The sequence below is a fragment of the Candidatus Bathyarchaeota archaeon genome (assembly GCA_029882535.1).
GTDB lineage: Archaea > Thermoproteota > Bathyarchaeia > Bathyarchaeales > SOJC01 > JAOUKM01.
Genome location: JAOUKM010000002.1, coordinates 1 through 57,671, shown reverse-complemented (window position 1 = coordinate 57,671; position 57,671 = coordinate 1). Strand labels below are relative to the sequence as shown.

Sequence of the window (57,671 nt, the reverse complement as noted above, 5' to 3'; positions counted from 1 at the left end):
TTCAGCGACTTGGAGAAGTGGGCATCAAAAAAGAGATACACTGATCTGGAGCTTTCTCGTGCCATTAATACACTTTACAGTCCGACTATGATGAAAACAACTATAGAATCCTTGTTTCAAGAACTCAGCAAGCTAAGATGGAGCACTCAAGCGAGTAACGTAGCCAAACTTGGTGGGTTGAAAGCAACATATCTTGGAGAGGTTTATGCATATAAGAGGAGCTCACTTGAGACCTTTGACTATTTGAAGAAAATGGGTTTGTATTCTGACACCATCATTTTTAACGATCCCATACTTTCAGAAGCGCTCACTTTCGAGAAAAGACAAACTGGTGAGGTAACATCATTCCATCTTGTTGCCCACTGGGCTCATCGTCTTCTTGCGATAGAAGATTTATTTCGCTCAGAACTAAATACTCCCATCTGCACTCTAGCGCCAAGCTATGTTTTCTCTCTTGAAAAGGAGGGCATTCTCGAATCAACTGATTGCTTTCTCCGTGAAACTGTAACCCCTCTACTTGCATCAGACATTTTTCAACATGAATTTAGATCGTTGCAAGAATTAATGGAATTTCTCTCTCACATCAAGAGTTTTGACGAATTTATTTCCCTTACTAAAAAGCCTGAGTTGCTTGTTATTCCTGAAGGAGACCCTGTTGACGAGAATTACTTACAAAGCTTACGGGAATATTATGAGAGTAAATACAACTCGGCATTTTCTTTGCTTGATTCTTTTTATCTCCTATTAAGAGGACGGCAAGCTATGTTGACATATGATCTTATTGTCAATGGAAAAATCGCACCCAACTTCATTACTGACTTTAAAGGCGTTCTGAATTACTTTCTGTGGCAAGCTAAGAATGACAACGAGCTTGTGTTTAAACACTTGGAAAAGAGACCATTATCAAAGGATATGTTGATTTTGAACGCACTTCAGCAGGAAGAGCTGAAGTGGTTAGGTAATGTTCCTCTTAACAAGCTTAAGAAAATGAGGGAAAGAGGGGAACTACAAGAAATGAGAGATTTTCTTCGGCAAAATGTTAAGAATATTCATAATGTAAGCGATGAGGAATTTGTTGAAGTGGGACGACAAGTAAAATATAACCTTGAAGAAGCATTCAAAAGACATGATTCGGAAGTCAAGGGATTGAATGAAAAATACAAACGCAGATATGCGATCGGTCGAGCATCAGTTGTGGTTTCAGGAAGCTTGGGTGTAATTTCTACACTTTACCCTCCCCTCGCATTGGCTGCAAGCGTTGCGTCTACTATTATTGGAAGTGGATCACTGATGCAAATGGTGAAAGCTTTTATCAGCAAAAGGGAGCAATTAGAGGCTTTGCAAAAGAAACCTGTCGCTATGCTGTTTGACGCACATAGTCAGTAATATAAGAACTACAAGCGAGCTTATAGATTACAGGTATCGGTCTCAGACGTATAATGTGGGTTGTATGTGTGGTTTTTCGGGTAAAATTCGATGGGTAGGGGGTCAAAGAAGGTAGGAGTAGGCTTGTTTTGGTATTTGAGGCGTGTCGGTTGCTTGTCGCTGTAGTGTGCTTGTGTATACGGCTTGGTTGATCCATCATAAGACAGGATAAGTTAAGTTAAGCTGTCTTCTACATGGAACAGCAAAAACAACATGACATGCGTCATAAGATGCCGACAGAAAAAGAGGAAGAGGGCTTGTATGTCGCTGTGTAGAACCGTATCACATATACAGTTTGTCTAATTCCTTTACATGCATTATGCTGTAAATATTTCTTGTTTGAGAAGAAGGAATAAATACTTGCCATTTCCCTTATTCAAAATGGCGAGTTGGAGGTTTAGATGTATTTATCTATATCAGGAAATTGCCATTTGCGCATTTTTCCTATCTCCCCCCTCCACTCGCCTTCTAACACATTATAACACACCTCATCTACTGCCGATAGAAAAAGACGGAGAGAGGACTTGACATCACTTATCTAGTCTTGTGAGTTTTGCTATTGTCTTTTCCTTGTTCTTTTGGTAGCATTCGTTACAGTAGAACCTAATCGTAATTCCGCAAGCTGCAAGAATGTTTCCAGAAGCCACTATCACATCTTTAGGATCGAGTAGTTCACCACAACCAGTACATGCGAATTTCAAACTCATCTCACCTTATGCACTAAGTTCTCCAATTCCACTCTAATAGTTGTCGTTCGTTCGCCTCGAAAAGGAAACAATGTTTCGGTTTAGTTAATTACCTCAGTACAAATCCTCTGGAATCTTTTTTCTTCCGCCGTTTCTCCTAACATGCCATGCGCATTCAACATAGTCTGTTCTGCGGCTCCATCTTAGTTGTGCGCTTGGTCGATCCAATATTCTGTCCATGCAGAAATTGACAATACAGCAAATAGGATAATGGTAGCGCATTCCATTAATGCAATCGTTTGCAGCTTTTATTAGGCGTTTCAGAAAGGGAGATCGGAAACCTATGACTATTGTTCTTCCATACCTTCTTTCTTTTCCGATTATGTCAGCTTCCTCATAAGTCAGAAAGAAGAGAAAATGCTTGTAAGTGATCTTTTTTCCCTTTTGCCACACTATTCTACTCATTGCTTATCACAATCTTGCCACTAGGCAGCACAGCTTCAACATGCCAACCTTTCGCAAGCCACGTTTCAAGCTCTTTTTCGCTTACGATTTTCTGACAATCCTCTTCCTCGGTTACGGAACGTTTTTCAACTGTAAAACGGTCAAGATTTTCTCGTTTCTGGACTTGATCTATAACATTATCTATTTCTTCGTGTGTAGTTGCGTATCCTAGCTGATTTATTATCCATTCAAGTTTTTCTGGTGTTATGTTTGGTAATAGTTTGAGGTTATCTACGATGTTCTGTTTTCTTCTTTCAATTTCGCTGATTTCAGTTTTGAATATATCGATCTCTTTGTAAGCTTCAACATACTTCTCTCTCTGTTTTTCAACTGGAGGGATGAAGTAGCTTTTTTCAACACCAAGCGAATGTCCCATCCAGTATTTGACTAACATGCTTGGTGCGGTTAAACCCATGTGTGTTTCAAAGAATTTTCTTAGTCTATGAGGGCTTGTTGTTGTTCCAGTTTGTTTACTGATTCTGTCGAAGATTGTAGATAGGTTTTCAGGAGTTATAGGTTTTCCATAGGCTCTTTCAGTTGTGAATAATGGAGAGTCTTTGGTTAATTCTTCGCCTCTCTGCTTTCTCAATTCCAAGTAAGCCTTAAGTTGTTCAACCGCATTTTTGCCTAAGAAAGTGTCGTATTCAAGAGCCTCTTTCTGTCGTATCACTCTTAGATGTATGAACTCTTTTCCGTTTTCTAATTCTTCTTTAATGTCTCCATACTTCAAAGTTACGAAGTCTTCTCTGCTCATGCCACTATCTTTTAAGGCTAAAATTATCGCTCTTTCTCTTACGTCGATCATGCCAAGCATTTTCTTTATGGTTTCTGCTGTGTGCGGTTGAATCTCTCTACTGACATACTTTGGGATTTTAAGCCTTAACGGATAATAGTTGTAAGCATAGAAGCTTTTGATAACTGAGTGGTAACGGTTTGCAATAGTGGATTTTTTAATTCCTTTCTCTTTTTCAAGCCATGCGCAAAATTCCCTTAACTCTTCCTCTGCTTTATGCTGTGTGCGTTTGTCTTCGCTTTTTATCTGTTCCTTTCTTTCTTCGATTAGCTGATCTGGAGTCTTGTCTAACCACTCACAGTATTGGTATAAGCCTTTTGAATACATTATCTGAGTGTGCTTGCTTCCAGTTTTGTCAACTTGGATAGCTGTAAGCCATTTCTTGCTTGTTTCAAAACTGTATGCCCATTCAAGCCTTTTCTTAACGATGTTTCTTTTCATGTAGTTTTCACCTCTTTTATGCCAATTCTATCCGTTAAAGGTTTCTTCTTTCTACAAAGAGTATAGCGTAAGGATACTACTTTAAAGTAAGCAAGCAATAGTTTTTCTCAAAAATTAACAAGACCATTGTGAAAAACCATTTTCTTCAGGAATCCGCATACTAAATCGGTAAAAGCAGTGACAAGCCCCTTTAAGAAACGAGACAAATGGCACATGCTTAAACTGGGCGCAGAATTCGACCACACATCCATCCCCATATACGAAGCGGCTGCCCGGGGAAAATGTACACCATTGCTCAAGACGTTGTATACAAGTAGTTGTCAAAACAACTGCAAATACTGCATCTTTCGTGCACAAAGAAACTGCACAAGAATGACGTGGCAACCACAAAAACTCGCTAAAGTCACCATGCATTTGTGGAAAGAAAGAAAAATCTGCGGTCTCTTTCTTACAAGCTCTATAACCAAAGACCCTGACTACATAACCGAAAAACAACTAGAGACTCTCCAAATCCTCAGAAACAACGGATATACTGGTTACATCCATCTAAGAATCATGCCTGGTACAAGCAAGCATCTGATAAAGCAAGCTGCAGAACTTTCAGATCGAATTGGCATAAACCTTGAAGCTCCAAACAAAGAAGTCTTCAGCGAACTATGCTCGGATAAAGGCGGCTTCAAAGAAGCAATCTTGAAACGTATGGAATGGATAGTTACAGAAGCAAAAAACGCAAGGTCAAAAACCTACAAGCCAACCTGCGGCTATGTAAAGTCTGGTGTCGATACACAAATGATTGTTAACGCAATAGATGACAATGATTGGCAGTACATCCAAGCTACAGAATGGCTATACGAAAGAATGGAGCTAAAAAGAGTGTACTACAGTGGCTTTGAACCAGTTCCTCAAACACCCTTAGAAAAACAGAATGCCTGCCCGCCTTCAAGAGAATACCGTCTATACCAAGTATCCTTTCTGTTAAGGGATTACGAATTTACAGCTGACGATTTTGCTTCAGTAGTAAGCGACGAAGGCTTCTTGCCAAACATGGACCCAAAACTAGCATTTGTGAAAGCAAATCTAGACCTTTTCCCTATAGACCTGAATACCGCAAGCCATAGTGAAATGATGCGAATACCTCGTGTCGGTCCTAAAACTGCTAAGAAAATAATTCAAACCAGAAGAGTCACTAAGATCCGTTTTTCATCAGACCTCGAACGAATTATTGGCGTAAATTTTACCCGGCATATAAGCCATTATGTAGACTTGAAGGACAGAAGATTAACAGATTTTCTGAAAACTAAATAAAGGAAAGTAAATAAGGATAGTCCGCAATAGATACGGAAGACCTGATGAGAGGCATATAACTTGAAAAAAGCAACGCTATTCCTATTAATATTCTTCCTTTCAATTGGCTCAATTTTTTTACTCTCTCCACATACTACATATGCAACCTCACCTTCACAAATCCAAGTCGACAGGATAGATCACGTAATAACACCGATCTATGGTGGAATCCTCCTTATTAACGATACAATAAAAATATCTCCAACAACTGAAAACGCCACAATAGAGAACTTTTCAATAGGATTTCCGCTGAAGTACAAAACAAACCTTCGTTTTTCTATGGCTTATAATGCTGAAGACTTCAATGAACAGTTGGATGTAATTTTAGACGCAGGTCTGGGAGTTGTAGGATATTACGGCGTAACGGTAGTTTTCCCTAATGAAGTACGTGACCTGCTTTATAATGGGCAACCTTACACTTTCACGGTGATATTCATTTTTTCAGACCTAATTGATTCTTCTACAGAATATACGTTTACAGTTGATTTTCCTTTATATCCAAGCCTCGCTCAAAATGCTTCTACGTGCAATGTTACTGTTATCTTGCCTAAAAACGCAAATTATACTGACAACGATTTTCCTTTCAATACCACTCAAAAGAGTGAACGTTACTATTTAAATTACACGGAAAGCCCCCTTCAAAATTTTGCACGAATGTCCACAAAGGTCAATTTTACTTCTAAAACTAAAGATGATTTTGCTTGTTTTTCAGTGAGTAAACTGAGTCGAGAAATAACCATAGATACGAACGGACATATTTCCTTATCTGAGCTGTTCTTATTAAAAAGCCAAACAGCCTTCACGGTTAGCAACATAAGACTACAGCTTCTTAAGGATGGCAGCGATGTTTCCGCTTTCGACGAGCAAGGAAAAAAATTAAACGCTGAACTTCTTGAAAACGAGACCAATACCTACGAAATTTCGCTTAATTTAGTGGAAAATCAGTCGAGAAGCTTCAGAGTTGTCTACGATCTTTTTGGAGAAAACCATCTTGTTCAGCAAGACCCACAAAGCTACATGCTGACACTTAGCCTCTCTGAAAACTTGCAGATGATACCACAAACCTTCACTGTAAAGATTATTTTCCCAGAAGGCGCTGTAGTTAAATCTTTCCCACAGCGAACATTTAGCATTCAAAGAGGTGTTTTTCAAGAAACACTTTTTCTCTCACTCTTTAACATCACGTGGCTACAAAATGAACAATGGAGTTTCACCTACAGCTACGCGATTTTTTGGGCGTCTTTCCGACCAACGCTTTGGACAAGTGCCTTAGTTATAATTGGCTCCATCATCGCTTTTGCTTGGCAAAGACCCAAAGCTCCCGTATCTGTTTCAGTAGTTTTGGTTCCTCGCAAAACATTGAACGAATTTGTTGAGACTTATGAAGATAAGAAGAAGATTCTTTCTGAACTTGAGCAAATAAAACAGAAAGCACGAAAAGGCAAGATTTCTAGGCGACGGTACAAAGTGCGAAAAATTACTCTAGAGAATCGGCTTTCCTCGCTTTCTAAAAAGTTGGCAGACTTGCAGCGGGGAATTATGAGCGGTGGAGCGAAGTATGCAGACATGATGAGACGGCTTGAAGTTGCAGAAACAGAGCTTGACAACATCGAGGCAGATATTAGGCGGATTGAAGTCAGATTCAAACGTGGGGAAATTTCTGCTCAAACCTATCGGCGACTCCTTGAAGGTGATTTGCAGAGACGGGAGAAAGCAAGGATAACAATAGACGGGCTTATCTTGAGACTTAGAGAATAGCAGCATCAAACGCTGACCCAAACATTTTTATTAAAAACCTGTCCTTTCATTAAGCTTCTAAAACTAAGGGGTTGACAAGTAATGGTTGAGGTACAAGTAGATTCGGAGAAATGTGATGGATGCGGCACATGCGTTGACGTCTGTCCCGTGGAAGTGTTTGAAATAAAAGACGAAAAATCTGTACCTGTCAAGCAAGAGGAATGCTTGGTCTGCAGAGCCTGCGAAGTTCAGTGTCCAAATGGCGCAATCGAAATCGTAGAATAGGCTTTACGGCTCTAAACTCCAAAAAGCTGACTGTACTTTCTTTACTTCTTCTAAAACCTTTTCTGCATGTTTCTCGGCTCTTGAACTTACAGGTGGACTCTCATCCCTCATTGAGTATGGGAAACTCGCCATCTTTGAAATTGTTAACGCTACAAGTTTTCCCAGTTGTCTAAGGTTGTAGCCACCTTCTAACATGGCCACAAATCTGTCTTCACAAAGAGTTGACGCTAAATCAATGATTTTCTCAAAGGTTGAGGCGTAACTGGTTGCAGAAAGGCTTAGCTTCGCCACAGGGTCGCCGTAGTAGCCGTCATAACCAACAGATGCCAAAATAAACTGAGGCGCATACTGCCGTACAAGGGGGACTACAATCTCGTCAACTGCCTTCTGATATGCTTTGTCGCTGACTCTGAAGGGAAAGGGAATGTTAACATTATATCCTAGTCCTTCACCTTCCCCAATTTCATCTACAAAGCCAGTTCCAGGAAATTCTCGAGGGTCTTCATGTAAGCTTATGTAAAGAACTTTATCTGTATCGTAAAAGATTTCTTGTGTTCCATTCCCGTGGTGAGCATCTATATCTAGAATTAGAACCCTTTCAAAATTAAACCTTCCAACCAAGTGTGTTGCTGCAACAGCTATGTTGTTGAACACACAGAAACCCGCAGCATAATATGGTCCTGCATGATGCCCAGGCGGACGAACCAAGACAAAGGCGTTCCTAAACTTTTTGCTCAAAACTAGGTCTACAGCTTTTATTGCTCCTCCAACAGCGTAGCGTGCCACTTCAAAGCTTTCTGAAGAAACTACGGTGTCGCCAAGGTCAAGCAAGCCTCCACCGTGTTCACAGATACGTTTTGCTAGTTGGATGTGTTCTGGAGTGTGAACGAGTTTTAAATCTTCCATGCTGGCTATGTCAGGTTTAACTAGTTTACATTTGCTCACAGTAGAAAATAGGTTCAGTTTTTCCAGTTCTTTCATTATCACTTTGAGCCGTTTTGAAGTTTCTGGATGATCGGACCCAGTGTTGTGTTCATAATATTTAGGCGTAAAGATTATGGCTGTTTTCGCCATTTTTTATTCCAGCATTTTGTACGTTTTCAAGAAGGTCTTTTCTACGTATTTTCGCAGAGTTAAGCCTTCCTTTTTAGCAAGTTTTCTCATTGTCTGATTTACGCCTGTTGTGTACTGGATGGCTTTTTTTGGTTTATCTGTTATGAACTTTGGGATTCCAAGTTTTCTTGCTGCCTGTCTTAAAACTCTTTTTCGTAGTGCATCTTTTGATGAGGCAATTTTCAAGTCAGCAGGGAGGCTTAGGGCGAGTTGAATTACCTTCCAGTCAGCGAAGGGCAGCCTTAACTCCACTTTATGAAAAGCGCATACTTTGTTGTCTCTTTGAAAGTTTGATTCATTGGACGAAACCACATCTTGGTAGAGTCTTCTCTGTAAGCCAACTAAACCGTGTCTCGCATAGTCTTCGAGGTAGCGGTGGTATCCGCCGAAAAGTTCGTCTCCTCCTTGTCCTGCCATTAAAACGCGAAAGCCAAGTTTAGCTGATTGTTCAGCAACCCAAAAAATGGGTGTCGCAATGCTTGCGTTTACAGGTTTGGGTTCTTCGATTAACCACAGAATTTTTGGAAGAGTTTCTTTCACATCGTCAATAGAGTATGCTACGTAATGGAAAGGTAAGCCTAAAGTTCTTGCAGCACGCTCCGCAAAGGCAGTTTCTTTTTGTCCTTCTAGCGCTACGCAAACTAGGTGCACATTAACATGGCATAGCTTAGCCAGAAAGGCGATTATGCTACTGTCGATGCCTCCAGAAAAAGCCACTGCGACATCTTTAACATCTGAAACGCGTTCTTTCGTTGATTTAAGCAAGACTTGTTTGAGCTGTTGTGCAGCAGTTTTCATGTCCACTTTTTGCAAAGGTGGCTGGGTTATAGTTTTAACGGTTTTAAAACAGAATCCTTTCTTATTGATAACAGCCAGTTTTCCAGGCGGAAACGAGTTAGCCTCTATTACACCTATTTTCCACAGGGCCTTGCGTTCCGAAGCTACAACGCAAATGTCTTCGTTTTCACCGAAATAAAGTGGGCATGTTCCAACAGTATCTCGCCCCACTACAGCTTCATCATCTTTTGCTATCGCAAAGCAGTAGGCACCATTGAAATTTTGAAGGAGATACACTGCCTTGTTCTCAACATTAATGAGCTTATTAATCACGTATTCCGCTTCATTCTTTGCAGGAGCGGGAAACAAGCGTCCCTCAAAAACAAGAGTGAAATCTCGATTTTGGACAGGTTGAGCTTTATCTTTAGACAGGGTTTTGCCAAAATTGTGACCTATCAAAGCGTTCGAGTCTATGTGTTCTTTCTGTAGCTCCTCTACAGTGCTTTTTATTGAAGTTCTATGGGGCGAAGCAATTCCGAAGGCATCAGAACCTCGGTGGCTTAGCATCTCGAGCATCGTAATAGCTGCATCAGAGATGTTTGAGTCTTTTTTGTCTACAGCAGCAATTAAAGCACCCATTCGTCTTTCTCCACTGTAAAGTGTAGAGCAAATAGTAAAAAGCCTAATCTTTAAAGCAGTATTGTATTAACATGTTTAGGGGTAGGTGAATGCCGATTCTCCCTATTGACACTGGTCGCTATGGAACCAAAGAGATGAGACAGATTTTCGAAGAAGAAAATAAGCTTCAGCGAATGTTAGACGTTGAAGCTGCTCTCGCATGGGCACACGCCGAAGTTGGGAATATCCCGCAAAAAGACGCAGAAATAATTATGCAGAAAGCTTCGGTGCGATACGTTAAGCTTGAACGTGTCAAAGCTATCGAGCGTGAGATTAAACATGACGTGGCATCAATTGTCAGAGCTTTAGCCGAGCAAAGTGGCCCAAGCGGTGCCTATGTTCATCTAGGTGCAACAAGCTACGACATCGTTGATACCACAAAGGCGCTTATGCTAAAGGATGCTGTAAAACTTGTTGAGCAAAAATTAGACGCTCTAGAACAAATTTTGATGAAAAAAGCCAACAAGTACAAAGGAACAATTATAACTGGCAGAACACATGGTCAACATGCTCTGCCAATAACTTTAGGCTTCAAATTTGCGATTTGGATGCGAGAAAACGCTCGAAACATCCAACGATTAAAGCAATGTCGTGAACGTTTGCTGGTTGGGAAAATGACTGGTGCTGTAGGGACCCAAGCAGGGTTGGGACGACACGCCATTGAGATTCAAGAACTTGTAATGAAAAAACTAAGCATAAAACACGCTGACATTTCCACACAAATTGTACAGCGCGACCTCCACGCAGAACTCGTTTGTCTTCTAGCCATAATTGCTTCCTCTTTAGACAACATTGCCACCGAAATTCGGGAATTGCAACGACCGGAAATTGCGGAACTGTTCGAGGCTTTCGAATATAAGAAACAGGTGGGCAGCTCTACAATGTCGCATAAACATAACCCCGAGACTTGTGAAACAGTTTGTGGATTAGCGAAAGTTCTGAGAGGCTTGATTATACCTTCACTTGAGAACGTTGTAACATGGCATGAGAGAGATTTAACACAATCCTCAGCTGAACGCTTCGTAATTCCAGAGGCTTGCATTCTAGTTGATCACATGTTATTTCTGATGATCAACATCTTAACCGACTTGCGAGTTGACGAAGAACGGATGAGGCAGAACTTGACAATAACAGGGGGGCGGATGATGTCTGAGGCTGTCATGACCGCGCTTGTGCAAAAGGGAATGAACCGCCAAGAAGCCCATGAACTTCTCAGAAAACTAACAATAAAGAGCGAAGTAGAAAACCGCCATTTCAAAGAAGTTTTAGTTAAGAACAAAAAAATACGGAAATTCTTAACAAAAACAGAGATTAGCGATGCCCTTAACCCACAGAAATATTTAGGAACCGCTGTCGAACAGGTAGAACTGATGATAAAGAAAACACGGCAGGAAAGAAAGGCGAGAGCGTGAATATTGTCTACTTTCCAAACCTGCGTTTACGTTGTTGATAAGTTCTCACTGCCCGCAACAAATCAATTCGCCGAAAATCAGGCCAAAACGCATCCAAAAAGCACAGCTCGCTGTAGGCGCTCTGCCACAGCAAAAATCCGCTCAACCGTTCCTCTCCACTAGTCCGAATGATCAAATCGGGATCAGGCTTTGGCATATAAGCCGTATACAAAAACTTCTCAAACACTTTTTCATCGATCTTCTCTACAGGCAGTTCTCCCTGTTTTACCTTCTCAGCAATCTTCTTAGTGGCATCCACTATCTCAGCTCGCCCTCCATAAGCTAAAGCCACAGTCAAAAACTGCTTGTCATAGGTTTGCGTAGCCTCCTCTGCTTCCCGAATCAGTTCTTGCAGTTTCTTAGGTAAAAGTTCAATTCGTCCAATAATCTTCACTCGAACCTTATTCTTATGAATGCGCTCATCGGTTAAAATCTCCTGCAACTTCTCCTTAACAATGCGAAAAATCTCTTCAACCTCTTGTGGCTCTCGTGCAAAATTTTCAGTAGAAAACGAATATAAAGTCACGCACCGTACTCCCAGATCCAAACACCAATCAAGCAGCTGACTAACTCGTGCACTTCCATACTGATGACCGACCCACGACTCAAGCAATCGCTCAGAAGCCCAGCGCCTATTACCATCCAAAATAATAGCAATATGCTCCGGCATCTTGCCGCCTTTAACTTGGTACCACAGCCATCGCTCGTAAATCTTGTAAGCACCAATCGCCGAAAGCAAGCCTTTTAACATAATAGACGAAACCTCAAAGCTGTGCGTCCTCTAAGGCACGAGCACAAATGCAACCATGCGTCTTTGGTAAAGAAGAAATTGCCTCTTTTAAAACTTGCTCAATAATAAGCTTCTTTTTTTCTGCAATTCGAGTAAGTTCGCTGACGGTTTGACATTTCTGTAATCCAACAGCCATATTAGAAACATAACAAAGCGAAGCGTAACACATCTCTAACTCTCGCGCGAGAACAGCTTCAGGTAAGCCAGTCATTCCTACTACATCGCATCCAAAACTCCGAAGCATCTTAACTTCTGCGGGCGTTTCATATCGTGGGCCTTCGGTGCAGGCCAAAACTGCCCTATCCCAAACGTTTTCTCCAACATGTTTCACAGCCTCTATCAAAGCACTGCGAATCTCGGAGCAATACGGCTGAGACATATCGACATGTGTCACAGGGGCATCGTCATAAAAAGTCCCTTTCCTATGCTTAGTGAAATCCACAAAATCGTGAGGAACCACAAAGTCTCCTGGCTTTAAGCGTCTATTGATGCCGCCTACGGCATTAGTCGCAAAAACTCGCTTCACTCCAAGTATATGCAAAGCAAAGATGTTAGCGCGATAATTTATGCGATGAGGGGGGACTGTATGATTTAAACCGTGGCGGGGAAGAAAAGCCACAGTTTTTCTCTCGAATTTTCGAATGGAAACTGGTGAGGGAAATCCGTATGGAGTTCCAACTCGAACATGTTCAACTTCTTTCAGAAAACCCTCAAAGCCACTACCGCCAATAACTGCTACGCTAGCTTTGCTCAAATTCTTCAACTTTCTTCTTCCTCTTCTTGAAGAAGCTACCATACTTTATGTTTATTACAAGAGCCACGAGAGATGTGGCGATGGCTAACAATATGCCAATGAATATGGTGAAGACAAGTTCAGCCCATGCCACCGTAGGATCGATAAGAATGCATGAAACTTGACTAAATATTTGTGAAGACCAAGCAATCACAACGATGATGACTAAGGTGCGTAGAAGCCGAATATCCCGTTCAAAATACCAACGGATGGTTCTTCCAGATAATACGACGCAAATGCCAATGACTATTAGGTATATGCCTTGTTCAATAAATTCACCTGTAAGACTTGGCAGCAAACCCAGCCATTGCTCCAGATTTGCTGGTGGTGTGCCAACCAATTCTGCTGCTCCGTTTATTCCTAGAAATACTCCGACAGTGGCGGCGATGATTCCCGCAGCGAAAGCAAAACCTGCAATTTGAACGGGAAGTGGAGGTGGTTCATATTCTCTAATCCATCGAATGAAATGCATAGTTGCTTTGTCAATACCAAATCCCTTTACGAGAAGAATGGCTCCCAGAACTATCAGAAAAAATATCCATGTATAATATATCCAGAGTGCACCTGCACCCAAATACATTGCAACTAATATTATTAGAAGGAGCCCAGGGACTCCGAGGGCGATTCTTGAGTAGCGTGGGGTTTCGGTGAGCATCTTCAGATATTTACTGAACAATGCCGCAGTTTCTTCGATGGATTTACTGTGTTTGATGATTATTCTCCGAACGGATGTGACAGGTACTCTCGATTCAATCAGTGGTAAAACTGCCTCATCTGAGTAGCCATCGGTTACAAGTATTACGCTGTTAGCTGGAAAAGTCTCTAAAACTTCATTCAATTCTCTGACCAGCTTCCTGTCGGCTTCAACACCAAGTAACTGCGAGCCGGAGATTGTAGCAATTTGGAAATTCTCGTGAGGTTGCCCTTGTTTCTTAAGTTGGTCGTAGACTCTCACAGCTTCAAACATGGCGTTAGCGTCTGGTTCTTCAGGGTCTTTCAAGGCTAAAGACACTGCTGCATCGAGGTTTCTCTCTCTGCTTAATATAGGAGTTTTTTCTCCAGTCTTAGCGTCTATGTCGCCATCTCGGTCAACGCATAAAATCAGTAGCCTTTCTTCTTTTTCTTTTGACGCCATTGAAAGCTTCCACTTTTCTTTCAGACTGTTGCAACTTTAACTTTATGTTCTATTAATAAGAAACTTCGTGTGTAGTATAAGTATTTAACTTGAAAATTAAGTCGTTTCTTCTCCCGCTAAGAGCCTGAATTCTTCTAACGTAAGTTTTTCGCCTTGTTTTAGTTTCTTTAACGCTTTTGCCTTTAACTTCTTTCGTGTTTCTTCTTGCTGCAGCATTTTTCTTTTTTCTTCTGTTTCTGCCAAATCTTTTTTTAGTGCTTTAATTTTCTTTTCAACTTCAGCATATTTTGCGTGAATCTTCTGGGATTTTTGCTTATTTTGAAGGAAAATTTGATGATGGTTGTCTGCTTCGGTTTGTAACGTTTTTGCCTTATTTATGGTTTCCATCATTTTATTGTGGTGTTCTTGGCTTAGTTGGGCTAGTTCTGAAAGTTGTGTGTGGAAAAGTCTCGCTTCTTCGTCCATTATCTTTATTTCGTTTTGTAACTCCGTGATTTTTTCTTTTGCATCGTTTATTTGTTGGTAAATGTTAAGTTTGATTTCGAGTTGATTTGCTTTTTCGATGAGGGGTTTTTCTTCTTGAAGTGTTAAGGAGGTTGTTTGAATCTCCCATTCAATTTCTTCTTTTTCTCTTCTTATAGCGTTTGCAGCTCGCTTTGGTTTCTTTGCGGTTAGAAGGCGTAACCTTTCCTTTAATTGCTTGGTTTCTTCGATTTCCTCTTTTATAAGAGCTATCGTTTGATCTCTTTGAGACTTTAAATCTTTTACTTTTGCATTCATTGCATCTCGTCGTTCTCTAATATTTGTAGCTTCCAATCGCAAATCCTTAATTTGTTTGTGAATTGTATCTCTTTTTTCAGCCCATTGTTTCGCCTCTTTATTGAAAGAGTCCCGTTTCTCTCTAAGAGATTTGAGTTCTTGGCTTAGTTTTCTGATTTTTTGCGTTATTTCGTTAGACAATTTTTCTGCCCCGTCTAACCTTCGAAAAGAGGCATTGCTGATAGAATTTGAAGCTTTGAGAGAATTTCGCTTTTCGACGAGTTTAAAACAACTTTATTCAAGTATGATTCTTGCATCAACCGTTTTAGCTCCTTTTTCGTAGACCATCACAGGGTTTAAGTCTAACTCCTTTATCTCTTGGTAATCCATTACAAGTTTTGACGTGTTAACTATTACATCTGCTATGGCGTTGGTATCGAGAGGCGGCTGGTTCCGATATCCCCTTAAAACTGGATAAGCCTTTATCTCAGTAATCATCAACTCGGCTTCTTGCTTTGACACAGGGGCGACGCGAAAGACCACGTCTTTTAGAATTTCTACAAAAATTCCGCCTAGACCGAACATTACTGATGGCCCAAACTGATCGTCTTTGATAGCACCCACTATGACTTCAGTTGACTGCGGAGCCATTTCTTGCACAAGGACCCCCGATATTTCTACGTTTGGCTGATGTTTCTTCGCGTTAGTGAGAATCGTTCTGTAAGCTTGCTCTACTTCATTAGCAGTTTTCAAGTTCAGCATAACACCACCTACATCTGATTTGTGGATAATGCCGAGTGAAACAATTTTAAGCACAACTGGAAAGCCGATTTCTTCAGCAAATTTGACGACTTCTCCCTCTTTTTTAGCCACTTTAAACCTTGTGACTGAAATGTTATATTCTTGGCATATAGCCTTGGCTTCGGGTTCCAACAGGTTTTTCCTGTTTTCTATACGTACATTAGCAAGGATTTCTGAGACTCTCTTCATAATCCAACTTTCCTTTGCTCCTTTAGAAGCAAGAGGTTTCGGATATTTTAGCCTTAATTGTTGCCTAGATTGTAAACTTTTGGGTTGCCGAGAGTAAGAAACAGGATTGCTATAGCCTTCAATAACAATGCCTTAGGTGCCTTTTTGTGGGAACCTCTAAATAGCAACTTTGCCTATTTTTAAATTGTTCCATCACCCTAGACATGGAGGTGACAATAATTTCCACAAACCTTGAGATACAAATCAAAGAACTTAAGCCGTGGCTTAAAAGAGAAACACCCAGCATTCTGCAGCCCCTTAACGAAGAACATAAGAAATTGGTTGATAAAATCAAGGAGAGACTAGACGATGCCCGTGAGATTTGTGAAAAATTGGCAGAAGAAGGAAAAAAAGGAATAGAAAGTGGGAAGGCAGTTCGCAAAGCTAAAGTGACGGAAAAACTTTCCAAGTATTTTCTAAAACAGATCGACAAAATTGTTTTTCCAGAAGAAATGTCTTTCAATAAATTAGACAAGCTGCATAAAGATTTAGAGAAAATGTTTTCTTCCATTGCGAGAGAAAGGAATGCTTGGTTTCCCCGAATCTCACCTCTGTTTATTATAGCGCGAAAGAGAGTTGACTTCGCATTCAGCAGACTGGCAGGTTCAATCTCCGAGTTAAGCGTTTTTCTGTCAGGCGATTATTCAAAAGCACGAGTCGTAGAAGAGCTGTTTTTAGAGACTGATGAAACGATGAGGTTACTGAATGAACTAAGTAAAGTTGAAGGGCGTAAGGCGGGAATTAAAGAGAAGATGCAATCTTTTCAGAAGAAGATAGAAGAAAACGAACAAACCATCGAATCTATTAAGGACAGTGTAGAACTTGGCGATCTCGCTGAGATGAACCGAAGGGTTCAGCAGCTAAGGAAACAGGTGAACTATGATTTTAGGCATTTTAGAAAACCTTTTCTGAAGTTTGCGAATTTGACAAGAGGTCCCGGGTACACTCTTAAATCTGAAGAGGCAGAAAAGCTTAGCCAGTACTTGGACGATCCGTTTATCGCTTTCGCTACTGAGGAGCCTGGTTACCCGACACTTAAAAGCATACTGAAAAAGATAAAACGTGCGATGGATGAGGGAAAACTTAAACTGAAAAGTAGCCGTTTGAGAAAAGGGCGAGAGGAAATCAACGCAATTCTAAACGAGAATACGTTGGATGATCTACACCAAAATTGTGCACATGCTTTCTCTTTAAATCAGCAACTACTGTCTTCAGAAGAAACGCAAGTGGCACAGAGAAAGATTAAACAATTGCGAGAGAGGCTTAAGGAATTGCGAAAACGGAAAAAAACGGCTACTGTTAAGCTTGACGCTTCGAAAAAGGAGCATGATCAACTACTGGAGAAGGCCAAAAAACAAAAGAAAATGCTAGAGAGATCAATATATAACATCTTAGAAAGAAATGTTAACATAAGTTTTAGGTGAAAATTCACCATAAGCCTAGAATCCAAGTATTAGCACGTTTAATGAAACTTTCCCTCGTCTAAAAGGAAGAGTTTGTTAGCCCGAGCAAATAACTGAAAAAAATAAGAGATCAATTCTCTTTCACTCAAGAAATTATCTTATCCTTGTTCTAAGTTGGTTTTTAATAGATTCTGCTTGGGAAATGACAAATATACCATTCCAAAATATGTGAAGCCCTACGAAGCACAGAATCAACAGTAGGCACAGCCAGCTTGAGCGCGCATAATAGATATGTTTGCAATCCATGATTGGCAAAAAACATCTTGTTTCATTTGACTATATAAGCGAGGCGCTTTTGAAAGTGTGAATCTCCAGTACGATATTGGAAGCTATCAATGTCTCAAGCGAATTGGTGGATAGAATTCGCTCAGAATTGAGTCTAATATTGGATAGTTTCGCCGTAATGGCCTGTAACTGCAACAACATCATAGATGTTGATTACTCCATCTTGCACCACATCGGCTTTCGGGTTCCAGCCAGCCTCTCCTTCCCGACAACCGTAGATCCCAGTAACAGCGACGACATCGTAAATGTCTACAAGTCCATCTCCGTTGACATCAGGATTTCTCTTCACTTCAACTATACTATTAACATAAGTGTTATCAGATGTGTCTACTTCGCCTGCGACGGCGTCAGCTGTTGCGCTTAAGGCATATTTTCCGCTGAGTATACCCGTTGTGTTCCAGCTGAAGATTAAAGTCGTTTGACCGTCAGGAGCTAGATTGGTGACGGTTAGTGTTTGAATGGCATTAGTGGGCAGCGGGTTGGATTGTTCGAAATCTTGATCTGAGATGGTATCGCCATTAACTCTGATGTTGTCGATGTACCAACCCTCTCCAAGGGTTGCCGCGTCAGTCATGTAGCGGAATCCTAACAATACTGTTTCTCCGGCGTAGTCTGTTAGGTTGAACGTCATTGTCATCCATTCCGGCCAGTTTGGACTTGTTCCAGTGAGCCCTGGAAGGTTTGTGATTATGTCTTGGTCGGCACTAGACTCGTGGTCGTATGTTGTATATGCATTTTCTAAGGAGACCCATGTTATGCCTTCGTCCCTAGATACTTGAACGAAGCCAAAATCCCAAAGGAATTCGATGTCATATTTCGTGTCAAAAGCTAACACAGAATTACCGCTAGGTATGTTGACTGAAGTTAGCAAAAGGAAGTTTGCAGAGGCGTCAACATCGGAATACCACACGAGACGCCCATCTGTCTCAACTAAGTGCCAACCGCGGATTTCTGAGTAGTATAGGGTGACGTTAAAGGTTTCAGGCACTGTTCCTTGGTTGAGGGCGGTGACCGTGGTGTTGAGAATTCGACCCTTGTAAACGTCGGAAGCAGCAGGAGTAACATTGATCACAGCTACATCATGCATCCCCCCTGGAAGGAGATTCTTAGTTGCCTGTGTTAGACCAGAGGCTCCATCATCGTCCACTACCGTTAAGGTAACAATGAAGGTTCCGTTAGTGGAATAGACGTGGTTCACAATGACACCAGAGGTAGTAAATTCATCTCCGAAGTCCCAGAAGTAGCTGACGATTGATCCGTCAGGGTCATAACTACTTGAAGCGTCAAAACTAATTGACTCACCAGCATATACAGTCTCCGCTGACTCAGTAAACGATGCAATAGGCGGTCTATTCAAAACACTCTTAACAGTTGTTGTGAAACCACTTGCTCCCCTGTCGTCCAAGACCATCAAAGTCACTGTATAATTTCCATTGTCCACATATGAATGACTTGTGATGATGTCTGTAGCACCAGTCCCATCTCCGAAGTCCCAGAAGTAGCTGACGATTGATCCGTCAGGGTCATAACTACTTGAAGCGTCAAAGACGATAGGTTCGCTCGCATAAACTGTCTCCGCCGACTCTGTAAAAGATGCGATCGGTAGGTCGTTTTCCAAGATTGTTTTGACAGCTTGTGCGGAATTTAATGCTCCACTATCGTCTGTTACAGTCAACGTGACCGTGAAAGTTCCGTTAACAGAATAGGCGTGTTCGGCAACTATTCCAGTAGCGTTGGCACCATCTCCGAAATCCCAGAAATAACTAACAACATAGCCATCAGAGTCATAACTACTTGAAGCGTCAAACTCAATGGGTATGCCAACAAAAGTGGTTTCTGCAGATTCAACGAAACTAGCTATTGGAGACCGGTTCCTAACTAAAAAGGTCGCCGTTGCAGTGTCCTTTGCCGCGTCATTATCCGTTACAGTTAAAGCCACAACGTAGCGTCCATTATCTGAATAGGCATGATTTACGATCAAACCAGATGCAGTGTCACCATCTCCGAAATCCCAGAAGTAAATGACGATGAAGCCGTCAGGATCGTAGCTATCTGAGGCATTAAATGTGATGGTTTCACCAGTATAAACAGTTTCAGTCGACATTGAGAAAATCGCCACTGGAGATCTGTTTAAAACTGTTTTAGTAGCACTTGCCGAGTTTGTTGCTCCATCATCGTCAGTCATGGTTAAGGTGACCGTATAGGATCCGTCTTCAGCATATGCGTGTTCAACTATAACTCCAACAGCGTTCATTCCATCTCCGAAGTCCCAGAAGTAACTGACAATGAAGCCATCGGGGTCATAACTAGCCGAAGCATTAAAAGTAATAACTTCATCAGTATAAACAGCTTCAGTAGACTCTGTAAACGTCACGACAGGAATCTTGTTTAGAACCGTTTTAGTTGCATTGGCAGTATTTGTTGCCCCTATGTCATCCGTAACAATGAGCATTACGGTGTAGTTTCCATGATCTAAATAGATATGTTCAACAATCATATCCGTTGCATTACTGCCATCTCCGAAGTCCCAGAAGTAACTTACAATTGTGCCATCTAGGTCATAGCTGTCACTGGCGTTAAAGATGATGGTTTCGCCTTGATAGAAGGTTTCTGCGGATTCTGTGAATAATGCAACAGGGGGCTCGTTCCAAAGAATAGTCTTGGTTGCGGTAGATACACCAAAATTACCCTCATTATCTGTTACGTTTAACATTACTGTAAAGTTTCCGCTTGTAGAATAGGCGTGTTCGGCAACTATTCCAGTTGCGTTTGTGCCGTCTCCGAAATCCCAGAAATAACTGGCAATGTAGCCATCCGGGTCGTAACTGTTACTAGCGTTGAATGTGATAGGCTGACTAGTGTAAGTGGTTTCTGCAGATTCAGAGAAGGCTGCAACAGGGGGGCTATTCAAAGCTGTCTTAGTGGCAGTCGTCGAGTTATAAGCGTCGTCATCGTCGGTAACAGTTAGGATCACTATATACGTTCCGTTATCTTTGTAGGAATGGCTTATAGTAAGGCCGGTGGCGTTTGTGCCATCACCAAAATCCCAGAAGTACTCTACAATGTAGCCATCTGGATCATAACTATCCGTAGCGTTGAAATCTATAACCTCGCTGGTATACACTATTTCTGCCGATTCTGTGAATGATGCGACTGGTGACTTGTTCAGCACCGCTTTGGTTGCAGTGGCAGTGTTTGTTGCTCCTTTATTATCTGTGACAGTTAGTGTTAGCGTGTAGTTTCCATCCTCGGTATAAGCGTGTTCAGCAACAACACCCGTTGCATTGCTGCCGTCTCCGAAATCCCAGAAGTAACTAGCTATGTTGCCATCGGAGTCATAGCTATCTGAGGCATTGAAATAGATGATCTCATCAGTATACACGGTTTCTGCAGATTCGGTGAATAAAGCTACAGGTTGTTCATTCCAAAGAATGGTCTTGGTGGCTGAAGTTGCGTCCGAAGCGTCATCATCATCTGAGACTGTTAGAGTAACCGTGTAGGTTCCGTTTATGAAATAGGTATGTTCTACGACAATACTTGTAGCATTTGTGCCGTCGCCGAAGTCCCAGAAGTAACTTATAATGGTGCCATCTAGGTCATAGCTGTCACTGGCGTTAAAGATGATAGGCTGGCCAATGTAAACGGTCTCGGAAGACTCGGTAAACGATGCCACTGGAGGCTTGTTCAACACTGTCTTGGTCGACGTTGCGTTGTCAGCTGCACCGTCGTCATCAGTAACCGTTAATGTCACTGTGTAGTTTCCATCTTCAGTGTGTGCATGGCCAACTATCATACCTGTGGCGTTTGTTCCATCTCCGAAGTTCCAGAAGTAACTAACAATAGTCCCATCTGGGTCATAGCTGTCAGAAGCATTAAAAGTAATAATCTCCTCTGTGTGGACTGATTCAGCAGATTCGGTGAATAGTGCGACAGGAGCACGATTCAAAACAGTCTTGATAGCAGAGGCAGAGTTGGTAGCGTCATCATCATCAGTGACTATCAAAGTAACTGTGAAGTTGCCATTATCAATGTATGAATGGCTAACCACAACACCAGTTGCGTTTGTGCCGTCTCCGAAATCCCAGAAATACTCGATAACAGTACCGTCGACATCATAACTGTCCGAAGCGTTAAAGGTAATGGATTCACCAGTGTAGATGGTTTCGACGGACTCAGTGAATGATGCGATAGGAGCACGATTTAGCACAACTTTGGTAGAGGCAGTGGAGCCTGTTGCACCGTCATTGTCGGTAACCGTTAATGTAACAGTATAGTTTCCATTTTCACTGTATATGTGTCCGATGGTTATTCCAGTAGCATTGGTTCCATCGCCAAGATTCCAGAAATAGCTAATGATGTAGCCGTCAGGATCGTAGCTGCCAGAAGCATTGAAGTAAATTATTTCATTGGTGTAGACGGTTTCGACGGACTCGGTGAATATTGCGATAGGAGCGCGATTCAAAACTCTCGTGGTTCCGCTAGCCATACCCATAGCTCCGTCGTCGTCGGTAACCGTTAAAGTCACAGTATAATTCCCATCATTAGTATAAGCATGACCTACCACTATGCCAGTAGCGTTAGAACCATCACCAAAATTCCAGAAATACTCAATAATAATACCATCACGGTCGTAGCTGTCACTGGCATTGAAATAGATCGGCGTGCCTGTATACACCAGCGTTGCAGATTGGGTGAACTTGGCTATGGGAGCTCGGTTTAGCACAGTCTTTACTGCAGAGGCTGTGGCTGTTGCTCCGTCGTCGTCGGTGATGGTTAAAGTTACTGTGTAGTTTCCGTTGTCGGCATAAGAGTGGCTGGTAGTAACCCCCGTAGCGTTTGTTCCATCTCCAAAGCCCCAGAAGTAACTAACAATAGTGCCGTCGGGATCATTGCTATCACTGGCATCAAAACTGATAGTTTCACCCGTATACACGATTTCCGCAGACTCGGTGAATGACGCCACTGGAGGAGTGTTTCCCACATGCTTAGTGGCCATCACGATATTGTTTGCTCCGTCGTCGTCTGTAACAGTCATGGTTACGATGTAAGTGCCACTCTCACCATAGGCATACTCAACTGTTACCCCTGTAGCGTTGGCACTATCTCCAAAATCCCAGAAATAGCTAATGATGTAGCCGTCAGGATCGTAGCTGCCAGAAGCATTGAAGTATATGATCTCACCTGTTTGGACTGTTTCAGCAGATTCGGTGAATAAAGCCACTGGCGGTCTATTCAAGACAGTCTTAGTTGAAGTAGCTGTGGCTGTTGCTCCGTCGTCGTCGGTGATGGTTAAAGTTACTGTGTAGTTTCCGTTGTCGGCATAAGAGTGGCTGGTAGTAACCCCCGTAGCGTTTGTTACATCTCCGAAGTTCCAGAAGTAACTAACAATAGTCCCATCTGGGTCATAGCTGTCAGAAGCATTAAAAGTAATAATCTCCTCTGTTTGGACTGTTTCAGCAGACTCGGTGAATAATGCGACAGGAGGCGTTACTTCCACTGTCTTAATTCCTGTTGCGGTAGCTATTGCACCATCAACATCCGTAACCGTAAGTGTAACTATGTAAACGCCGCTACTTGAATACGCATGTTGGGTGGTAACGCCTGTGGCGTTTGTTCCATCTCCGAAGTTCCAGAAGTAGGATGCTATAGTGCCGTCGGGGTCATAGCTGTTGGAAGCGTTAAAGCGGATGACTTCATCGATAAGCACTGTTTCTGCAGATTCGGTGAAGGATGCCACTGGGGGCCTATTCAAGACGGTTTTAGTCTCCGTTGTGGTGTCTGTTGCTCCGTCGTTGTCAGTGATGGTTAAAGTTACTGTGTAGATTCCATCATCGGCATATGCGTGTTCCACTATAATGCCACTAGTGTTGGTTCCGTCGCCAAAGTCCCAGAAGTAGCTAACGATGTAGCCATCAGGATCGTAGCTTAAAGAAGCGTTGAACGTTATGGTTTCACTAGTGTAGACTGTTTCGGCAGACTCAGTAAAGGATGCAATGGGGATTCTGTTAAAGACCTGTATGGTTGCAGTAGCTACTCCTATTGCTCCATCGTCATCGGTGACGGTTAAAGTGACAATGTAAATTCCGTCATCTGCATATGTGTGTTCAACAACAACTCCAGTTGCATTTTCACCATCACCAAAATTCCAGAAATATTCAGCAATAACACCATCAGAATCATAACTGCCTGAGCCGTCAAAATGAATAATTTGACTTGTATATACAGCTGTTGCAGACGGTGTGAAAATTGCGACAGGGGAGCGATTCAAGACAGTCTTAATAGCTGTAGCAATGGCAGTTGTTCCATCATTGTCAGTGACTGTTAGAATTATGGTGTAGTTACCATCATCTGCATAAGAATGACCTATAGTTAAGCCTGTAGTATTTGTTCCGTCGCCAAAATTCCAGAAATAGAGTACGATAGTGCCGTCAGGATCATAACTATCAAAAGCGTCAAAAGTGATAATTTCGCCCGTAAGCACGGTTTCTGCAGATTCGGTGAAGGATGCCACTGGGGGCTTGTTCAAAACAGTTTTAATAGCTGATGTTGAAGATATTGCTCCATCGTTGTCGGTTACCGAGAGAGTAACTGTATAGACGCCATCTTCCTCATAAGCATGCTCAACCACTGTTCCTGTAGCGTTGGTGCCATCTCCAAAGTCCCAGAAATAGATGACTATGAGGCCATCGAGGTCATAGCTATTTGAAGCATTAAACGCAATGACTTCGCTTGTATAGACCGTTTCTGCGGATTCGGTGAATAAAGCCACTGGAGGCATGTTTAGCACAGTCTTGGTTGAGATAGTTGTGTCGGTTACTCCGTCATCATCGGTCACCGTCACGGCGACTGTATAAGTACCGTTATCTACATACGAGTGGTCCACAATCACGCCAGCTGCGTTGGTTCCGTCGCCAAAGTCCCAGAAGTAGCTGACGATTGATCCGTCAGGGTCGTAGCTACCGCTTGCATTTAACGTAATAACCTCACCAGTGTACACAGTTTCTGCGGATTCCGCGAAACTTGCCACAGGCGCTCTGTTCAAAACCGTTTTAGTTGATGTTGCAGTATCTGTTGTTCCATCATCATCTGTTACGGTTAGAACTACTGTGTAGATTCCATCATTGGCATATGCGTGTTCCACTATAATGCCACTAGTGTTGGTTTCGTCGCCAAAGTCCCAGAAGTAGCTAACGATGTAGCCATCAGGATCATAGCTATCAGAGGCGTTGAAAGCAATTATCTCGCCAGTATAAACCGTCTCAGCAGATTCGTCGAAGGATGGTACAGGCGGTCGGTTTAAGACCGTTTTTGTGGACGATGTTGAGATTGACGCTCCGTCGTCGTCTGTAACAGTCAATGTAACTGTGTACGTTCCATCGTCCACGTAAGAACGCATCGTTATCATACCAGTTGCGTTTGTTTCGTCTCCGAAATCCCAGAAATAATCAACGATGTAGCCGTCAGAATCATAACTGCCTGATGCATTAAATGTATAGTTTCGCCTGTAAGCACAATTTCCGCTGACTCTGTGAACAAAGCCACTGGGGGCCTATTTAAGACAGCCTTAGTGGCATTTGCTAACGCTGTTGCTCCATCGCTGTCAGTAACTGTTAAAGTAACTGAATAAACACCTTCATCAGTGTAAGCATGGCTTACGGCCATCCCTGTGGCATTAGCGCCGTCGCCTAAATCCCAGAAATAATCAACGATGTAGCCGTCAGGATCGTAGCTATCAGAGGCGTTGAAAGTAATTATCTCGTGGGTATAAACTGTTTCTGCTGACTCGGTGAAGGATGCCACTGGCGGTCTATTCAAGACAGTCTTAGTGGATGATGTTGATGAAGATGCTCCGTCATCATCTGTTACAGTAAGAACGACAGTATAAACGCTATCTTCCACATAAGCATGCTCAACCACTGTTCCTGTAGCGTTTGTGTCATCACCAAAATCCCAGAAGTACCCAACAATAGTGCCATCAGAATCATAACTATCAGAAGCATTAAAGTAGATTATTTCATTGGTGTATGCAGTTTCAGAGGATTCAGTAAATGAAGCTACTGGTAGTCGGTTTAAGACAGCTTTAATAGCCGATGTTGAATCTGTAGTGCCATCATCATCAGTAACTATTAGAGTTACTGTGTAGTTTCCATTATTTGCGTAAGCATGTTGTACTACCACTCCTGTAGCGTTTGTTCCGTCACCGAAGTCCCAAAAACAACTAACAATAGTGCCGTCGGGATCATAGCTGCTTGATGTATTGAATGTGATTACTTCGTAGGTGTATACTGTTTCTGCCGATTCAGTGAAGGATGCTACAGGTGATCTATTCAGAATATGTTTGGTTGCTGTAGCGGTTCCTGTTGCTCCATCATCATCTGTGACGATCAGCGTTACCGTGTAATCCCCATCATCAGCATAAGCATATTCAACAACAACACCCGTGACATTGTTGCCATTCCCAAAATCCCAGAAGTAGCTAACGATAATACCATCTTGGTCGTAGCTGTTTGAAGCATTAAAAAGAACGACTTCACCAGTATAGGCGGTTTCTGCTGACTCAGTGAAAGATGCCACTGGCGGTCTATTCAAGACAGTCTTAGTAGCAGTTGCAGATGCAAAGGCGCCATCATCATCTGTTACGATTAGAGTGACCGTGTAATTCCCATGATCCACATAGGCATGCTCCACAACGACTCCTGTAGCATTTGTACCGTCCCCGAAATCCCAAAAGTAGCTAACGATGTAGCCGTCAGCATCATAGCTCACGGAAGCATTAAATGTTATGATTTCACCGTTGTATACTGTTTCTGCGGATTCAATGAAAGAAGCCACTGGAGAACGGTTTAATATAGTCTTGGTGCTGAAGGCAGAGTCCGTTGCTCCATCATCGTCTGTAACAGTCAGGGTCACTGTATAAATAATATCCTCGGCGTATGCATGGTCAACAACAACTCCTGTAGCGTTTGTTCCGTCGCCAAAATCCCAGAAGTGACTAGCTATAGATCCATCCGGATCATAGCTTTCACTGGCGTTAAACGTGATGAATTCTCCCGTATACAAAGTTTCTGCAGACTCTGTGAAAGATGCGACTGGGGGCCTATTCAAGACAGTCTTGGTTGCTGTGGCGGTGCTGGTTGCACTATCATCATCTGTTATCGTCAACGTAACCATGTAGCTACCATTATCAGTATAGGAGTGTTCGACAATTATGCCTGTCCCATTTGTTCCATCTCCGAAGTCCCAGAAGTATTCAAGTATGGTTCCGTCTGGATCATAGCTTTCAGTTGCATTAAACGTGATAGCTTCGCTAGTGTATACAGTTTCTGCAGACTCTGTGAACAATGCTATTGCAGCTCTATTTAAAATGGTCTTAGTGGCGTTGGTTGATGAAGCTGCACCTCTGTTGTCAGTAACTGTCAAAGTTACTGTATAGATACCGTCATCAACGTAGGCATGGTTTACAGTTATGCCCGTTGCATTAACAGTATCTCCGAAGTCCCAAAAGTAACTAACAATATAACCATCAGAATCGTAACTATCAGAGGCGTTAAAATAAATTATTTCGGCTGTATATACTGTTTCTGCGGATTCAGTGTATATTGCAGCAGGGGGTTCATTCCGCAGAATTGTTTTTGTAGAGGCTATCGAGTCTGATGCTCCGTCATCGTCATTTACAGTTAAGGTTACAATGTAGGTTCCATTTGTAGAATAGATGTGGTCTGCAATGATTCCGGTAGTGTTGGTTCCATCGCCGAAATCCCAAAAGTAAGTGACAATGTAGCCATCTGGGTCATAGCTGTCAGATGCGTTGAATGTTATAATCTCTCCAATATAGGCGGTTTCTGTGGATTCGGTGAAGATGGCAACGGGAAGTCTATTCAAAATAGTTTTGGTTGCGCTGGTAGTGTCAGTGGCGCCATCATTGTCTGTTACGGTCAGAGTTACCGTATAGCTCCCATCGTTAGCATAAGTATGCTCAACAGTTACACCAGTGGCATTTGCGCCGTCACCGAAGTCCCAGAAATAACTAATTATAGATCCATCAGGGTCATAACTGTCTGAGGCGTTAAAGTAGATTATTTCACCTTTATAGACCGTTGCTGCTGATTCGGTAAAGGTTGCAATAGGAGGTCTATTCAAAACTGTTTTAGTAGCGCTACTCGAATCTGTGCCACCATCATCATCGGTGACTTTTAAAGTTACTGTGTAGATTCCATCGTCAGCGTATACATGATTTATGACGTTGCTAGTTCCGTTTTTTCCATCGCCAAAATCCCAGAAATAACTAACTAGAGTACCATCAGAATCATAACTGTTGGAAGCATTAAACGTGATGATCTCGCCAGCATAAACCGTCTCAGCAGATTCGGTGAATAAAGCCACTGGTGGTCTATTCAAGACAGTCTTAGTTGAAGTGGTGCTATCTGTTGCTCCGTCGTCATCAGTAGCAGTCAGGGTTACTGTGTAGTTTCCATCGTTTTCATATGCGTGCTCTACTATCTCGCCTGTGGCGTTGGTTCCGTCTCCGAAACTCCAGAAGTAACTAACAATAGTTCCATCTGGGTCATAGCTTGAAGAAGCGTTGAACGTTATGGTTTCACCAGTGTAAACCGTTTCAGCAGTCTCTGAAAAAGATGTAACAGGAAGTCTATTCAAGGCGGTCTTAATTGATGTGGTTGTGTCTGTTGTTCCGTCGTCGTCGGTAACTGTCAAGGTTACAACATAGGTTCCATCGTCAGCGTATGCATGTTCCACGATTACGCCGGTGGCATTGTTTCCATCGCCAAAATCCCAGAAATAACTAACGATCGAGCCATCTGGATCATAACTATCACTCGCATTGAACATGATAAACTCGCCAGTATCAACAGTTTCAACAGACTCGGTGAACGAGGCAATAGGAGGGCGATTCAAAACAGTCTTAACTGCGGCAACAGTTCCAGTAGCACCATCATCGTCGGTTATGGTTAGCGTCACGGTGTAGTTTCCATTATCAACAAAGGCATGTCCAACTACAACACCTGTGATATTAGTTCCATCGCCAAAATCCCAGAAATAACTAACGATGGCTCCGTCCGAATCGTAACTATTGCTAGCGTTAAAGGCGATAGTCTCGCTTGTATAGACAATCTCTGCGGATTCTGTGAATGAAGCTACAGGAGGGGTGTTCAAAACAGTTTTGGTGGCGCTAGTTGATGCTGTTGCTTCATCGTCATCTGTTATGAGTAGGCTTACTGTGTAGTTTCCATCCTCGGCGTATGCATGGTCAACAACAACTCCTGTAGCGTTTGTGCCGTCTCCGAAATCCCAGAAATATGAAACTACAGTGCCGTCAGGATCATAGCTGTCTGATGCGTTGAAGATGATTATCTCGTTGGTGTATGCAGTTTCAGTGGATTCTATGAAGAAAGCAATAGGAGGTCTATTCCAAACAGTCTTGGTTGAAGCGGCACTGTTAGTTGCTCCGTCATCATCAGTAACGGTTAATGTAACAATGTAGGTTCCGTTTTCGATATAAGCGTGTTCTACAATAGCTTCTGTTGCGTTGCTGCCGTCGCCGAAGTCCCAGAAGTAGCTAACGATGTAGCCGTCAGGATCGTAGCTTAAAGAAGCGTTGAAGGTAATCGCATCACTTGTATAAGCAGTTTCGGCTGACTCGGTGAAGCCTGCAAGAGGCGACCTGTTTAAAATCGTCTTCGTGGCGTTTGTGGAATCAGTTGCCCCTCGGTTGTCCGTGACTGTTAGTGTGACTGTGTAGTTTCCATCGTCTGTGTATACATGGTTAACCGTAACACCGGTACCGTTAGTTCCGTCCCCGAAGTCCCAGAAATAGCTAACTATTATGCCATCTGGGTCGTAGCTACTGGACGCGTTGAATATTATAGTTTCATCCGTATAAACCGTCTCAGCAGATTCTGAGAACGAAGCTACTGGTTGCTCATTCTTAAGGATTGTCTTTGTTGAATTTGCTGAATTTATTGCGCCATCATCATCTGTAACGGTTAGCGTCACGGTGTAAGTTCCATTAGTAGCATAAACATGGTTAACGACAACGCCGGTGGCGTTTGTGCCATCACCAAAGTCCCAATAGTAGCTAGCAATAGTGCCATCTAAATCGTAACTATCAGATGCGTTGAGTGTGATCGGCTCACCAATATATGCATTTTCAGCTGACTCTGTGAAGATTGCTATTGGAGACCGATTGAGCACTGTGACGTTTGCAGCTGTTGTGTTGGATAATTCGTTGTTATCAGTTACAGTTAGTATCACTGTGTATGTTCCGTCGTCAGCGTAGGTGTGGGTTGTGACCATGTCTGTACCGTTTGTTCCATCTCCAAAGCTCCAAAGATAATTCACAATAGTGCCGTCGGGGTCATAGCTGCCCGAAGCATTGAAAGTTATTGTTTCGCCTGTGTAAGGGTTATCGGGGGCATAGAAGAAACTAGCTATTGGTGGGACTCCCCATGTGTGTAGTAACGTACAGTCTATTTCCCAACTATCCTGAGAAGTGTCCCCTGTTTCTGTTCCTCCCATAAACCTGATGCTGAACGTAGAGCTAACTAGATAATCGGTAACCGAAACGTTGTTCCACCCACTTGACAGATCGATGAAAAGATTGTGCCATGTAGATCCGTTCCAAACGTCTACCTGAATGTCTTCTGACCCCAACGTTCCTCCGAATATGCAAAGTTCCTCGTTTGGCAGTGTGTAATTAGCGTTTGTCCACTGCACTTCTAAATCAAACTCATAGTTTACTTGTGCTGTTGGTTTAATTGCTATTGTAACTGCACCCCATTGCTCGTTGGAGGTTAGGCTGAAGCTAGCGATGCCAGTTTCTCCTGCTGTGGCTTGTTTTGTATAAGCTACTCCCGCACTTGTTTCACCCCATCCTTCTTCTGACCCTCTAATAAAAACACCAGTATGACCAGATGGATAGCCAGAGTCTTCTATTACGTCGTCGTCGTCTGCGCCGAAAATGCGGAGAATGAGACAGTTATCCACGGTTGTGGTTACTGAGGAGCATGTAGGAGCGTTGTTGTTATTTGAGTCTGGACTCCCATACACGTTTATCGGATTGGTTGGGTCATGACCAGAGATTCTTAAAATAGAGAGAATGCATGACTCAGATGACCCAATTGTAAATGTATAACTGTCTGGTTCGGTTGCTGCTATTTTATACCATACACTGAAGGTGCTACTACCAGTGTTGAAATCTTCAAAAATTGTTGTCCAACCTAAGGGGGCAGTATGGTCTTCGCCTGAACCATCGGTGCTCATGACAGCAATAAGTAAATCGCCTTCAACGACACCTGACGGTTTATCTACAGTATGGGAAGTTGCTCCAACAGTGCTTTCATAAATTGAATATGATTCAAGAACTATTGAAACTCCCCCACCACCTGTGTTTTCTTCTGTAACTGTGTCATAAATCGAGTCTGGACCGTATTGTTGAGCTGTAAAGTTGGAGTGTGTACCTAGGTCTGCGACTCCGTCTACGTTACTTGTGTTGTTATCGACATAATCATATTCTTGTGCATCTGGAGATGCCAAGGCAGGGAACAACAATGGTATCCATAATAAGAAAAATAGCACAGTTAGAAAGAGCATAATGCGCGTTCTCTTATGCAAGGTGCTTCTCCTCCTTTCTTTTTACAAGATACGGGTTTTGACGGAGACAGTGCTGGCGTGCTTCGAACAGCTGATACGGACGGAAAATTTGCTTCTCGAAAATCCTCACTACTCTTTTCATTCAGACGAATCTCCTTTCTCCTTTCAGCACTAAAACTCTTCTTATACAAAGTAAAAAGAGTTTTGGATTTATCTTCTATATGCCTATGAATGTCAACATTTACCAGAATGTCCATGTCAACCTACTGTTTCTAGAGTTGGAAAACGGTTTAAGGTGTACTTCAATGCAAAGAATATTAAGATTTAGGAAATGTCATGTCTTCCGACACTCGCTTTCTTACCTGAGGCATGTGTGAATGAAGTCCAATGGCAATAGTAACAAAAGACGATGAGATTGGCATAAAAGGCTGGTATTAATAGTCAAAAACTTCGGGAAGATATGGACTTTCTAAACATTGATGAAAAGTGTTTTTGGATCAACGATGCTTGCGAGACCGCATCTTTTTCAACTTTTTCTTTTTGGTAGTCTTTGCTATACTATGTTTCCAAAATAGCGTGGCTACGATAGCTGTCCCTATCACCACAGCTACTGCTATGATCCAGCCTGGAGGTGATTTAACTGTAACAACTGTTATGTTTATTAGGTCAGTATTAGAGTTTCCTGCCGCATCCTTGACGGTCAAAGTCACGGTGTAAGTTCCATCGATAGCGTAGTCATGAGTTACGACAGCGCCTGAGGCGTTTGTGCCATCACCAAAGTCCCAAAGATAACTAACAATGCCTACATTGTCGGTGGATTTGCTTGCATTAAAGGCGATGGGTGTTCCTACATTGGCCGTTCTATCTGGACCTGCATTTGCAGTTGGTTTTGTTTTGTCCAGTATTAAATCGGGAATTTCACCGTAAGGTTTCACGGATGGATATCTGTCTTGATTGTTCTCATTTATAGGATATGGATTGTCCCATATTCCGTCGCTGCTGGGTTGGTCTTGATTAGGGCCACTCTTCTCATCGACATCGATGTACTTGTACCAGTAGTTTCCTCCAGAAGGATAGCCATTATCCCAAATGCTTATTGATTTGGTATCAATAACAACATGCTTTGGATTGTTGATAAAGTTGTTGTGATAAAAGGTATTGTCGGGAGAACTGGCCAGTTCGATGCCCAGTAGTTCGTTGTTTGCTATGGTGTTTTCCACAATTGAGTTATTAGACGAACTTGACAGCCATATACCATGGTAGTTGTTCATAAGATCGTTACTGAGAACCGTGTTGTTGAAGGAATTTGATGATAGGTAAATGCCGTGTCCCCCATAGGAACTGTTCGCAGCTCTATTGTCCACAATTGTGTTGTTAGAGGAAAAGGCTAATGAAATGCCCACTGTATTGGCGGAGAGGTTGTTTGCTTCAACCATTACTTCAGAGGAATCATATAGTGCTATGCCCTGCCCATTTCTTGTAACAACATTCTCCATGATTCTGCTTTTCTGCGAAGTCACAAAGATACCGATCTTATTTCTTGTTACATGATTACCAGTAATGTTACATGCATGTGCTGAAATCTTAATGCCTGCATATGAAGTGCCTGCTGCGCGTGAGCTGTTTTGTACAGTAAACCCACTAATGAAAACGTTATTGGCAGTTACCTCGATAACTGTTCGGTTCTCTCCACTTCCATCTACGATGGTGGTCTCTTCGCTTTCTCCAAGAAGAGTTAGAAACCTGTCTACAATTAGGTTCTCGCGGTATGTTCCTGAATGAACAAATATTGTATCTCCAGGCTGAGCTGAATTTATTGCTTCTTGAATTGACTGACTGGGGTAAACATGATATGTAGTTGATGCTATTACGGTTGTTACGAGTTGCGTAGTAAGTATCGATGATAACAAGAGTACAGACGCAAGTACTGTTAAAAGGATTTTCTTGTTCATCTCGACTCTTCTCTTTCATCAGACAGTTTCATAAAGTTGATTCCTATGATGTTTGGGTCAAAGATGCGCCTGCAGTTATTTCTTGGTCGGGCGGGCGGGATTTGAACCTGCGACACTCCGGTTTCTGCCAAATTGGCTGTACGCTTGATAGGCTGAGTGATACCCACCTTGCTGGTAGGCGTCTACAGCGTCTCCGTCTGCTAGGCTTGCTGGCAGACTCGGAAGCTCTACCAAGCTGAGCTACCGCCCGACCTAGGAGATAATGAAACTAATTTACATGATTTATGCGTTTCGTTTGAAGTGAGGCAGGAACTGTGTGTAATGCCTAGATCCTTCTTGTTGATATTTGAAACCGCACAGTGCCAAAACTAGCGCACAAGCAAGTTTTCGCCTTTACAAAATTCTATCGTAAAAATGAGCGAAACGAAAGAAGAAAAACGCGCGCGTTAAGAAGAAAGGATTGATTGTAATAATCAGCAATATAGTTTTCTTCGTCAAATCACCGTAGATCTTCCCAACACGCTTCATATTCGATATCCATCCTAGAATTTGCAGTCATAGTAACGTTCATGCCAATAAAATCGTCATTTTCATAGTTGAACGGGCCTTCGTTGTATTGGTTGACGTTAACGCCCAAGCCAACAGAGGCTGCATCTTCCGTATTGTTGTTTTCAACCAGACCGTTTATGATCTGAGTACGATAAGGTCTCTCGATTTGCCACGCATAAGCTAAGGGAAGTGTCAGTGACAATAATACGACTGTCGTCATAATGCCTGCTAACATTTTCTTTATAACTATTCCTCCTTTATTGAGAGGGTATATAGGGTATATCCTGCGTAAGGATCTAGCACTCGAATGTACCAGTTGCCTGATTGGTTAATTGTGTGTGTGATTTGCTCTATGTTGTTAGGTTCTCTGGAAGAGGAGTTTGCAACTAGAGTTCCATCAGGATTGTACAAGTATAAATCTAGGTAAAGCCCTTGACTAGGTTCTTGAATGGAAAGCTGTATACTAACCGTCTGTCCAACATCAAACCACATCCTATACCAGTCTTCAGGATCATCAATAATATGGATAAATGCTGTGTGGCTTCCAAAGCCAATTGTTCTCGCAGTTTCAAAGCTGCCACCAGCATCAGCAATAACTCGCAGGAATATAGGCAACACCACCTTCCTGTAAGCCGTTCCGTTATAATACGTGATTTCAGAAGACACCGTTATCTGGTGCGACTCATTATTAGCAGTTTTTAACTTCCAGGTTAAAGAAGCTTTGAAGTGGGTATGTCTTGGCTGGTTCACTCCGTTCATGTATACAGAAGCTTCCACATGCTCCTCAGAAGCTCTGCAATGACTATAGTCCACAACAGAGAGATTGTCAAACCAACCCCTTTCCTCAAGTTCAAACCAATACACCTTAGACGGCTGTATATCATCATAGAAAGTCACGTTGACATTTTCTACAAAGCCAGCTTCGACGTTGGCATCCACGGAAACACCCATACCCAAAGTATCGCAGCTGCCATACTCCCAATCTTCCTCACAGTAATTATAAATATGAACAGTCAGGTTAGAAAATGCTTCCTCATTCTCGTAAATATTCTCAGTAACTTGATCAATACTCAACAGCTCCGACGGCCTTTCAATTTCCCACGCAACTGTTTCAGCAACCACTTCCTCAACCAACGGCTGATGCGAAAAAAACCCGTTCAAAGAAAGCACAACCAAGCTTACAGGAACAATCACTGCCAGAACAGATACCCCTAATACCCATTTCTGACGACCCCTCTGCAACTACATCTCCCCTCTTAATTTCAGTTTACTCATTTCCACACTTAAATTTAGAACAATAAAACAATATTATAGTAACACAACCAACATTAATAAGATTATTGGTTTTAACATGCATATCTATTCCATCTTCTTCATCGAATGTATCAAACTCTACGTGTAAAGGCGATCACCCCAGTGTCCCCCCTTTTATGGGATTCATATAAGAACAAGCTCGAAGTTGCGTAATGAGCAACGCATAAAAAAGGTGAAAACGGTTTCCACTCCAGAAGAACTACCGCTTAGAGGTTTGTTTTCGGTATGGAAAGTATAATATAGTTTGTTTTCTTTTAGTAGTTGTTTCTGGAGAGAGAACAGTCATGTCATCAATATTTGCGAGAAGAATGCAAGATTTAGGCACAGAAACCGCTTTTGAGATGCTTGCAAAAGCTAAAGCCTTAGAAAAACAAGGTCGCGAAATAGTTCACCTAGAAATTGGCGAGCCAGATTTTGACACTCCTAAAAATATCAGAGATGCAGCAACAAAAGCCATGAACGCCGGGTACACGCATTATGTTCCTGCCGCGGGGATCCCTGAGCTTAGGGAAGCCATAGCGGAATACATTTCAAAAACAAGGCGCATTCCTGTAAACCCTGAAGAAGTTGTTGTAACACCTGGCGCCAAGCCGATAATATTTTTCAGCATACTAGCTTGCGTCGAAGTAGGTGACGAGGTGATGTATCCAAACCCGGGGTTCCCGATCTATGAGTCTCTGATAAAGTTCATCGGCGCGAAACCAGTGCCCATGCCGCTGAAAGAAGAAAACGATTTTGCAATAGACACCGAAGACACTGTAGAAAAAATCTCCGATAAAACCAAAATGATTATTCTGAACTTTCCGGAAAACCCCACAGGTGGCGTATTGACAAAAGAAAACTTAGAAGCTATCGCTGACAAAGTTAAAGGCAGAGACGATTTAATCATAGTTTCAGATGAAATGTACAGCCAGATGATTTACGAAGGTGAGCACAGAAGCATTGCTTCGCTTCCCGGAATGAAAGAGAAAACAGTGATAATAGACGGGTTCTCGAAAACCTACGCTATGACAGGGTGGAGACTGGGTTACGGAGTTATGCGAAAAAACTTAGCTGAAAAAATCACGCAGCTCATGATAAACTCTAACTCTTGCACTTGTGCGTTTTCGCAGATGGCAGGTGTCGAAGCTTTACGTGGGCCACAAGACGAAGCAAAAAGGATGGTGGAAGAGTTCAAACAAAGACGCGAAGTCATAGTTTCTGGCTTAAACAAGATAGAGGGCATAGCTTGCAAGAGACCCCAAGCCACGTTCTATGTCTTTCCAAATGTGAAAAGCGTAAACATGGACAGCCAAAAACTACCGGATTTTCTGCTCAACAAAGCAGGCGTAGCTACATTGTCTGGCACTGCTTTTGGCGACTATGGCAAAGGCTACATGCGATTCTCATTTGCTAACTCTATTCCTAACATAGAAAAAGCCTTAACACGAATAAGGGAAGCGCTTCAAACTCTCTAAACTTTTTTTTCAATTCTCATTTAGTAACTAACAAATGCAAGCATGAATGACAAGATTTCTTCGTAATATTCCCTTTACATGCACCAAGAAAAGAAAAACCCGTTGCCAAAAAGAGTGGCGCAACGACCTTTTTAGAAAAGATGGCTAAAAGATGGTTAATGGTTTGTATTCGCCATAGATTTCCCGTAAAACGTTGCAGATTTCGCCCACTGTAGCATATTCTTTAACAGCGTCCAAAATGGGTAGCACAAGGTTTTCTGTTCCCTCTTCAGCCGCATGACGCAGTTTATCGAGAGTCTCCTCAACTTTTCTGTTGTTTCTCTCCTTTTTTACATGTTTCAACCGTTCAACTACCTTCTTTTCAACAGTGGGGTCAACTCGCAAAATTTTGATAGGCGCTCCTTCCTCGGCTTCAAACTCGTTTACACCCACAATTATGCGCTCTTCTCTCTCCACTTCTCTTTGGTATTTGTAGGCGCTTTCAATGATTTCACGCTGTATGTAACCCTTTTCTATGGCGTTCACTGCCCCTCCCTGTCGATCGATTTCCTCAATGTAGCCCATAGCGTCTTCCTCAATCTGATTTGTTAAAGCTTCAATGCAGTAGCTTCCGGCAGTGGGGTCAATCGTGTCTGCGACACCGCTTTCATAAGCGATAATTTGCTGTGTGCGCAATGCTATCGTCACAGCCTTTTGACTCGGCAATGCATAAGCTTCATCGAAGCTGTTTGTGTGCAAGCTTTGCGTCCCTCCAAGCACTGCAGCAAGGGCTTGAAGTGCAACGCGGACGATGTTGTTGTGGGGTTGTTGTGCAGTTAACGCTACTCCGCTAGTTTGTGTGTGGAAACGTAGTTGCCAAGACGAAGGCTTTTTAGCTTCAAACTTTTCTCGCATTATGCGGGCCCACAGTCGTCGGGCGGCTCGAAATTTGGCTATTTCTTCCAGAAAGTTGTCGTGGCAGGCAAAGAAGAAAGATAGTCTTCTAGCAAAGTTGTCTACGTTTAAGCCGCGGTCAATTGCTGCTTGCACGTAGGCGATGCCGTTAGCGAGGGTGAAGGCAACTTCCTGCACTGCTGTTGCGCCTGCTTCGCGGATGTGATAGCCGCTTATGCTTATTGTGTTCCAGCGGGGCATGTTTTTGCCACAGTATTCGAAGACGTCCGTAACAAGTTTCATGCTCGGTTGGGGCGGGTAGATGTACATACCGCGAGCTACATATTCTTTGAGAATGTCGTTTTGCACGGTGCCGCCCAGAATCGACTGGGTAATACCCTGTTTTTGGGCTATGGCGACGTACATTGCTAGAAGCACCGTGGTAGGCGCGTTTATCGTCATGCTCGTAGTTACTTTGTCGAGGGGAATTCGATTAAACAGAAGTTCCATTTCTTTTAAGATGCCAACGCTTACCCCTACTTTTCCCACTTCACCTAACGCTAAAGGATGGTTGCAGTCGAGTCCAATCTGTGTAGGAAAGTCAAAAGCCACACTTAAGCCAGTCTGGCCCTGCTGAAGCAAGTATTTAAAACGCTGGTTTGTCTGCTCCGCTGTGCCAAAGCCTGCATATTGTCGCATAGTCCATAATCGGGCACGATACATTGTTGGGTAAACGCCGCGGGTGTAGGGGTATTCGCCTGGAAAGCCTAAATCTTGAATGTAGTCTAGATTTTTCACTTCGAGGGGAGTATAGATTCTTTCAATTGGAATGTCTGAGCTGGTTAGAAACTTACTCTTTTTTTCTTGAAGATGTATTAGGCTTTTCTCCACGGTCTCCTTTTTCCACTTCTCCTTTTCTTTTTCAAGAGAGCTCAAGTCTTGTGGGTTCGTCAACTTCGGTTTCACCACAGTCTAAATTTTGTTGTATTCTAGTGTTCTCTGAAAGAGTTAACATTATTGTTTCTTAGTGAATATTTGGGTGTCTTGTGAGTAGGCGCTAAATACTTTCTGCACACGCGTGTGCAAAATGTAAAAGTTATCTGTCTGAAAGGTCTATGCGTTTTCAGAGAGGCTTTGTCTTTGAAGGTTCTTTCTCGAAAAGTGGAGGAGCTGCTAAGCCACCTAAGCAGGCTGAAACCAAGATCATTCAGTGTGGTCGTGATGCCTGACTTCTTTTTAGACCGCTTCGTCTCGTGGAATGGCGACGTGAAACAGTTTTCCAGAAGCATATTTGAAGTTGTAAATCGCAAAGGCGGAAGCATAGACAACGTGGCGCATGTGGAGTTTAGAGGTGGCAACGCTGTTAACACGGCAGCAGCGTTAGCTGTTCTAGGCGTAAACGTCTTTCCCATAGTTTACACGAGTACGCTTGGGCTTAACTTACTCAAGCTACACCTTCAACCATTAAACGTTGACCTTTCACACGTGAAGATAGATGGCAACGCGTCCATTACCACCGCCTTAGAATTTACACATGGTGGAGAGAAGAGAAATGTAATGTTGCGTGACCTCGGCTCTTTAGAAATTTTCGGTCCAGACAACCTTACAGAAAAAGACTTTGCACTTTTAGAGAAGACTGACTATGTTTGCGTTTTCAACTGGGCTGGCACTCGAAGACATGGCACAGAACTTGCAAAAACAGTTTTTCACCATGCAAAAACAAAAGGTAAAGGCAAAACCTACTACGACACAGCCGACCCACTCCCAAATAAACCAGAAATTCCTAGTATGGTCAAAGAAGTCTTGCTTCGCTGCAACTTGATAGATGTTCTAAGTCTAAATGAAAATGAAGCCATCACTTACGCTAAACAAGTAGCTCCCAAACAAACGAGTAAACTCCAACAACAGCACAAATCAATGACAGTTGCTGCGAAAGAATGCACGAAAATTCTAGCCAGGAAGCTCACCAGCCGCATAGACCTCCACACCACAACTTACTCAGCAACCTTTACAAAAAATGATAACACCATAGTTCCTGTTTTCAAGGTCAAAGCTCTGCGGGCAACAGGCGCTGGCGACGCTTGGAATGCAGGTAACATATATGCAGACGCAAACGATTTCCCGGTTGACTTGAGACTCGCGTTTTCAAATGCTGTTGCAGCCTATTACCTTAGCAGCCCAACGGGTGAACACCCCCGACTCCATCAGCTTCGCAAGTTCCTTAAAAAAGCGCTGAGCAAGAGCTATCGGTGACAGTTCCACCACGCTGTGATAAAACGTGAAGAGCTACAAAGCTTTAGCCGTTACAACGCGGTACTGGAAGCCAAATGAAGATTATATTGCCAAGATGGTTACGGCTTTGAGAGGCAGAGTGCAAGAAGGTGATATTGTAGTAGTTTCTGAAAAGGCAATTTCAACGGCAACTGGAAATATCATAGATGAAGCTGCGGTGAAGCCAAGCTTAACAGCGCAGTTTCTAGCCAAATATTGGATGCGATATGTTTGGACATATGTCCTCGGACCACTGTGCCATTCTAAGAAGACAAAAATCTCTCACTTCAAAAATTACCCCACCCAAGAAGGCAGCGCCCATAAGCAAGTAGCCTTGCAATACTGCGGGTTTTTACAAGCATTAATGCCAGACTCTGAAGGCGGAATTGACGGCAGCAACCTTCCACACTCGTATGTTAGTTTGCCGCTGCACAACACTTATCGCATAGCGGAAACAGTCCGTGACGGAATAAAAGCAGAATTAGGCAAAAACGTGATTGTCACAATTGTGGATACGGATAAAACGTATTCTTGGAGAAACTTTCACTTCACAGCAAGACCAGACTCCATTGAGGGAATACGGTCTGTAAGCGGGTTTATCGCCTATATCATCGGGCGGGTCTTCAAACTAAAGAAAAGAGCCACTCCACTGGCAGTTGCAGGTGTAAAGATAAGTGTTGAAGAAGCTTTGGATGTTGCAGAGTTGGCTGATAATGCTAGAGGCTTTGGTGCTGGAAAAACGGTTTGGGACATGGCTAAAACCTTTAACGTCTCTTTAACGGGTGTTTCTTGGAAAATGCTGGAACAAACAGAACATAAGCCTATTGTTATCGTAAAGTCCATATACTGAGACAAAAAATACTTGAAGTACTGTTGACTCTTAAACTGGAGAAACTAAGATGAGCACAATAGTTAAGCAGATGGACACGTTTTTCAACCCGAAATCGGTTGCAGTAGTAGGCGCCTCCAAAAAAATCAACAAAGCTGGGCATGTTATTTTTAAGAATTTTGCAGAAAACAAACGAAGAGGCGTGTTCAAAGGAGAATTATACCCAGTCAACCCGCATGAAGACTACATTTTGGGATACAAAAGTTATCCTTCGCTATCTAAAATACTTGGAGAAATCGAGCTGGTGGTAATCGTTGTGCCGGCCGCCGCTGTTCTCAGAGTTATGAAAGATGCCGCCGCAAAAGGCGTCAAAGTAGCTGCGATAATTACCGCAGGATTCAGCGAAATTGGCAACACCGAACTTGAAAACGCTATAGTTTCTGTTGCAAAAGAAGCCAACATTCGAATTCTAGGACCTAACTGCCTCGGCGTTTACGATATAAGCACCGGAGTCGACATGCTGTTCCTGCCAGAAACAAAAGTGCTAATAACTGGAGACGAATTTGTCGCAACTCCACGCCCCATGGCGGGACATATTGCAATGATTACCCAAAGCGGAGCCTTCGGCGTCGCCGCCCTTGACTACCTAACTGGAAGGCAGATGGGAGTGAGCAAATTCGTAAGCTTCGGAAACAAATGTGACGTAGCTGAAGCCGAAATGCTTGAATATTTTCTACAAGACCCCAAAACATGGGTAATACTCCTCTACGCCGAAGCTATAGAAGCTGGGAGGGAATTCATGAAAGCTGCGGAAAAAGCTACAAAAAGAAAACCGATAGTTGCCTTCAAAAGCGGAAAAACTAAGGCTGGTGCCAGAGCCGCTGCCTCTCACACAGGAGCCATCGCAGGATCCGACAAGATTTATGATGCGGCTTTTGCCCAAGTCGGCGTCCTCCGCGTTAAAGACATGGAAGAGTTTTTCGACGTTGGCAAAGCCTTTGCTTTTCAACCACCAACAACTGGAAATAACATTGGAGTTCTCACCGATGCTGGTGGACCTAGTGTAATGGCTGTCGACGAATGCGTGTCTCTAGGCTTAACCGTTAAAAGGTTCTCTGATGAAGTTCTATCAAAGTTTGAGAACTTAAAACAAGTGGGAAAACTGCCCAAGTTTGCCACAAACCTAAATCCAGTGGACATCACGGGATCTGCAACTTCCGAAATGTTTGAACGTTCAGCAAAAATTCTGTTAGATGCACCAGAAGTCAACGGTTTAATTTTGCTAGGTTTGCATCATACTCCTGCTTTGCAGGAAGACTTTGTGGACCTAATAGCAAATCTGGTGAAGCACTGTACAAAACCTGTTGTCGTCTGTGACATTGGAGAAACCGAGATGGCGTTGTTCATACGCTCAAGGTTCGAAAAACTGGGAATCCCCGCTTACTCTTCACCTGAGGACGCTGCCCGAGCGATGGCTGCCTTGGTCTATTATGGCAAATATCTGAAGAAAAATAACTGTTTTGATGATTATTTGGAAATTTATGCGAAAAGACACGCGTTAAGCCTTGATGTCGACTTCTAAGAAGACAGTTATTTCAACTTCGTTGCTGTCTGTGAGTGATAATGCTTTGCGTAGACAAGTTGGTGCAATAATTTCCAGAACGTTGGATGGATAATCAGGTTTTTCAGGGATAACGATAGCTCCTTTGATTTTATTCATTATTAGTATATTGAAGCAGCGCGCTTGAAAGAAACCTTTTGCAGGGGTAATTTCGATGCCTTCAAAGTCTTGAAGAGTCTCTCTCAGAAGTTTTGCTTCTCTTTCTGGAAGGCGGATATTTAATGTACCGACATAAGGGTCAAAGCCTAGTTTTTTTCTAATCTGCTTTTTTGCCCAGGCAATTCCGATAAATCGGCTTCCAACCTTTTCACCGCTGAATACTACTCCTTTCACTTTGACAGAATTCATCTACCTACCTTCAATAAGAAAGACTACATTGTCAGTTTACGTGTATAGTTGCTTATTTTTGCTTTTTTAACCATTCGGCTGCTTTTTGGAACAGGGGGCTGGTTGACATATCGAGGACTGGGACGATTATTTTTTCTTTTGTTTCGATGAGGGGTTTGTAAGTTGGCATGGAAGTGTAGCTTAGGAAGGCCCAGTAAACTCTTCCTTTTTCTATGAGTTCTTTTGCGGCTGTTTCGGTGTTTGCGGATAAGGGGAAGTAGAGAAATGCCACGCCTTGAGCCCAGTATATGCCTGCTGTTTTTCCTCCTGCTATAACGCTTGTAAATCGTGCCAAATCGTCTGGGGTGGCAAATTTGGTGCATTGCATAACTATGATTTCTTTGAAGGGTTCGTATTTTATTGTGAGTTCGTTCATTCCATTGCTTTCTCCGTGTACTAAGTATTTACTGCGTTTTTGTTTTTATTCTCTTCGCATCGTTTTGGCTTACAGAAGAGTTTTGGCGACTTTTTTCCCAAGTTCTCTGCATTCTTTAAGGTTTTTTCGTTTAGTTTGTAGTTGGCTAGGATTGGAGGCGTGCTGAGTTGGTTTGTTCACTACAATTATGTGAGAAAACATCAATCTCTAAAGGGTAGAACACTAGCAGAAGCATGCGGAATAACTATAGAAGGAAAGAACGAGCTTTCCATAATGTTTAAATGTTTTATGTGTTAAGCCACTATCTCTCCGCTAAGCAAGGAGAATTAACAACAAATGACCCAAAAAAAAGTTACAGTGGAACAATTACTCGAAAAAGCCAAACGCCCCGCAAAACTAGCCCTAGCCTACCACTCCTTTTACCTAGGCAAAGCCCAAATCATGCCCAAATGCGCCATCCGCAGCCCAGCCGACTTCGCCATCTGGTACACCCCTGGTGTGGCAGCGAGTTGCCGCAAAATAAAAGAAAACCCAGACGAAGTCTGGACCCAAACCAACCGATCCAACTACGTAGCCGTAGTCTCCGATGGCACCCGCGTCCTCGGACTAGGCGACATAGGACCCGAAGCAGGCCTACCCGTTATGGAAGGCAAGGCATTGCTCTTCAAATACTTAGGCGGCGTCGACGCGTTTCCAATCTGCCTCAACACAAAAGACCCCGACGAAATCGTCCGTACCTGCGAACTCATCGAGCCCACATTCGGCGGCATTAACCTCGAAGACATCAGCAAGCCCAAATGCTTCTACGTGCTAGACAAAGCACGCGAAAAACTCAACATACCTGTCTGGCATGATGACCAACAGGGAACCGCAACGGTCATCCTAGCAGGCTTGCTAAACTCGCTAAAAATCGTAGGCAAAAAACCCTCTGAAGCCCTAATCACCCTCGTAGGCGTCGGTTCAGCCAACACTCGTACAGCTTATGTCCTCTTCCGCGCCGGATTTAAGCCTGGCAACATCACCCTCGTCGACAGCAAAGGCATCCTCCACGCAGGAAGACCAGACCTAGAAAAAATCAAAGAAACCAACCCGTGGAAATACGAACTAACCCAAAAAACCAACGCCGAAGGCAGAACGGGCGACACAGCAGCATCTCTCAAAGGCGCAGACGCCGTCGTAGCCGCCAGTAAGCCCGGTCCCGGCACAATCAAAAAGGAATGGATTAGCCAAATGGCCACAAACAGCATTGTTTTCGCCTGCGCCAACCCCATCCCAGAAATCTGGCCTTGGGAAGCAAAGGAAGCCGGCGCACGAATAATAGGCACGGGACGTAGCGACTTCCCGAACCAAATCAATAACAGCTTGGGCTTTCCGGCCATATTCCGCGGCGTTCTAGACGTTAAAGCCAAAACAGTCACAGACGACATGTGCGTAGCCGCAGCTAATGAGCTAGCCCGCTTTGCCGAAGAAAGAGGCATAAACGAAAACGACGTAGCTCCACACATGGAAGAATGGGAAGTCTATCCTCGTGAAGCAGTCGCCTGCGCGCTGCAAAGCATAAAAGAGGGTGTCGCCCGCATCAAACCATCTAGACAAGAGCTGTGGGAAAGAGCCGTCGCCGTAATCAAAAACGCCAGAGAATCGACTCACCTTCTCATGAAGCAGGGGCTAATCAAACCGCCACCCCCAGAAGAAGACATACTAACCACCGGTCCATAGTACCCCCTCTCTTTTTTTAATTTGGGCGGCTATGTTTAGAAATGGCTTAGAGAGAAGAGTTCAAAAGATACGGCGAGACCTTGCTTGTTAAAACAAGCTAGGTATCTAAATAGTAATTATTCAGCGTGCATTTTTCTTAGCATTGTGAGCGGTGTATTCATTTCGGTCTTTTTTTGGTGATATAGAAACCGCGTTTTTCTAATTGTTCGTGAAGATTCTTCGGGTCTGGGTACCACTGGCCCCATTTTCTGCATATGTGTTCCGTCCAGCTATAGTTGTCGTAGGTGAATGTTTCTTTACGGTTGCCTTTTAGCGGTATTTTTGCGTTGTTTTTACGGTAGTAGTCTTGGGCAAGATATCCGTTATCCATTGTCTTCATTGCTTTTAAAATTGCATCTTTGTTTAATTTGGGATATTTATCTTCAAATAGAGTGAATTTCAAGGGATATCGTGGTCGTGGTGGCGGGTTTTCTGCTGGATAGCCCATTACCAATTGTACTAGAGGGAACACTCTCTCAGGCAAGTCGTACTTTTCTGCAATTTTGTCGGCTCTAAATGGTGCACTTCCAAGGAAGCAGCTTCCGAGCCCCAGACTTCTTCCTGCAACGACCATATTCTCCGCCATCAAGGCTGCATCTTGAATTCCAAAAAGCATTAGTGTAAAATCGTTTGTGACTAACTTCCAATTCCTTTTCGCCATGATGAGTTCAAATTTATGCGAATCAACACATATCGTAAACAAGAGCGGTGCTTTCCAAGGGTTTTGCTCTTTGTTTCGCGACAGTAGTACGCTGTAATATTGAGAAGCAAAAGGTGCCTGTTGACCTGCTCTGACAATTGTCTCTATCACTTCATCAGGGGGCATTTCATCTGTGTATTTCCGGATTGACTTGTGATCAAGCATGGTTTGAATAACAGGATTGTTCTTCATGGCATTTTCTTCCTACTAAGCAATGTCGGATATATTCAAGATTCTCCCACGCATATATTTTTTGGAAAAGAGAATTACCGTTCATAAAAAACGAACATGCGCGTTGTGCGCAATCTTAGCGACAAACTATTTTTCTTTGACGGCTTTGCAGAAAATACTGGATTCGTCCACTTCAATGATAGAGGCATTCAATCCGAATTCATCGAACAACTCAACGATTTGGTCACTATTGACAGTAGTGGCTCTAAAACCGTTCTTACACACAATTGTTCCATCACAAGTCTTCTTCTCATCTATCTCTCCTATAAGACCAAACTGCGATTGTTTTCTAAACCATTTAAGACGAGCATCCCATATTTTCGGAGAATAACTGGAAAATAGAATCATTCCATTGTCTTTTGTCACCCTTATGGATTCTGTGATGAGATGTTTTTTGTTGACCCCAAACGCGGATATGCCATTTTGAATGCAAAACACAATGTCAAAAATACATGAACGAAATGACATCTGAGATGCATCCATCAGAAATACACTACAGTTTTGACAATCTTCCATGTATGACATTGCAAGTTCTAAGCTTTCTTTTGAAATGTCATTTCCAATAATCCGTGAAACAAACTGTGATACCGATTTCATAACTCTACCGTACCCACATCCAAGTTCGAGAACCAAATCTGTATCGTGAAAATTGGAAATGACGAACTGGATTTCCGCGTTAAGATATTGTTTGATCCTCGGAGTGGCTATTTCATAGCATTTTAGGAGTTTATTAGCTGAAAGCTTCTTTTTGTAATATGTACCTTTGTGCATAGAACCATTTAAGGAAAAATTCGAGATTTAAATTAGTTGGCTCTTATTTCAGCGCTTCTCGAAATATATGTGTGTGCGTGGTTTGCCCTTAATCTTTGTAAATTAACCTTCAGCGCTTAACAGAAAGATTAGTGTCATGTTGTCAGCGAAAGGCTTTAGAAAAACTTATATTACAAAGCTGTTTCTGTTGTTCCGCATAATAAATAGCAAAAGGTGTATGAAAAAATTGTCGCAACCAGAACTAGCGGGAACTCCCGTTTTAATTCTCCGTGAAGGCTCTTCAAGGTCAAGAGGAAGAGACGCTCAACACGCCAATATCATGGCGGCAAAAATCGTCGCAGAATCCGTAAAGTCTTCTCTCGGTCCAAAAGGCATGGACAAAATGCTCGTCGACAGTTTCGGTGACGTCACCATAACAAGCGACGGACGCACAGTCCTAGACGAAATGGACATACAGCATCCAGCAGCTAAGATGATGGTGGAAGTGGCTAAAACCCAAGACAATGAGGTCGGTGACGGAACGACAACAGCCGTAGTAGTCTCAGGTGAGCTCCTATCACAAGCCGAAATACTTGTCGACAAAAACGTTCATCCAACAGTCATCATAGACGGATACAAGAAAGCAGCCGAAAAAGCCCTAGAGACACTGGATAAAATCGCCATCAAAGTAAACTCCACAAACAAAAAGTTTCTCAAAAAAATAGCCATGACTTCCATGGCAAGCAAACTCGTTTCAGAAAACCGCGATTATCTCGCAGACTTAGCGGTAGAAGCCATTCTTTCAGTGGCACAGAAAGCAGGAACTGAGTATAAAGCTGACTTGGACGATGTGAAAATCCAGAAGAAGCCAGGTGAATCGATTAGGGGTACGAAGCTCATTAACGGCATCGTCGTCGACAAAGAGGTAGTTCATCCGGGAATGCCAAAACGAGTTGAAAACGCCAAAATAGCATTACTTGACACTGCCTTAGAGATTGAGAAAACCGAGTTTGACGCAAAAATTAACATTGAAAGCCCTGATCAGATGGAAGCTTTCCTTAAGCAAGAAGAAAATATGCTGAGAGCAATGGTGGAAAAAATCGTGAAGGTAGGCGCGAATGTGGTTGTCTGTCAAAAAGGTGTCGATGACTTAGCCCAACATTTCATTGCTAGAAAGAACATTCTAGCGGTGCGGCGGGTTAAGAAATCAGACATGGAAGGCTTGACAAAAGCTACTGGCGGAAAAATAGTCAGCAACTTGGACAGTATAACCAAAAAAGACCTTGGCTACGCTGCGGTTGTTGAAGAGCGCAAGATAGGTGACGACAAAATGACCTTCATTGAAGGCTGCAAACATCCTCACTCGGTTACACTGCTAATACGTGGCGGAACAGAACGAATCGTAGACGAGGCTGAGCGTTCGATGCACGACGCCCTCTGCGTCATAAGAGACGTGGTTGAAGAGCCAAGTATTGTGGCAGGCGGAGGAGCGCCGGAACTTGAAATAGGAAGAGTATTGAAAAACTACGCTGAAACCTTGCCTGGAAGAGAGCAACTAGCAGTAATGCGTTATGCAGAGGCGTTAGAAGCCGTGCCGACGACATTGGCTGAGAACGCGGGATTAGACCCGATAGACATCATATCCGAGTTAAGGGCGCGCCACGAGAAAGGGGAGATGTGGGCAGGGGTAGACGTTTTCAACGGCAAAGTAGCTGATATGAACAGAGCAGACGTGTATGAACCTCTTGCTGTGAAGAAGCAGATTATAAAATCTGCAACTGAAGCCGCGACAATGATCTTGAAGATCGACGACATTATCGCATCTGGTAAAGCGAAGATGCCTGCCGGACCTCCAGGTGGTATGGGCGGAATGGGCGGAATGCCTCCGGGCGCTGGAGCGTATTAGGGAGACGTCTTTGCACAATAAAATCAAAGTAGGTCCTCCTAAGTTAACCCGTTACGAAAAGGCTCGGATAGTGGGTGCTAGGGCGCTTCAAGTAGCTATGGGTGCACCTCTGCTAGTAGAGCCTTCAACTTTTTCTAACCCCATTGATATTGCGTTGAGCGAACTTGAAAGTGGCGTTCTTCCCATGACTATTCGTAGAGAGTTACCGGATGGAACGTTTCAAGACATACCGCTTAAATGGCTTCTTCAAAAAGAATAAGCCTGCTTCATTTTATTTTGCTAGTAATCTTTTTGCTTCTTTCAGTGTTTTGTTGATTTTTTTCCAGTGGGCTCCTTGCCAATAGATTTTTCCGCATTTTGGGCATTCCCAGAACTCTTCGTAGAAAATCTTTGTGGAGAGGGGGATCTTGTCGGCGATTTCGGTTTTTTTTGCGAGTTTTATTTTGGTGTTGCATTTGGGGCAGCGCGAGTTGTCGGGATTGAGTTCGAGTTTTAGGTTGAATCGTTTTGATAGGTTTGCGAGTCGTTCTGCTTCGTTTTTTCCTTCGACGAGAAAGGTTTCTGTGTTTTTGGTTGTTGCTTGTTGGTATAGTTCTACGTCTCTTGTTAGGAGGGTGCGTTTTTCGGTTTTTGCGATTTTTATGAGTAGTCTGTCGTCTATGTTATTGGCGTATTTTACGTTGTGGCCTAGCATGCGGAGCCAACGGGTTAGTTTTCCAAGCATGCCATCTGTAACGAACTTCAAAACATGTTCACTGTCTCTGGCTATCATTGTATCTCGATTCCTTCATAAAACATTTTTTAAATTTTTCTTCACGCTTTAGTAACGCCTAGACAACTCTTGAGTGAAAACCATTTGATATAGAACTGCTACAGTAGGCTTCCAAGTCGTTTATGTCCCACACTAAGATGCGCAGCTCTTTACGAAACGCTTTTCCACCAAACTGCCTTTTTAACTCATCCACAACTTCCTTGTTTACATCCTCTGGGACTTGCCACTGACTCGAATAGGCTCTTTGACTCATATGAGTAAGACGTCTATCCGCGCTTCTACTATAAGAAGCCACAAACACAGACTTAGCAGGCTTGACTAAGCTTTCTAGTTCCCATTCTCCTTTCCCAACCCTATGACTCTCACACCCACAGCCCTTAAGCAGACAATCATAGGTTTCCCAAACAAGATCCGCACCTACATAAGTCATTGAAACCATGACTCTCCGAGTTACCCTGCAAATCTCCTGAAGAGCCATCTTCCACTCGCTAATTAGATGAAGAAGATGTACAGAAAGCGCAACTTCGAAGGAGTTGTCTTTGAAGGGAAGGAAGCAAGCGTCGCCCTGAAGCAGGTTGTGTGCACCCTTTTTTACTGCTTTGCTAATCATTTTCTTAGCAATATCTGCCCCAACAACCTCAAATCCGTTGTCTTGCAAAGGCTTTGTGAATCTTCCAGTTCCAACGCCTATGTCCAAAATGGTTTCGTAGCAGGACAATTCGCTGATTAGCGTCTTAACTAGTTGGTTCATGATTTGCCTAGGCGGACCTCTCGTTTTGTCATAGATTTCTGCAGCAGAGTCAAATGATATTCTCATTTCAAAGCATCTAATAATGAAATCATAAGAGCCTTAAAAGCGTAAGAGGAGCCCGCGCGCCTGTCAAGTTTGCTCCAACGTTCTTTTAATCCAGCTTTCTAGCCCCATATTCCTAATTTCATTTAGCTCCTTAACACGTTTGGGAAATTTCTTCAACGTCTCACAAGGAAAATCATTACACTCATAACAGAGCTTAACACCTCTTTCAATACAACATTTACGTAAAGGGCAGTCTTCCCAACCTCCTCCGCCCCGGCAACCGCCAACGCAAGGAGAGATCTCGTTAGAAAGCCATTCTAAACCCTTAACAAAATTCTCAAAGTCAAAAGCCTTTGCGGTATCAGAAAAAAGTTTCAATTCGGCATGACTTTTAAAAATCTCCAGTAGATTTTCAACAGAATCTCTGATTCTTCCAGTGTAGTAATCACATAAACGACAATAAATACCACAATAAGCAACAAGTTCACTTTCTTTCTCATATTGGCTCATCCTCTGTGTCCCTCGAATTACCTGTTGTATTAGGTTTTAATAACATTTGTCAGGTGTACAAACAAACAAGTGTTTACTAAGGACAGTTAAAGCTATTTAAAACCATGTCCACCCTATGCGAAGAAAGACATCTATTGACTACAGAGGCTGAGAATTGAAACGAATAAAAATTCAAACGCTAACGTTAGAAGATTACGACGCCATAGTTGAGCTTTGGAAACGAGCAGGCTTACCATTTAAGCCAAAAGGCAGAGATAGCAAGCAGATGATGGAGAAGCAGATGAATGCTTTCCCAGAGTTTTTCATCGGCGCATTCCACGACGAAAAGCTTGTGGGAGTTGTGATTGGCAGTTACGAAGAGAGAATGAAGGGATGGATAAACCGTCTGGCAGTAGATCCTAAATATAGACGAAGAGGAATCGCCCAGCAGCTTATTAACACTATAGAGAAAGCCTTAGAAAAACGCGGCGTCGCAATTTTTTGTGCGCTGATTGAAGTCCCGAACGAAGAATCACTCGGTACGTTTCAAAAAATGGGATATAAAGCTCACAAGGGTATTCTCTATATTTCCAAACGGAAAAGCGAAGATATCTGAAAACATTTTATCTTAAAGCTCTGCTGCGCAAGATTCTGCCAACTCCAGCCTCAGCAACAACTTCTCCGTTGTCCATAACCAACCGTCCACCCACAAAAGTTTTCACAGGCATACCCCTCACCCGCCACCCATCAAAAGGAGAATACTTCGCCTTCGAATAAAATTTGCTCGCATCAATCTTACCTCGACGATGCAAATCAACAACTGTGATGTTGGCGTCGTAACTCTCTTCCAAGAAACCATGTCCATTAAGGTGAAAAATTTCCGCCGGCTTTTCCGCAGTCAACCTCACTAAATCGTGTATGGTAAGTTGCCCTTCATTCACCTTTGTTAAAAGCAACGGCAAAGACGTTTCAAGCCCGGGAATACCTGGTTTCACGTCCCAGACAGAATCCGCCGTTTTCTCGGTTATCAAGTGTGGCGCATGGTCGGACGCTACGATGTCAATTTGACCGTTTTTCACGGCGCTCCAAAGCGCCCCTACAATGTTTCTGTTTCTCACTGGAGGAGTGGTTAGCAACATTGTTCCTTGTCGCTTCAAGTCTTCAGCTGTCAACAAAATGTGGTGGGGCGTAGCTTCACAGCTAACTTTCAGCCCGTTTTTTCTTGCGTCATTAACGACGACGACTACTTTTTTAGAGCTTATGTGACAGAAATGAATTTGCACATCAGACTTGCGGGCGAGTCTGAGAATTCTTTCAACCGCTTTATCCTCCACTTCAGGCGTGTGAGCTTTAAGATACGCTTCTACACCCTCATGTCCAAACCTCTGTTCTGCTCCTGCAACAGCCTCTACCGCTTTTCTGTCTTCGGCGTGAACTGCCACAGGCACCCCAAGTTCACCAACTTTGCTGAAAGCGTCTAATAAGGCTTCGTCGTCATCAACGTCAAGCCCACCTATCTGCGCGGTGAGGTACAGTTTGAAAGCTATCGCCCCTTCTTTAACCACTCTACTAATCTCTTTTAGGCTTGGGGGAAATGCAGAAATGAAACCCACGTTTGCCACTATGCTGCGCTCAGCCACCCTAGCCCGTTCTCTAAGAGAGGCAGAATTCATAGTAACTGGCTCGTTGTTAGGCATATCAAGAACCGACGCGAAACCGCCTGCAGCAGCAGCTGCGGTTCCAGTGAAGAAGTCTTCCCCATACGCTTGCAGTTGACCACGGAGATGAACATGTACATCAATCAAGCCAGGAAGCGCCAAACATCTATCTAAGTTAATTTTGTCAGATGCAGAAGGTAAATTTGTTTCCTTTGCAACCTTAACTATCCTACCCTCGTCAACTGCAATTCCAGCATCTACAATTTCGCCTTTAACGTAGACCTTCGCGTTGTGGAGAACCATTTCAACTGTCAAAGTTTTCTTTCACCCGTCCTTCCCATTCTGTGGAATACTTTGCTTAACATTAATTAAATATAAACCACAAATCCTTCTTTTGGCTTGCGGTTCATTAATGAATCTTGTTGAATGCGTGGAAGAACGTCTGATTACATCAGCTCTCCCTTCACAAACGCGGTGGGTCGCGAGCCTTTTCTATTGTAGGTTGCTTTCTTATCGGTCTATTGCTTTCGGTTTGAACTTGTCGCATACTACATGTTTCTGAATCAACTAATCTCGTCGTTGTTGGCACCGAAACCGATCTTTAGAAATTTGGATAATCGGTGAAATGACGTAATTGCAAAGCTTGTTTTATTTTTCATCCATTTTTGGATGAACCAGATGATAACAATGGGGACATACTACTTGCCCTCTGTCGTGACTTGCCCTCCAATACTTCTTGCAGAAAGGACATTGAAACCTCATTGTCTTCCCAGGTAGAGAGAACTGTTGTCGACTAAATGCAAATACTGCAGCTCCTGAAATCAGTGTCGCCACTGCTAAGATTATGAGATACATTAGCTTGAATTCGACTCCGGGAATCGGACTAAACTGTTTTGTCCAGAGGAGCGACCAAAAAGCAGATACGGGGTTTGGATTAGAAGCTACTTCTGGCCAAGTTTCCCGCATCACTACGAATAGTGCAGTAACTCCTATGAAGCATAATGTTGCGCTAAGGGCGTAGCCCAGTTTATGCCGTCGAATTGTTCTCTTCAACTTGGTCCCCATATTATTATGGTTGGTTTGATGATGTCTTTGATTAGCATCCTTAAAGGTATTATGAATCGAAACAACAGTTTTGCGCGTGGTAAATTCCTATAGAAGTGACCAAGCGTCTGATTTCGGTTTTCTCTTCTTTTTCTTCTTTGTGCTTTTTTTTCTTCCAACTCGTTTTTTCTTTTGCCTTGTTTGGCGGTTTGTTTGTACACGCGTAGAAATCTTTTGTTTGTCTAAAACTACTCTGAAGGTTCCATGCTTTGGGCATTCAAAAAGTCCTATGTGCATTTGTAGTCTCGTGCCTTTTTTGTCTGGACGCCCAGCCATTTTCCACATCTTTTTCGGCTCAGTAATTTCTAATCCACATTTGGGGCATTTAGCAACGCCGTTTCCTCTTGTCGTAAAATACATTCGGCCCCTAACGATTTTCATCTCGACTTTTCTTTTTTTTACTAAATCATAAAGAAGTGTGATAAAGTCTGCTATGGCGAAAGTTGACATTTTAGTAATTTCAGGAGTGCTGAATTCGGTGTGGTAATGGATTCCTCCCATTATTTCTTGGGACGTGTAAGCCCGTTCCTTTCGTTCATTCAGAAATGAAATTATTTCTTCTTCTACTTTGCTGTGAAATTTTCCGTTTTTAAAATCTTTTTTGCTTATAGGCATAAAGCATTCCTCTTAGTATTTAGTCTATAGAAAATTTAGAGTTTTTGTGTGCACGTACTAACGATATAAAGGCTGGGTGGCTTTGATATTTCTAAGCGGCCGTTATTTTTTTATTTGCTAATGAGTTTGAAGAAGTCGCGTTCGGTAATTATGCCGACCAGCCACTTGCCGTCAACAACAAGTAATGCACCAATGTTCTTTTCATTCATAATTCTTGCTGCTTCGCCTAAATCTTCACTTGGAGCGATGGTGATTAGGTTTTTGGCGCCTATTTTCAAAGCGGGGGTTTGGAGAACTTGAAGGATAGTTCCGGAGCGCAAATGTTGAAACACTTCGCCAGACCCGAAGAATCTAACTATGTCCATAGTAGTTACTATGCCGGCAAGTTTGCTGTCAGACACAAGAGGTAGACGGCGAAAACTCTTTTCCACCATTGTTCTTCCAGCTTCGAAAATTGTAGTTTTAGTAGTTGCTGTGACCACGTTTTTCGTCATCAAATCTACAACTTTTACTCCGCTGATTTTTCCCTTGAAAATGCTTAATATGTCTCTTTCGGTAACAATCGCCCACACCCTGTTTGCGTTGTCTACTACGGGTAAGCCGCCTACTCCGTGTAGTTTCATAAGTCTAATCGCGTCGCCTATGGTAGCTGTGGTTCTTATTGATGGTGGGTTTGGCTGGATAATCGACTTAATTGGTTCATTTATTGCTTTGAAGAAAGACCCTTTGAATTTTTGTTGAATTATCTGAAATTTTTCGCCTCCACCTAGATAGCTGACCATATCGGTGCTCGTAACTATTCCTTGAAGTCTCTTCGTTCCTGGATCTACGATGGGTATGCGGCGGAATCCTGCCTTTGCCATAATATGAACAACATCGTAAACAGAAGTTGTAAGCGATGCCGTGACAACTGAGCTATTCGCTATTGTCATGATTTCTCCTTCACGGGGCTTAGAGGAGTGAGTCCTCAATTTTACTGGTCCCCCCTCTCGCAGTGTTCGCCTGAAGCTTTCACTTTTTCTACTACTTGGTGTCAAATCTAAAACCGAACCTCAAACAAGTGATTTTACTACATCTTCTCGATCAACTATGCCTACAAGCTCGCCTTTCTCGTCAACAACAGGCAGCTGTCCAACGTTCTTCTTAAGCAAGAGTTCAGCAGCCTCTCTCACCGTCGTCGTGGGTTTAAGAGAAAATACAGATGTTTTCATGACAGAGGAAACCTTTGAAGATTTTTTGAATCTGCCTTTCTTTGCCTCGAACGCGGGGAAGAATGAACCGCTGTCAAGCATGTCAGCTTGAGTGACGATGCCCATCAACCTTTTTTTCCTCACAATTGGGCAGCTGGAAAATTTGCGTTCCAGCATCCCACGCCAGACATTGTCAATTTCGTCTTCTGGCGAGCAAGTAACTATTTTCCTTGACATAATTTCAAAGACAGGTGCCGAAAGTTTTGGAGACTCTTTTTTCAAAAAGGCAGCGATAAAGTTTTCTAGTCCTAACATTCCCATGTAAGTTTTGTCTTGTGAAGTTTTAACCACGGCAATGTACCATTTGTCAAGGCGATTCATTTCTCTCAAAGCTTGCAGAGCGTCCATATCCATAGTGGCAACGAAGAGTGGTATGGTCATAATTCCTTTATTGTGTATAGGTGAGATGGAGGAGGTCACGGTCATGATGTTGCGGTGTGAAAGAGTGCCGACTAGGCGTTTTTTCTCGTCAATTATTGGTAGAACTCTCAAGTCTCGGTTACGGAGGGCCGCTCTTGCTTTTGTTGCAAGCTCGCCTGCATAGAGTGAGGGATAGCTGTGGTTCATTAGTTCCTTAACGAGCAAACAATCAGCCCTTCTAATACTCGCCTCCACTGTCGGTGAAGCAGTCCTCACAGAGAAATTCGCCTTCTACTTCCTTCAGTCTACTTGACCATTGTGCACAGCGGTCGCAGTATCCAGCCATCGGAGAGCTTTCCAGCGTTTCTTCCATGTTTCCGCTTTCAATGCGAGTTTTTTCTTGAATGGTTTCTATGAGTTCGGGTGTGATGGCTAAAACATCTTTGCTTGAAATAATACCTACGAGGTTGCCCTTGTAAACTACGCCGAGTCTCCGCACGTTTAGCCTGCTCATATACCTTGCTGCGTTACTGAGAGTTTCATCAGGGTTTATAGTGATCAAAGGCGACGTCATAACGTCTTTTGCAATAAGCTTGCTAGATAGTTTGTTCTTGGCTAGAACTCGTGTTACAAGATCTCTTTCAGTAATTATTCCCAAAGGTCTTCCTTCCTCGTCAGTTACAATTATGCAGCCTAACCGTTGCACATCCATAAACTGAGCTACTTTATCCACCGTCTCGTCTTCGTCAACTGTAACGACGGGGCTAGACATGACGTCTTTGACGAGCATTCGGGTTCTTAAACCGAATTCAGCCACTGCTATTCCCACACATACGAGAATAAATGGAAGATTTATTAAAATGTTGTTAAACCCTCACCATCTATTAAATTTCAATTTTGCGTGTGTAGGTTTAAATAACTTTACGTAGCAAAAATTCTGAATGGAAGTTGTCACATTGCAAGATATTTGCCGGTTCCTTCAAGTTAACCCGTAAAGAGGAATAAGCATTTCTCCTTCAATCTGTTCAACTTTTTTTTAAAAAATAGTGACGGTGGAAATCGTTTATTTTTTGAGAGCCCTCAACCGTTGTCCCCCTTAACGGTTATACCATATATTCTGGCAATGGAGGTTATTCTTTCTGGGGAAAACGGTATTTTGCTAATTGAAGAACCATATGGTTGGCATATTTGTCATCCGTGAAAAGCCTGATATTTTGTATGTCAGTAGCTTAGTTGTTGCCCCTGAATTCAGAAGACTTGGAATAGCCACATACATGTTAGACTATGCTCATAAATTGGCTAAGCAACTGGGCAAAGAATGGCTGGAACTTTCAGTTTTAAGGGTGAATATCCCTACGCTGCGTTTTACGGGAAGCTTGGCTTCGCTAAAACGAAAGAAAAAAGATGGTCTTTCATCTTAAGGAAAAAACATAAAACTAATGTCATCTTTTATTTCTATAATACCTTAGCGTGGTTCGTGGTTGTTCTTCTAGGGACTCCCCAAAAACGTTTTTTCCATAGGGCTTGGGAACGCATTCCTTAGCTCTTTATAAAGGTGTGGGGAATTGGCGCGCGCACACATTGAGAAGAGACTAGGAGAGTGTAAGTGAAGCGCTCGCAAAAAAGATTCTAGGGCTTCTTTTTCATCTCATGGTTTATCCACCAGATGATTCCTATAGCTATAGGAATCCCGAAGATGATTAAAATCCAGATAAATGCCCAAAGCAAGGAATACACGAGATAGTCAAATGTCCAAGTTGCAAAAGCAACATTCCAGTTTCCATCAGTGAAAACCTTGATGCAGAACGCAATTAAAACCAATAGCGATATTGATCCTCCCCCCTCGCTTGTCGCGCGCGAGCGAGTGCCAAAGAAATGATATTCTTTCTTTTCCTCATCAGGTAATTTTTTCCACCATAGCCAACCTGCTACTGCTGCTATAATTACCGGGATTCCGATGAAGAGAACTTCCCAGAGAATCAGACGTAATAAGAAAGTCACTAAATGTCCCATCGTCCATAGACGTAAAGTCGTAGGAACCAGACCAGTTGATTGAGCATCTCCTACAAACCATAAATAGACCAGAATTGCACCGATCGATGCCAAAATAGCTCCTACTACAAATAAAACAAGCATGTTCCAATGCTTTCTCAGGAATTTTTTCCAGATCTCGGAACCATTTTCTGACCCAGTTTCTGCCATCTTACATTTCCTCTTCCTTTCAAATCTAAAACAATAATGTCATGGAGCCAGATTCCGCAGTTATTATTTCATCTTGCTCTAAATTGACGACCAGCATTGAATAAGACGGTTTATACTTTATTTCGTATTCCATTTTGAACTCCTCTATACGATTCAGATATAGTGATTTTAAGCCTTTTGGCATGCATGAAGTGGAAGCGCGCGCGTTTGGGTGATTTAGAGTAAATTTTATGAAGGCGTCATTGGAGGTGGCTGAGTGGGTTCTGCCCTAATCTGGAAGAATGCCACTGTCAGAAGTATCAAAGCAACCCAGATAAGCAAGAAGCCTATAACAATTATTGTCAAGACGGAGCCG

Annotated in this window: 45 protein-coding genes and 1 tRNA gene (1 of these 46 running past the window's edge); 15 read left to right on the top strand and 31 right to left on the bottom strand. The window is 42.8% G+C overall.

Annotated features, from left to right (window positions below):
* Window positions 1-1,386, top strand: the 3' portion of a protein-coding gene (locus OEX01_01195; GenBank protein MDH5447608.1) for a hypothetical protein. It extends 45 nt beyond the left edge of the window; only the last 1,386 of its 1,431 coding nucleotides appear in the window; the start codon falls outside the window, past its left edge; its stop codon occupies window positions 1,384-1,386.
* Between the two features lie 569 nt (window positions 1,387-1,955).
* On the opposite strand, the gene OEX01_01190 is transcribed toward OEX01_01195, so the two are convergent.
* From OEX01_01190 to OEX01_01180, 3 genes are all read right to left on the bottom strand, one after another.
* The gene (locus OEX01_01190; GenBank protein MDH5447607.1) at window positions 1,956-2,126 is read right to left on the bottom strand and encodes a hypothetical protein; all 171 of its coding nucleotides are present in this window, start codon (window positions 2,124-2,126) and stop codon (window positions 1,956-1,958) included.
* A gap of 99 nt (window positions 2,127-2,225) precedes the next feature.
* Complete coding sequence (locus OEX01_01185) at window positions 2,226-2,576, bottom strand: hypothetical protein (GenBank protein ID MDH5447606.1); 351 nt, start codon at window positions 2,574-2,576, stop codon at window positions 2,226-2,228.
* Window positions 2,569-3,849: a site-specific integrase gene (locus OEX01_01180; GenBank protein ID MDH5447605.1), complete on the bottom strand. Its 1,281-nt coding sequence runs from the start codon at window positions 3,847-3,849 to the stop codon at window positions 2,569-2,571. Before OEX01_01180 ends, OEX01_01185 begins: the two co-directional genes overlap by 8 nt.
* 177 nt (window positions 3,850-4,026) lie before the next feature.
* Between OEX01_01180 and OEX01_01175 the strand changes: the two genes are divergently transcribed.
* The 3 genes from OEX01_01175 to OEX01_01165 all read left to right on the top strand — a co-directional run bounded on the left by OEX01_01175 (window position 4,027) and on the right by OEX01_01165 (window position 7,215).
* Window positions 4,027-5,154, top strand: coding sequence for a radical SAM protein (locus OEX01_01175; protein ID MDH5447604.1), 1,128 nt, complete (start codon window positions 4,027-4,029; stop codon window positions 5,152-5,154).
* Between the two features lie 60 nt (window positions 5,155-5,214).
* The gene (locus OEX01_01170; protein MDH5447603.1) at window positions 5,215-6,951 is read left to right on the top strand and encodes a hypothetical protein; all 1,737 of its coding nucleotides are present in this window, start codon (window positions 5,215-5,217) and stop codon (window positions 6,949-6,951) included.
* Between the two features lie 81 nt (window positions 6,952-7,032).
* On the top strand, window positions 7,033-7,215 hold the full coding sequence (locus OEX01_01165; protein ID MDH5447602.1) for a 4Fe-4S binding protein: 183 nt from the start codon (window positions 7,033-7,035) through the stop codon (window positions 7,213-7,215).
* A gap of 3 nt (window positions 7,216-7,218) precedes the next feature.
* Here OEX01_01165 and OEX01_01160 read toward each other — a convergent pair whose 3' ends face one another.
* Both OEX01_01160 and OEX01_01155 read right to left on the bottom strand, forming a co-directional pair.
* Entirely contained in the window at window positions 7,219-8,289 is a 1,071-nt protein-coding gene (locus OEX01_01160) for a histone deacetylase (protein MDH5447601.1), read from the bottom strand.
* 3 nt (window positions 8,290-8,292) lie between these two features.
* On the bottom strand, window positions 8,293-9,744 hold the full coding sequence (locus tag OEX01_01155) for an asparagine synthetase B (GenBank protein MDH5447600.1): 1,452 nt from the start codon (window positions 9,742-9,744) through the stop codon (window positions 8,293-8,295).
* Window positions 9,745-9,833: 89 nt separating this feature from the next.
* On the opposite strand from OEX01_01155, the gene purB reads away from it, so the two are divergent.
* Window positions 9,834-11,195 (top strand): adenylosuccinate lyase, encoded by a 1,362-nt coding sequence (gene purB / locus OEX01_01150; protein MDH5447599.1) that lies wholly within the window; start codon window positions 9,834-9,836, stop codon window positions 11,193-11,195.
* Between the two features lie 7 nt (window positions 11,196-11,202).
* Here the strand turns inward: purB and uppS are convergent, their stop codons facing one another.
* From uppS to OEX01_01125, 5 genes are all read right to left on the bottom strand, one after another.
* Window positions 11,203-11,985 carry a polyprenyl diphosphate synthase gene (gene uppS / locus OEX01_01145; protein MDH5447598.1) on the bottom strand — a complete coding sequence of 261 codons (783 nt, stop codon included), beginning with the start codon at window positions 11,983-11,985 and terminating at the stop codon, window positions 11,203-11,205.
* Window positions 11,986-11,998: 13 nt separating this feature from the next.
* A complete protein-coding gene (mtnP, locus tag OEX01_01140) occupies window positions 11,999-12,778 on the bottom strand; it encodes an S-methyl-5'-thioadenosine phosphorylase (GenBank protein ID MDH5447597.1) in 780 nt (259 codons plus the stop codon).
* Window positions 12,765-13,952, bottom strand: a complete 1,188-nt coding sequence (locus OEX01_01135) for a DUF373 family protein (GenBank protein ID MDH5447596.1) — start codon at window positions 13,950-13,952, stop codon at window positions 12,765-12,767. Before OEX01_01135 ends, mtnP begins: the two co-directional genes overlap by 14 nt.
* 96 nt (window positions 13,953-14,048) lie before the next feature.
* Entirely contained in the window at window positions 14,049-14,912 is an 864-nt protein-coding gene (locus OEX01_01130; GenBank protein ID MDH5447595.1) for a hypothetical protein, read from the bottom strand.
* Between the two features lie 93 nt (window positions 14,913-15,005).
* Window positions 15,006-15,701 (bottom strand): acetate--CoA ligase family protein, encoded by a 696-nt coding sequence (locus OEX01_01125; protein MDH5447594.1) that lies wholly within the window; start codon window positions 15,699-15,701, stop codon window positions 15,006-15,008.
* A 203-nt stretch (window positions 15,702-15,904) separates the two neighbouring features.
* On the opposite strand from OEX01_01125, the gene OEX01_01120 reads away from it, so the two are divergent.
* Window positions 15,905-17,164, top strand: a complete 1,260-nt coding sequence (locus OEX01_01120) for a hypothetical protein (protein ID MDH5447593.1) — start codon at window positions 15,905-15,907, stop codon at window positions 17,162-17,164.
* 418 nt (window positions 17,165-17,582) lie between these two features.
* On the opposite strand, the gene OEX01_01115 is transcribed toward OEX01_01120, so the two are convergent.
* The 6 genes from OEX01_01115 to OEX01_01090 form a co-directional block, all read right to left on the bottom strand.
* Window positions 17,583-24,941, bottom strand: a complete 7,359-nt coding sequence (locus OEX01_01115; GenBank protein ID MDH5447592.1) for a PKD domain-containing protein — start codon at window positions 24,939-24,941, stop codon at window positions 17,583-17,585.
* Entirely contained in the window at window positions 24,890-31,117 is a 6,228-nt protein-coding gene (locus OEX01_01110; GenBank protein MDH5447591.1) for a PKD domain-containing protein, read from the bottom strand. The genes OEX01_01115 and OEX01_01110 overlap by 52 nt, the downstream gene beginning before the upstream one ends.
* A gap of 476 nt (window positions 31,118-31,593) precedes the next feature.
* The gene (locus tag OEX01_01105) at window positions 31,594-33,048 is read right to left on the bottom strand and encodes a PKD domain-containing protein (GenBank protein MDH5447590.1); all 1,455 of its coding nucleotides are present in this window, start codon (window positions 33,046-33,048) and stop codon (window positions 31,594-31,596) included.
* Window positions 33,049-33,131: 83 nt separating this feature from the next.
* A tRNA-Tyr gene (locus tag OEX01_01100) sits at window positions 33,132-33,298 on the bottom strand.
* A 249-nt stretch (window positions 33,299-33,547) separates the two neighbouring features.
* Window positions 33,548-33,817 carry a hypothetical protein gene (locus tag OEX01_01095; protein ID MDH5447589.1) on the bottom strand — a complete coding sequence of 90 codons (270 nt, stop codon included), beginning with the start codon at window positions 33,815-33,817 and terminating at the stop codon, window positions 33,548-33,550.
* Window positions 33,818-33,843: 26 nt separating this feature from the next.
* Window positions 33,844-34,839, bottom strand: a complete 996-nt coding sequence (locus tag OEX01_01090; protein MDH5447588.1) for a PPC domain-containing protein — start codon at window positions 34,837-34,839, stop codon at window positions 33,844-33,846.
* A 356-nt stretch (window positions 34,840-35,195) separates the two neighbouring features.
* On the opposite strand from OEX01_01090, the gene OEX01_01085 reads away from it, so the two are divergent.
* Window positions 35,196-36,368 (top strand): pyridoxal phosphate-dependent aminotransferase, encoded by a 1,173-nt coding sequence (locus OEX01_01085; GenBank protein ID MDH5447587.1) that lies wholly within the window; start codon window positions 35,196-35,198, stop codon window positions 36,366-36,368.
* Between the two features lie 144 nt (window positions 36,369-36,512).
* Here OEX01_01085 and OEX01_01080 read toward each other — a convergent pair whose 3' ends face one another.
* A complete protein-coding gene (locus OEX01_01080; protein ID MDH5447586.1) occupies window positions 36,513-38,195 on the bottom strand; it encodes a methylmalonyl-CoA mutase family protein in 1,683 nt (560 codons plus the stop codon).
* A gap of 186 nt (window positions 38,196-38,381) precedes the next feature.
* On the opposite strand from OEX01_01080, the gene OEX01_01075 reads away from it, so the two are divergent.
* The 3 genes from OEX01_01075 to OEX01_01065 are packed head-to-tail and all read left to right on the top strand — an operon-like array spanning window position 38,382 to window position 41,923.
* Window positions 38,382-39,494 (top strand): carbohydrate kinase family protein, encoded by a 1,113-nt coding sequence (locus tag OEX01_01075; GenBank protein MDH5447585.1) that lies wholly within the window; start codon window positions 38,382-38,384, stop codon window positions 39,492-39,494.
* A 25-nt stretch (window positions 39,495-39,519) separates the two neighbouring features.
* The gene (locus OEX01_01070) at window positions 39,520-40,362 is read left to right on the top strand and encodes a coenzyme F420-0:L-glutamate ligase (protein ID MDH5447584.1); all 843 of its coding nucleotides are present in this window, start codon (window positions 39,520-39,522) and stop codon (window positions 40,360-40,362) included.
* 49 nt (window positions 40,363-40,411) lie between these two features.
* Window positions 40,412-41,923, top strand: coding sequence for a CoA-binding protein (locus tag OEX01_01065; GenBank protein ID MDH5447583.1), 1,512 nt, complete (start codon window positions 40,412-40,414; stop codon window positions 41,921-41,923).
* On the opposite strand, the gene OEX01_01060 is transcribed toward OEX01_01065, so the two are convergent.
* Both OEX01_01060 and OEX01_01055 read right to left on the bottom strand, forming a co-directional pair.
* Window positions 41,900-42,310, bottom strand: coding sequence for a CTP-dependent riboflavin kinase (locus OEX01_01060; GenBank protein ID MDH5447582.1), 411 nt, complete (start codon window positions 42,308-42,310; stop codon window positions 41,900-41,902). The two genes, OEX01_01065 and OEX01_01060, sit on opposite strands and share 24 nt — an antisense overlap.
* A 52-nt stretch (window positions 42,311-42,362) precedes the next feature.
* On the bottom strand, window positions 42,363-42,725 hold the full coding sequence (locus OEX01_01055) for a hypothetical protein (protein MDH5447581.1): 363 nt from the start codon (window positions 42,723-42,725) through the stop codon (window positions 42,363-42,365).
* A 336-nt stretch (window positions 42,726-43,061) separates the two neighbouring features.
* Between OEX01_01055 and OEX01_01050 the strand changes: the two genes are divergently transcribed.
* Window positions 43,062-44,444 (top strand): NADP-dependent malic enzyme, encoded by a 1,383-nt coding sequence (locus OEX01_01050; GenBank protein ID MDH5447580.1) that lies wholly within the window; start codon window positions 43,062-43,064, stop codon window positions 44,442-44,444.
* Between the two features lie 157 nt (window positions 44,445-44,601).
* On the opposite strand, the gene OEX01_01045 is transcribed toward OEX01_01050, so the two are convergent.
* Together OEX01_01045 and OEX01_01040 are read right to left on the bottom strand one after the other, a co-directional pair.
* Window positions 44,602-45,375, bottom strand: a complete 774-nt coding sequence (locus OEX01_01045; GenBank protein ID MDH5447579.1) for a nitroreductase family protein — start codon at window positions 45,373-45,375, stop codon at window positions 44,602-44,604.
* A gap of 126 nt (window positions 45,376-45,501) precedes the next feature.
* On the bottom strand, window positions 45,502-46,185 hold the full coding sequence (locus OEX01_01040) for a class I SAM-dependent methyltransferase (GenBank protein MDH5447578.1): 684 nt from the start codon (window positions 46,183-46,185) through the stop codon (window positions 45,502-45,504).
* 217 nt (window positions 46,186-46,402) lie between these two features.
* Between OEX01_01040 and thsB the strand changes: the two genes are divergently transcribed.
* Both thsB and OEX01_01030 read left to right on the top strand, forming a co-directional pair.
* On the top strand, window positions 46,403-48,070 hold the full coding sequence (thsB, locus tag OEX01_01035; GenBank protein ID MDH5447577.1) for a thermosome subunit beta: 1,668 nt from the start codon (window positions 46,403-46,405) through the stop codon (window positions 48,068-48,070).
* 10 nt (window positions 48,071-48,080) lie between these two features.
* Window positions 48,081-48,329, top strand: a complete 249-nt coding sequence (locus OEX01_01030; protein MDH5447576.1) for a DNA-directed RNA polymerase subunit K — start codon at window positions 48,081-48,083, stop codon at window positions 48,327-48,329.
* 12 nt (window positions 48,330-48,341) lie between these two features.
* Here OEX01_01030 and OEX01_01025 read toward each other — a convergent pair whose 3' ends face one another.
* From OEX01_01025 to OEX01_01015, 3 genes are all read right to left on the bottom strand, one after another.
* The gene (locus OEX01_01025) at window positions 48,342-48,842 is read right to left on the bottom strand and encodes a Mut7-C RNAse domain-containing protein (protein MDH5447575.1); all 501 of its coding nucleotides are present in this window, start codon (window positions 48,840-48,842) and stop codon (window positions 48,342-48,344) included.
* Between the two features lie 58 nt (window positions 48,843-48,900).
* Entirely contained in the window at window positions 48,901-49,659 is a 759-nt protein-coding gene (locus OEX01_01020) for a class I SAM-dependent methyltransferase (protein MDH5447574.1), read from the bottom strand.
* 63 nt (window positions 49,660-49,722) lie between these two features.
* A complete protein-coding gene (locus OEX01_01015) occupies window positions 49,723-50,148 on the bottom strand; it encodes a DUF3795 domain-containing protein (protein ID MDH5447573.1) in 426 nt (141 codons plus the stop codon).
* Between the two features lie 154 nt (window positions 50,149-50,302).
* Between OEX01_01015 and OEX01_01010 the strand changes: the two genes are divergently transcribed.
* Window positions 50,303-50,743 carry a GNAT family N-acetyltransferase gene (locus OEX01_01010; protein ID MDH5447572.1) on the top strand — a complete coding sequence of 147 codons (441 nt, stop codon included), beginning with the start codon at window positions 50,303-50,305 and terminating at the stop codon, window positions 50,741-50,743.
* 7 nt (window positions 50,744-50,750) lie between these two features.
* Here the strand turns inward: OEX01_01010 and OEX01_01005 are convergent, their stop codons facing one another.
* The 6 genes from OEX01_01005 to OEX01_00980 all read right to left on the bottom strand — a co-directional run bounded on the left by OEX01_01005 (window position 50,751) and on the right by OEX01_00980 (window position 55,931).
* Complete coding sequence (locus OEX01_01005; protein MDH5447571.1) at window positions 50,751-52,100, bottom strand: dihydroorotase family protein; 1,350 nt, start codon at window positions 52,098-52,100, stop codon at window positions 50,751-50,753.
* 333 nt (window positions 52,101-52,433) lie between these two features.
* Window positions 52,434-52,838 (bottom strand): hypothetical protein, encoded by a 405-nt coding sequence (locus tag OEX01_01000; protein ID MDH5447570.1) that lies wholly within the window; start codon window positions 52,836-52,838, stop codon window positions 52,434-52,436.
* Between the two features lie 99 nt (window positions 52,839-52,937).
* Window positions 52,938-53,504 (bottom strand): hypothetical protein, encoded by a 567-nt coding sequence (locus tag OEX01_00995; protein MDH5447569.1) that lies wholly within the window; start codon window positions 53,502-53,504, stop codon window positions 52,938-52,940.
* A gap of 110 nt (window positions 53,505-53,614) precedes the next feature.
* Window positions 53,615-54,436: a CBS domain-containing protein gene (locus OEX01_00990; protein MDH5447568.1), complete on the bottom strand. Its 822-nt coding sequence runs from the start codon at window positions 54,434-54,436 to the stop codon at window positions 53,615-53,617.
* Window positions 54,437-54,556: 120 nt separating this feature from the next.
* The gene (locus OEX01_00985; protein MDH5447567.1) at window positions 54,557-55,390 is read right to left on the bottom strand and encodes a CBS domain-containing protein; all 834 of its coding nucleotides are present in this window, start codon (window positions 55,388-55,390) and stop codon (window positions 54,557-54,559) included.
* The gene (locus tag OEX01_00980; GenBank protein ID MDH5447566.1) at window positions 55,353-55,931 is read right to left on the bottom strand and encodes a CBS domain-containing protein; all 579 of its coding nucleotides are present in this window, start codon (window positions 55,929-55,931) and stop codon (window positions 55,353-55,355) included. Before OEX01_00980 ends, OEX01_00985 begins: the two co-directional genes overlap by 38 nt.
* A 358-nt stretch (window positions 55,932-56,289) precedes the next feature.
* On the opposite strand from OEX01_00980, the gene OEX01_00975 reads away from it, so the two are divergent.
* Entirely contained in the window at window positions 56,290-56,535 is a 246-nt protein-coding gene (locus OEX01_00975; GenBank protein ID MDH5447565.1) for a GNAT family N-acetyltransferase, read from the top strand.
* Between the two features lie 208 nt (window positions 56,536-56,743).
* Here OEX01_00975 and OEX01_00970 read toward each other — a convergent pair whose 3' ends face one another.
* Complete coding sequence (locus OEX01_00970) at window positions 56,744-57,316, bottom strand: hypothetical protein (protein MDH5447564.1); 573 nt, start codon at window positions 57,314-57,316, stop codon at window positions 56,744-56,746.
* Window positions 57,317-57,671: the final 355 nt, after the last annotated feature.

What these genes read in the sequence shown, in the direction of transcription:
- OEX01_01185 (MDH5447606.1), bottom strand. Translation starts at nt 2,576, where the DNA reads ATGAGTAGAATAGTGTGGCAAAAGGGAAAAAAGATCACTTACAAGCAT.
- OEX01_01180 (MDH5447605.1), bottom strand. Translation starts at nt 3,849, where the DNA reads ATGAAAAGAAACATCGTTAAGAAAAGGCTTGAATGGGCATACAGTTTT.
- OEX01_01165 (MDH5447602.1), top strand. Translation starts at nt 7,033, where the DNA reads ATGGTTGAGGTACAAGTAGATTCGGAGAAATGTGATGGATGCGGCACA.
- OEX01_01160 (MDH5447601.1), bottom strand. Translation starts at nt 8,289, where the DNA reads ATGGCGAAAACAGCCATAATCTTTACGCCTAAATATTATGAACACAAC.
- OEX01_01155 (MDH5447600.1), bottom strand. Translation starts at nt 9,744, where the DNA reads ATGGGTGCTTTAATTGCTGCTGTAGACAAAAAAGACTCAAACATCTCT.
- purB (MDH5447599.1), top strand. Translation starts at nt 9,834, where the DNA reads ATGCCGATTCTCCCTATTGACACTGGTCGCTATGGAACCAAAGAGATG.
- uppS (MDH5447598.1), bottom strand. Translation starts at nt 11,985, where the DNA reads ATGTTAAAAGGCTTGCTTTCGGCGATTGGTGCTTACAAGATTTACGAG.
- OEX01_01135 (MDH5447596.1), bottom strand. Translation starts at nt 13,952, where the DNA reads ATGGCGTCAAAAGAAAAAGAAGAAAGGCTACTGATTTTATGCGTTGAC.
- OEX01_01125 (MDH5447594.1), bottom strand. Translation starts at nt 15,701, where the DNA reads ATGAAGAGAGTCTCAGAAATCCTTGCTAATGTACGTATAGAAAACAGG.
- OEX01_01120 (MDH5447593.1), top strand. Translation starts at nt 15,905, where the DNA reads ATGGAGGTGACAATAATTTCCACAAACCTTGAGATACAAATCAAAGAA.
- OEX01_01105 (MDH5447590.1), bottom strand. Translation starts at nt 33,048, where the DNA reads ATGAACAAGAAAATCCTTTTAACAGTACTTGCGTCTGTACTCTTGTTA.
- OEX01_01095 (MDH5447589.1), bottom strand. Translation starts at nt 33,817, where the DNA reads ATGACGACAGTCGTATTATTGTCACTGACACTTCCCTTAGCTTATGCG.
- OEX01_01085 (MDH5447587.1), top strand. Translation starts at nt 35,196, where the DNA reads ATGTCATCAATATTTGCGAGAAGAATGCAAGATTTAGGCACAGAAACC.
- OEX01_01065 (MDH5447583.1), top strand. Translation starts at nt 40,412, where the DNA reads ATGAGCACAATAGTTAAGCAGATGGACACGTTTTTCAACCCGAAATCG.
- OEX01_01060 (MDH5447582.1), bottom strand. Translation starts at nt 42,310, where the DNA reads ATGAATTCTGTCAAAGTGAAAGGAGTAGTATTCAGCGGTGAAAAGGTT.
- OEX01_01055 (MDH5447581.1), bottom strand. Translation starts at nt 42,725, where the DNA reads ATGAACGAACTCACAATAAAATACGAACCCTTCAAAGAAATCATAGTT.
- OEX01_01050 (MDH5447580.1), top strand. Translation starts at nt 43,062, where the DNA reads ATGACCCAAAAAAAAGTTACAGTGGAACAATTACTCGAAAAAGCCAAA.
- OEX01_01045 (MDH5447579.1), bottom strand. Translation starts at nt 45,375, where the DNA reads ATGAAGAACAATCCTGTTATTCAAACCATGCTTGATCACAAGTCAATC.
- OEX01_01040 (MDH5447578.1), bottom strand. Translation starts at nt 46,185, where the DNA reads ATGCACAAAGGTACATATTACAAAAAGAAGCTTTCAGCTAATAAACTC.
- thsB (MDH5447577.1), top strand. Translation starts at nt 46,403, where the DNA reads ATGAAAAAATTGTCGCAACCAGAACTAGCGGGAACTCCCGTTTTAATT.
- OEX01_01025 (MDH5447575.1), bottom strand. Translation starts at nt 48,842, where the DNA reads ATGATAGCCAGAGACAGTGAACATGTTTTGAAGTTCGTTACAGATGGC.
- OEX01_01020 (MDH5447574.1), bottom strand. Translation starts at nt 49,659, where the DNA reads ATGAGAATATCATTTGACTCTGCTGCAGAAATCTATGACAAAACGAGA.
- OEX01_01015 (MDH5447573.1), bottom strand. Translation starts at nt 50,148, where the DNA reads ATGAGCCAATATGAGAAAGAAAGTGAACTTGTTGCTTATTGTGGTATT.
- OEX01_00995 (MDH5447569.1), bottom strand. Translation starts at nt 53,504, where the DNA reads ATGCCTATAAGCAAAAAAGATTTTAAAAACGGAAAATTTCACAGCAAA.
- OEX01_00990 (MDH5447568.1), bottom strand. Translation starts at nt 54,436, where the DNA reads ATGACAATAGCGAATAGCTCAGTTGTCACGGCATCGCTTACAACTTCT.
- OEX01_00975 (MDH5447565.1), top strand. Translation starts at nt 56,290, where the DNA reads ATGGTTGGCATATTTGTCATCCGTGAAAAGCCTGATATTTTGTATGTC.
- OEX01_00970 (MDH5447564.1), bottom strand. Translation starts at nt 57,316, where the DNA reads ATGGCAGAAACTGGGTCAGAAAATGGTTCCGAGATCTGGAAAAAATTC.